This window comes from Oceaniradius stylonematis (assembly GCF_003149475.2).
GTDB lineage: Bacteria > Pseudomonadota > Alphaproteobacteria > Rhizobiales > Rhizobiaceae > Roseitalea > Roseitalea stylonematis.
In genome coordinates, this window is record NZ_QFWV02000008.1 from 590,608 (window position 1) to 631,165 (window position 40,558).

A 40,558-nucleotide genomic window follows, 5' to 3' on the forward strand; every position below is an offset into this window, starting at 1 on the left:
CGGTCATAGTTGATGCCGACCGGAATGAAGACGATGTCCTTGTCGCCATGGGTCCTGAAACCGGAGACCATGTAGGACAACAGCCCCAGCTTGGGCGGCCGCAGCGTGCCGTCCGGGGAAAGGCCGCCCTCGGGGAACACCGCCTGGGTGACGCCCTGCTTGGTGGCCTTGCGCACATAGGCGGCCAGCACCCGCCGGTAGAGCTGGTTCTTGGAGTTGCGGCGGATGAAATAGGCGCCCATCGAGCGCAACAGCGAATGCAGGAAGATGACCTGCGCCCATTCGCCCACCGCATAGGAGAGCGATGCGCGCTTTGAGGCCAGATAGGTCACCAGCACATAGTCCATGTTCGACCGGTGGTTCATCACGAACACAACGGTGGCGTTCTTCGGAATGCGCTTGAGCGCCTGATCGTCGGTGAAGCCGAGGCGGACGCGATAGGCGAACTGCGACAGCCATTTGGCCGCGCGCGTGCCGATGCCGAAATAGGTTAGCGGCGAAAAGGACGGGACGATCTCCGCGGCGTATTTTTCCGCCTCCTTCATGATCACGGCGCGCGGCGTGCCGCTCTGCTGATGTTGGAGATCGACGGCGGCGATCACGTCGGGATCGTAAAGAAGCTGATCGATAAGCCCTTGCCGGCGCGTCAGGCGAAAGGGCTGGATTTCGAGATCGAGCCGTTCGTTGAGTTCGTCGATGGCATCGTTGACGCGCCGGCGGAAATACCAGCGCACGGACGGCGCGAAGATGCGGTCGAAGATGGCGACAAGGGCGAGAATGCCGAGGATCAGGACAAGCCAGAACGGCATGGCCACCGTGTCCGTCATGTCCGGCCCTCCCCGCCCGATCCGCTGTCAGACTAGCGGCAACGGACCTGCATGTATATTGGCGGGCGGATGGCGGGCGTCAGGCAATCTCTCGGGACCGCCCCGCCTTCGTGCCCGAGAAGATGCAGCCGCCAAGGAACGTGCCTTCGAGCGCGTTGTAGCCGTGGTAGCCGCCGCCGCCGAAACCGGCGACTTCGCCCGCCGCGTAAAGACCCGGCACGGGCGTGTCGTCGGCGCCGATCATCCGGCTGTCGAGATCGGTCTGCAGCCCGCCGAGCGTCTTGCGCGTCAGGATGTGCAGCTTGACGGCGATCAGCGGCCCGTGGGCCGGATCGAGGATCCTGTGCGGCTTGGCCGTGCGGATCAGCCGGTCGCCGAGATAGTTGCGCGCGCCGTTGATCGCCACCACCTGCGCGTCCTTTGCAAAGCGGTTGCCGATCTGGCTGTCGCGCGCCTCGATCTGCGCCCGAAGGTGCGCCGCATCGAGCAGGTTGCCGCCGGCGACCTGGTTCATGCCGGCCACCAGCGCATCGAGATCGCCGGCCACGACGAAATCCTCGCCCTTCTCCTTGAACGCTTCGACGGGCGGCGGCGCGCCCTTGCCGAGCCGCGACTTCAGCACCTCGGTGAACTTTTTCGATGTCAGATCCGGGTTCTGCTCGGAGCCGGACAGGGCGAACTCTTTTTCGATGATCTTTTGGGTCAGCACGAACCAGGAATAATCGTGCCCGGTCTCAAGGATGGTGCGCAGGGTCGACAGCGTGTCGAAACCGGGCATGGCCGGCGCCGGCAACCGGTTGCCCGTCGCATCGAACCACATGGAGGACGGCCCGGGCAGGATGCGGATGCCGTGATGCGGCCAGATCGGCGCCCAGTTCTTCACACCCTCGGTATAGTGCCACATCCGGTCGCCATTGATCACATGCCCGCCGGCCTGCTCGGCGACCGGGATCATCGACCCGTCAACATGGTCGGGCACACCCGAGATCATCGAGGCCGGCGGCTCGCCGAGCCGGCCGCGCGGCCAGTTCTTGCGCACCATCTCGAAATTGCCGCCAATGCCGCCCGAGGTGACGATCACCGACGGCGCGCGCAGTTCGAAATCGCCGACCACGTCGCGGTTGGTCGACGCGCCCCGCTCGGCATCGTCGGCCCGCAGCACCGTGCCCGAGACGCCGCTCGCGGCCCCGTTGGTCATGATGATGCGGTCCACCTTGTGCCGGAAGCGCAAGTCTACGAGACCCGCCTTTTGATGTTCGCGCACCCGGGCTGTGAACGGTTCGAGTACACCCGGGCCCGTGCCCCAGGTCACGTGGAAGCGCGGCACCGAGTTGCCGTGCCCGTCGGCGAACGACCCGCCCCGCTCGGCCCAGCCGACCACCGGAAACCAGCGCATGCCCATGGCGTGCAGCCAGCTCCGCATCTCGCCCGAGGCAAAATCGAGATAGGCCTCCGCCCAGCGCCGCGGCCAATGGTCTTCGGGGCGGTCGAACCGGGCCGAGCCGAACCAGTCGTTTTCCGCCAGCGCCCGGCTGTCGCGAATGCGCATGCGGCGCTGCTCGGGCGTGTCGATCATGAACAGGCCGCCGAGCGACCAGAAGGCCTGGCCGCCGAGGTTTTGCGGCGGTTCCTGATCGACCACGATCACGCGCTTGCCGCGATCGCCCAGTTCGGCAGCCGCGACAAGGCCGGCAAGCCCCGCGCCGACAATGATCACATCTGCCTGGTCCATGCGCCTCCCCTTGTTCGACCGAGCTAATCAAGACCGGCACGCCCGCGCAACGCTAAAACGGTCAGCCCCACAGCCCGTCCAGAAGCGGCATGGACGCGATTGCGGCGACCAGCACGATCGACAGCGCCACGCGGCGATAGGTCGTCTCGGTGGAAAGACCGAACAGGCGCGCGCCGAGCAGCAGGCCGACGAAAAAAGCCGGCGAGCAGGCCAGACCCAATGCAATCGATGGCCAGGTCAGAATGCCCGCGATGAAAAAACCGACCAGCGAGAAGAGTTCGACGACAGTCAGATAGACCAGAAGGTTCGACCGCACATTGCCCGCGCCCGTGCGCAGCGCCATCCAGTAGAGGATCACCGGCGGTCCGGACAGGGACGTGGCGCCGCCCAGAAAGCCCGACAGGCCGCCAGTGGCGACCCGCACCGGCACCGTGCGCGGCCCCTTGTACTGCCAGCCGCGCCACAGCAGCATGACGACGATCAGGATCACCACCGACATGAACCAGCGCAGCGCGGTCGGCTCGCCCGCCGTCAGAAAGATGATGCCCGCCGGCAGCAACAGCGCATAGCCGGCAACGACCGGGCCGATTTCGGCAAGGCTCACCCGTTTCATCGCCGGGATCACGAGAGGCAGCGCCGGCAGGGTCTCGATGATCAGGATGACGATGACCGCCACCTGCGGGCTGTAGGCGGCCGCGGCGACGGGCGCGACGATCATCGCCGTGCCGAAGCCGGAGAACCCGCGCACCAGCCCCGCGACCGCCGCAGCGGCCACCACGGCCCAGAACGCCGCATCCAGTTCGAGCGGAAACCCAGTCATGTGACCCCCTTCCACGCCTGTGGCATGTCGTGCCCGCTCGCACAAGCGGCAGGCCGGCCCAGTGTTTTCTTTTTGTTCACATCGGACCGCTAAGCGGATAGCGTTGGCGTGAGGACGAGATGAACGAGACGATTCGCATTATCGGCATCGATCCGGGGCTGCGGCGCACCGGTTGGGGCGTCGTCGACAGCGCGGGCAACGCGCTGCGCTTCGTGGCAGCGGGAACCGTGCGCTCCGATGCGGGCGCCGATCTCGCCGTCCGGCTGTGCCAGATCCACGAGCAGCTCACGGCGGTGATGGGCACGCATACCCCGCACGAAGCCGCCGTCGAAGCCACTTTCGTCAACAAGGATGCGACAGCTACGCTCAAGCTCGGCCAAGCGCGCGGCGTCGCCATGCTCGTCCCGGCGCTGGCGGGGCTGCCGGTCGCCGAATATGCGCCAAATGCGGTCAAGAAGGCGGTCATCGGCGTCGGCCATGGCGGCAAGGGCCAGATCGCCATGATGGTGCGCACGCTTTTGCCCCGGGCGGTGTTCGACACCGAGGACGCCGCAGACGCGCTCGCCATCGCCATCTGCCACAGCCATCATCGCGGCGCGGCCGCGCTGGCAAGGCGGGTTGCTGCACAGGCCTGACGAGGCATTTGTTCTTGACTTGTTCCAGCATCCCCGCTAGGTAATACCTCGGAGGTATTACTCATGCGTGTGACGCGAAAGGGCCAGGTCACGATCCCCAAGCACATCCGCGACAAGCTCGGCATCACCGCCGGCAGCGAGGTCGAGTTTGTGGACCGCGGCGATGACGGTGTGAGGCTTCGTGCCGTCGAGGACAATGCCGAGGACCGGGCGGCCCGGTTTCGGCGCTGGCTCGATCAGGTCAAAGGCACAATCGATCTGGGCGAAAAGACCGTTGACGAGCTGATGCTGGAGATGCGGGGTCCGCGTGATGACATCGACGCTCATTGACACCAATGTTCTGCTCGACCTGCTCGGCGGTGGCGAGCACGCAGCGTGGTCGGCCAGAGCGATGGAAATGGCTTTCGTGTCGGGCACAATAGTGCTTTCGCCGATTGTCTGGTCAGAACTGGGCGGGATGAGCAAAGCCGCCCGAACACTGGACAATGCGTTGAGCCGGCTTCGCCCGGTACGCGAGCACCTTTCCTTCGATGCCGCCTTTCGGGCTGGCACGGCCCACGCAGCCTATCGCCGGCAAGGTGGAAATCGCGAACGGACCCTGCCCGATTTTTTGATCGGCGCACATGCGGAAACATCGGGGCATGTGCTTCTGACCCGCGATCCGAAGCGTTACCGCACCTACTTCCCCGATCTCGACATCATCGCACCGGACACCCATCCATGATCGGTAAACTCAAGGGCACGATAGACGAGATCGCCGAGGATCATGTGATCGTCGACGTGCATGGCGTCGGCTATGTCGCCTACTGCCCGGCGCGGACGCTGTCGGGCCTGAACGCCGGCGAAGCGGCGGTCCTTCACATCGAGACCCATGTGCGCGAGGACCAGATCCGCCTGTTCGGCTTTGCGACCGCGCTGGAGCGCGAATGGTTCCGTCTGCTGCAGGGCGTGCAGGGCGTCGGCGCCAAGGTGGCGCTCGCCGTCCTCTCCACCCTGTCCGCCGCCGACCTCGCCAACGCGATCGCGCTTCAGGACAAGGCGATGGTCGCCCGCGCGCCGGGCATCGGCCCCAAGGTCGCCCAGCGCATCGTCACCGAACTCAAAAGCAAGGCGCCCGCCTTCGCCGGCGATGCGGCCGCCGCCATCGGCCTCAAGCAGGAGCTGGGCGAGAACGCCGCCCCGGCGCCGGTCGCCGATGCGGTCTCCGCGCTCGCCAATCTCGGTTACAGCCGCGACCAGGCCGCCAACGCGGTCGCCGCCGCGCTCAAGAGCGCTGGCGAGGATGCCGACAGCGCGACGCTGATCCGCCAGGGGCTGAAGGAGTTGGCGCGGTGAAGGGTCTTTCCTTGCTTTGGAGCGTCTTCCTTACTATGTTCAAAAAGTAAGGAATATCATATGCTGGAGAAAGCCATGGGAGCGTTTACGACCCTGACGTCGAAAGGACAGATGACGGTTCCAAAGGAGGTCCGCGAGAAGTTGGGTCTTGAAACCGGGATGCGTCTTCATGTTTCGGTCAAGGACGGACAAATGGTCGTACAGCCGAAGAACCAGAAACTGTCCGACCTTGCCGGCTTTCTCGGCAGGCCGCCCAATGGAAAGAGCCTCCGGATTGAAGACATTGACGAGGCAATCATGGACGCTGTTGCCGAGGATGATGAGCGGATCAAGCGGGACTGGCACCGATCACAACCATGATCGGCGTCGATACCAACATCCTGCTGCGCTTTCTGGTCGATGACGACCCCGAGCAAAGCCGTCTTGCGCGCGAATTTTTCGCCGCATGCACGCCCGAAAGGCCGGCCTATATCTGCTCGGTGACATTGGCCGAGACGGTGTGGGTACTGAACCGGTCTCTCGGCTACCCCGGCGACATTGTCCTTGAGATGATCAGCCGTCTGTTGGCATCGCAGGAAGCGATTGTGGAGCATGGAGACAGTTTGGGCCAAATTCTCCAGGAGCTGGGCTCTGGCGACATAGCCGACTTTCTGATCGCGTTTTCAAACAGACAGGCCGGCTGCACCTCAACGATCACCTTCGACGAAAAAGCCGCCAAAACGGTCCCCGGCATGGAACTGATCGCATGACCGACCCCGCCCGCCTGATCTCCGCCGACAAGCGCGACGAGGATGCCGACGCCTCCCTGCGGCCGCGCACGCTGGACGACTTCACCGGTCAGGCGGCGGCGCGCGCCAATCTCAAGGTCTTCATCGAGGCGGCCAAAAAACGCGCCGAGGCGCTCGACCACGTGCTGTTCGTCGGCCCGCCCGGCCTTGGCAAGACGACGCTGGCCCAGATCATGGCGAACGAACTGGGCGTCAATTTTCGCGCCACCTCCGGGCCGGTGATCGCCAAGGCCGGCGATCTGGCGGCGCTCCTGACCAATCTCGAAGAGCGCGATGTCCTGTTCATCGACGAGATCCACCGGCTCAATCCGGCGGTCGAGGAGATCCTTTATCCGGCGATGGAGGATTTCCAGCTCGACCTGATCATCGGCGAAGGGCCGGCGGCGCGCTCGGTCAAGATCGATCTGGCCAAATTCACCCTCGTCGCCGCCACCACGCGCCTCGGCCTTCTGACGACACCGCTGCGCGACCGGTTCGGCATTCCGGTGCGGCTCAATTTCTACACCGCCGAGGAGTTGGAGACGATCGTCACGCGCGGTGCCCGCATCATGGGCCTGCCGATGAGCGGCGACGGCGCCCGCGAGATCGCCGCCCGCGCCCGCGGCACGCCGCGCATCGCCGGCCGGCTGCTGCGCCGCGTCCGCGATTTCGCCGATGTCGCCGGCGCGACCGAAGTGGACCGCCGCGTCGCCGACGAGGCGCTGTCGCGGCTCGAGGTCGACACGATCGGTCTCGACGAGCTCGACCGGCGCTATCTGAACCAGATCGCCCGCAATTTCGGCGGCGGCCCGGTCGGCATCGAAACCATCGCCGCCGCCCTCTCCGAACCGCGCGATGCCATCGAGGACATCATCGAGCCCTTCCTGATCCAGCAGGGCTTCATCCAGCGCACGCCGCGCGGCCGCATGCTGACGGCCAATGCCTGGGGCCATCTGGGCCTGACCGCCCCCGCCGACCTCGCGGCCAAGCAGGCCGGGCTGTTCGATGAGGGGGAGTAGGGTCGCCGCCCCGGTCTGCGGGAGAAGGCTACTCCGCGGCAATCAGGCCGCCACGACGTTGGCTATGCGGACGAAGCTGATCTTCGCGTCAAGACCTGAAGGCGGACCGACAGGCACTTTCAGCTTCTTCAAGCCAGTCTTTCCTAAGCTTTTCTGAGCTCCCCACCACCGGCCTAAAGACATGCCTTTGTACATCCTTAGCTCCACAATAAGGGAGAACACAACGAGCCCAAATTGATTGCAGCGGATCTCCGAGTTCGAGCCGCTCTCTTTCCGCATCGGTGTCGGACGTGTTGAAGACGACGGCGCTCCTTAGATGCAAGAGAGCCTCTGGGCGGCCATCTGCAGTTTCAAGGCGATAAGCGACTCCAGGAACGAGAACACGATCCATCCATCCGGCGAGGATCGCAGGGGGCTTTCCCCACCAGTTTGGATGCACAACGAGCAACCCCTCTGCTTCACTGATTTGACTCCTATGTTCTTGAATCAAAGGGTCTTTGGAACGCAGAAGTGCCTCTTCCAAGGAGTCGCCGACAGTGTAAGCTTCTGAGGCCTTCAGGCACGGATCAAACTCTTCTGCGTAGAGGTCGTGGTGAATGATTGTGTGACCGTTAGCCTGCAAACAATTGCGCGCAGCCTTCGAGATCGCATGACAAAAACTATTCGTGCGAGGATGGGCAATAAGGGAAAAAATGTTCAAGTCAGCCTCCTGTAAACGGTGCGGATACTCCCGCGTTACGTTGGCTGTTCACTGGAAGGTTTTTCTGTGCTCAGCCTCGCTGTACCGCGAACAAACAGGGGAACTGCTTTCGGTTGCACGCTCGAAGCTTAGAAGCCCGATATTGATGGTGCAACCGTTGCACGTTCGCGGCTGCAGCGTTTGGAAGGTACGGGCTCAGACCGGCCGGTTGCAGAGTAGCCGCCCCAACCCCTAATCCGTCAGGGTCCAGATCAGCTGGTCGTAGAGCGGCAGGTCGAGCCGTTCGCCCGCATAGCCCTGCATCAGCCCGAACGCGCCGCCGACGGACCAGACCGACCATGAAAAGCCGTGCGCCTCGGCCAGCCCGATCATCGCGCGCATGTAATTGAGCCGGTATTGCGCCGGCACGTCGAGATCGGTGCCCCATTCGCGGCCGATCATGCCGAACTCGCCCATGAAGATGCGGTCGCGCGCAATGCCGTGCGTGTCGGCCCATTCCGCCGCCGTCGCAAACATCGGCGCCAGCGCGTCGGCGGAATCCTCCATCGCCCGCATCTCCCGCACACTGTCGTCGAGATAGGTGAGCGTCCGGCGCTCGGCGTGTCCACTCAGCGCGGCGCGAATGCGCGCGGCGCTGTCGGCGGCCGCCGCGTCCAGAGCCGCCGCCCCGCCCGCGTCGGGCGGCCAGGGAATGCCGCGCAGATGGGCGACGATGTCGCCGCCCCATGTGGCCCCTTGGTGGGTGACATAGAACGGCTCGTAGCCGTGAAAGCTCCACAGCGTGTTGGCATCGTCGATCGGTCCGGGATCGACGGCGGCAAGCCCGTCCGCCGAGCCCCAGCAGGCGCCGGTCAGGACCAGCGTGATGTCGCCATTGGTCGCCCGCGCCGCGCCGTGCAGCCGTTCGAGCTTTGTCTGCCAGCGCGCCTGCTCGCCCGTATCATGGCAGTTCAGCGTCGGCTCGTTGATAACTTCGAGCGCCACCATGGACGCCGGCCAGCGCGACAGGTCGCCCGAAATCCGCGCCACCAGATCGACATAGCGGTCGAACGCCTCCGGGTCGGTCTGCAATTGCGTCGTGCCGACATAGTCGTCGCCCGTGCCGCGCGGAATGGTGTGCAGATCGACGATCACCTTCAGGCCCGCGCCCCGGATGGTGGCGATCGCCCGGTCCATGCCGGCAAGCACGTCGCTCAGCCGCCCGGGGTCGTCATCGTGCAGGAAGAAGGCCGGCTCCAGCGGCATGCGGATCGTGTCGTAGCCGGCCGCCTTCAGGTCGGCGAAGTCTTCCGGGCCCAGATGGCGCCGCCATTCGGGGAAGTTGGCGATGACATCGGCATCGTTCCAGCGCGAAACATCCGGCCATTCGACCCACAGATTGGTGGCGATCGCCCGGCGCACCTCGAATGTCGCCGCCATCGCCGGCAGCGCGCAGACGATTATCAGGACGGTCAGCGCGGCGCGCAGGCTTGCAATCATCGCGGCGATTTTCCATTGAGGACAGCCCGCCTTCTATCACGGAGCCCGCGCCCCCATGAGCGAAAACGCCGACAATGGTAAATCCGGCGGCACGCTCATCGTGCCGCTCGACGGCGCGGTCGAGGACGGCGTCCACCGCTTCACGGCGCGCATCTATTATGCCGACACCGACTTTTCCGGCGCGGTCTACCATGCCCGCTATCTCGAACTGCTCGAACGGGGCCGGTCGGACTATCTGCGCTGCCTTGGCGTCTACCACACCGAGCTTGCCGGCCGCGACACGCCGCTCTTCTGGGTCGTCCGCCGCATGGAGATCGATTTCCGCGCCGCAGCGCGCATCGACGACATCGTCATCGTCGAGACCCGGCTCGCCGAACTGCACAAGGCGCGCATCGTCATGGCGCAGACGATCCTGCGCGACGGCGCGCCGATCCTGACCGCCTCGGTCACCGCCGCGCTGATCAACGACCGCGGGCGCCCGCAGCGCATGCCCCGCGAATGGGTCGCGCTGTTCGGCGGCACCTTGTCCTAACCCATCCTTAAGGATAACCGATTATGAACGCGGGCGGACGGAGGCAGCCTTGCGGCCGCCATCGTTTGACCGAATTTCTGCTTGAAAGGGCGAGCCGGAAATGTCCGGTCCGGTGCCTTCAGGCAAAAGATGCTGCCCTGTCGGCCATCCGCCCGCCGGCCCTTCGAATTCAAGGAAACGACCATGGAAACGCTACCGCTGGCCGCACCCGCGCACGACATGTCGATCTACGGCCTGTTCATGCAGGCGGGCTGGATCGTCAAGGCGGTGATGATCGGCCTGCTCGCCGCCTCGATCTGGTCCTGGGCGATCATCATCGACAAGTCGATGGCCTATGCCCGCATGCGCCGCCAGCTGGCCCGCTTCGAGGAAAACTTCTGGTCCGGCCAGTCGCTCGAGGAACTCTACCGCACGCTGGCCGACCGCAAGGTGTCCGGCATGGGCGCGCTGTTCGTCGCCGCCATGCGCGAGTGGAAGAAATCTTTCGAGCGCGGCGCCCGATCGCCGATCAGCCTGCAAAGCCGCATCGACCGCGCGATGGACGTGGCGCTCGGCCGCGAGATGGAGCGGCTGGAGAACCGCCTGGGGTTTCTCGCCTCGGTCGGCTCGGTCGCCGTCTATGTGGGCCTGTTCGGCACGGTGATCGGCATCATGACCTCGTTCCAGGCCATCGCCGGGTCGGAATCGACCAACCTCGCCGTCGTCGCGCCGGGCATTGCCGAAGCGCTTCTGGCGACCGCCATCGGCCTTGTCGCGGCCATTCCCGCGCTTGTCGCCTACAACAAGCTGATCAACGATGCCGGCAAGATCGGCGCGCGCATGGAAGCGTTCGCCGACGAATTTTCCGCCATCCTGTCGCGTCAGATCGACGAGCGCGCCGCGCAGGGCCAGCGCCAGGCCGCCGAATAGGAGCCCGCCATGACCACCTATGCAGGCGGATGGGTCTCGCGGCGCCGGCGCAACCGCCGTCCGCGCGCCGCACGCCCGATCTCGGAAATCAACGTCACGCCCTTCGTCGACGTGATGCTGGTGCTGCTGATCATCTTCATGGTCGCCGCGCCCTTGCTGACGGTCGGCGTGCCGATCGACCTGCCCGAAAGCCGCGCCCAGCAGCTCAATTCGGACACCCAGCCGATCACGATTTCGATCAACGATGAAGGTCAGGTGTTCATCCAGGAGACCGAGATCGCCATCGACGATGTCGTGCCCCGGCTCGAGGCCATCGCCCAGACCGGCTATGACGAGCGCATCTATATCCGCGCCGACCGGGTGACCGACTATGGCACGGTGATGGCCGTCATGGGCCGCATCAACCAGGCCGGCTACCGCAATCTCGGCCTTGTGACCCTGCAAGAGCAGGACCAGTAGGCCGATGCGCGCAGGCCTTGCCACATCGGCGACGCTGCATGCGCTCCTGCTCGGATGGGGACTGATCTCCCTGTCCGCGCCGGCCTCCTTCGACGTCGACGACGTCGAGGCCCTGCCCGTCGAACTGGTCAGCCTGGCGGAGATCACCCAGGTCCAGGAAGGCGCCCAGGATGCGCCCGTCGAAGGCCCGTCGGCGCCCGAACCGGCAGCCCCGGACGAGCCCGAGCCCGAAGCGGTCAATGTCGGCGACAATGAACGCGACCAGTCGACGCCCGAAACCGAGGAGCAGCAGCCCGTCGAGGTGGAGGAGGCGCGCCTGCCCGAACCGGTCGAGACGCCGATCCCCGCTCCCGCCGACCGCCCCGAACCCGAGCCGGTGGCCGAACCGCAGCCGGAGGAACCCTCGACCCCGGCGACAGAATTGGCGCCCGAGCCCGAGCCGGCACAGGAGGTCGCTCCCGACCCGGTCGAGGAGGTGATCGAGGCGGCCGAGCCCGAACCGGCGCCCGAGCCGGAATTTGTCGAACTGCCGCAGGATCTGCCGACGCCGACCGCGCGCCCCGAGCGCCCGCCCGCGCAGACGGCCCAGACCCCGAACCGGCAGGATGAGGAGGCGCCGCGCGAACAGGCCGCAACGACCCCGGAGACCAACGACCAGTCCGACACCGACGAAGTGGCCAATCTCCTCAACCGCGAGCGTGGGTCGGGCGGCGGCGCCGCCTCGTCCGACCAGACCGCCTCGCTCGGCGGCGACCGCTCGACCGGCGGCACCACGCTGACCCAGAGCGAGATGGACGCGCTGCGCAACCAGATCCAGGCCTGCTGGAACCCGCCCGCCGGCGTCATCGATGCGGGCGAACTGCGCGTCTCGGTGCGGTTCCGGCTCGACCCGTCCGGCCGCGTCGAAGGCCAGCCTTCGATCACCAACAGTTCGGGCAACCGCCAGGCCGACGAGAGCGCGCGCCGCGCGGTGCTCCGCTGCGGGATGAACGGCTACAGCCTGCCGGCCGACAAATATGACGCCTGGCGCGACGTGGTGGTCAATTTCGATCCCAGCGACATGTTCTGAGCGATGACCAAGCCATTTTCCTGTCGCGGCGACGCGCACACCATTGACACATCTCTGCCGCATAGCGCCCCTAACCGGGCGCCAAACCATGGCTGAGCCAAAGGATTGACCATGATGATGACACACCGTTCCGGCCGGCTGGCGGCCCTGTTCGCGGCGATGATGGCGCTGTTTGCGGCCACCGCCCTGCCCGCCCGCGCGCTCGTCGAGATCGACATCAACCAGGGCAATATCGAGCCGCTGCCGATCGCCGTCACCGACTTCATCTCCGGCGACGGCATCGGCGCGCAGATCAGCCAGGTCGTCTCCGACAATCTGCGCCGCTCGGGCCTGTTCCTGCCGGTCGACAAGGGCGCCTTCATCGAACAGGTCTCCAACCCCGACGCAGCGCCGCGGTTCGAGGACTGGCGCGTCATCAACGCCCAGGCGCTCGTCACCGGCCGCGTCACCGAGGAAGGCGGCGGCCGGCTGCGCGCCGAATTCCGCCTCTGGGACACGTTCGCCGGCGAACAGATGACCGGCGAACAGTTCTTCACCAACCGCGACAACTGGCGCCGCGTCGCCCACATCATCTCGGACGCCATCTTCGAGCGGCTGACCGGCGAGAAGGGCTATTTCGACACGCGCATCGTTTATGTCGCCGAGAGCGGGCCCCGCGACAACCGCACCAAGCGCCTCGCCATCATGGATCAGGACGGTTTCAACAACCGCTACCTCACCCAGGGCGGCGACATCGTGCTGACGCCGCGCTTTTCGCCCTCGCGCCAGGAAATCACCTACATGGATTTCGCCGGCGGCGAGCCGAAGGTCTATCTTCTGCAACTCGAAACGGGGCAGCGCGAACTGGTCGGCGATTTTCCCGGCATGACGTTCAGCCCGCGCTTTTCGCCCGACGGGCAGAAGGTCGTCATGAGCCTGCAGCAGCCCGACGGCAACGCCAACATCTATGCGATGGACCTGCGCTCGCGGAACACGACGCGGCTGACCAATTCGCCCTCGATCGACACCTCGCCCTCCTATTCGCCCGATGGCAGCCGCATCGTCTTTGAATCGGACCGCGGCGGCCGCCAGCAGCTTTACGTGATGGGCGCCAATGGCGGCGGCGCCACCCGCATCTCGTTCGGCAACGGCTCCTACTCGACGCCCGTCTGGTCGCCGCGCGGCGATCTGATCGCCTTCACCAAACAGTCCGGCGGACAGTTTTCGATCGGCGTCATGCGGCCCGACGGCTCCGGCGAACGCATTCTGACCACCGGCTTCCACAATGAAGGGCCGACCTGGGCGCCCAATGGCCGTTATCTGATGTTCTTCCGCCAGAATGCCGGCGCCGGCGGACCGCAGCTGTTTTCGATCGATCTGACCGGCCGCAACGAGCAGCCCGTACCCGTCGAGGGCTATGCGTCCGATCCGGCATGGTCGCCCCTTCTGGAGTGATCGCGGTCTGTTGAGGAAAGCGCATCCGCCCCGTTGTTGCCGCATTTGACCGGCACCGCGGGCGGCGGCGCGTTCAGCGCCTCAAACACGGTTCGTTAACCGTCTTCCTCAAACGGCGGTTAACTCCAACAGGGTTACCAAAACACTTCGGCCATCGTTAGGATGCGGCCGATCCCGTCTCGAACCAAGAGGTATTGGCCATGGGCCGAACTCACATGCGTCCCGCGCGCGCCGCCATCATCGTCGCCCTCGCGGCGCTGACGATCACCGGCTGCGCCCAGAACCGCAACAACCTGCCGAACAACGCCGCAGATCTCGGTCTTTCGGGCGCCGCGCCCGGCTCGACCCAGGATTTCACCGTCAATGTCGGCGACCGCATCTTCTTCGACACCGATTCCTCGGTGATCCGCGCCGATGCGCAGGCCACGCTTGCCCGCCAGGCGCAGTGGCTGGGCCAGTATCCGAACTACCAGATCACCATTGAAGGCCACGCCGACGAGCGCGGCACGCGCGAATACAACCTCGCGCTCGGCGCCCGCCGCGCCGCCGCCACCAAGGCCTTTCTGGAATCGCGCGGCGTGAGCGGATCGCGCCTGCGCACCATCTCGTTCGGCAAGGAGCGCCCGGTCGCCACCTGCGACGCCGCCTCGTGCTGGAACCAGAATCGGCGCGCCGTCACGGTGCTGACCGGTCAGGGAAGCTGACCGGTCCGGCGCTTCGCCGGACTGATACATGAATGCCACAGGGTGGCTCCGGCATGTGCCGGGGCCGCTTTTTTGTTGACCCGGCGGCGCCCGTCACCAAATTTTCGTCCCACTGGCGGCGCATGACGCCGGCAGGTCGCAAAAATTGCCATTCCGATCGGGGAAAACGAGCTTGACCATACCGAAACACATTCTTTGGGGCCTTCCGGCGCTGTGCCTTCTGGGCCTTGCCGCCTGGACCGCGCCCGCCGCCGCGCAGATCACCGATCCGCGCGTTCTCCAGCTCGAGGAACAGGTGCGCCAGCTCACCGGCCAGCTCGAGGAGCTGAATTTCCAGCTTCTGCAGATGCAGGAGCAGATGCGCCGCCAGCAGGAGGACAACGAGTTCCGCCTGCAGCAGCTCGAGGACCGGCAGCAGGGCGCGCTGGAACCGCAGAGCGGCGACAGCGCCGTCGCATCGACCGATCAGGACAAGGCGCCGCGCATCGCTCAAGACACGCAGCAGGGCGCGGCGCCGCGCGATCTGGGCACGCTGACCATCGATCAGGGCGGGACGGTCTCCGGCGCCGGGATCGACTTCTCCGAAAGCGGCATCGGTGCCGCCATCGGCAGCGAACAGACCAACGCGATCGCTGAGACGGCAGGTGCCGAAACGCTGTACAAGACCGGCTACGACCATGTGCTCAATGGCGACTATGCGCTGGCCGAGCAGGTGTTCGAACGCTTCGTCGAGCTGTATCCGGACGATGCGCTGATCGCAGATGCCCGCTTCTGGCTGGGCGAGAGCGTTCTGGCCCAGGGCCGGTTTGAGGATGCCGCGGAGATCTTCATCGACACGCGCGCGCGCCATCCTCAAGCCGGCAAGGCGGCCGAGACCATGCTGAAGATCGGCACCATCATGGCCGCGCTCGGCGACCGCGACATTGCCTGCGTGACATTTTCCGACGCCTTGCGCACCCATCCGTCGATGACCGCCAGCCTGCGCCAGCGCATCGAGGCCGAGTACGCCAAGGCGCAGTGCTGACCCGACCCGAAACGGCCGGAACGATCACGTTCGCCGAAGACCGGGCGCCCGCAGCGTTCAGCCGGCTTGCCCTGCCCGCCAATGCCACGATGATCCTCGCGGTCTCGGGCGGCGGCGATTCCGCCGCGCTGCTGCATCTGGCCCGGCGCCATTTCACGGCCCATCGCCCCGATGTCCGCCTTCTCGCGGCCACGGTCGACCATGGCCTGCGCGCGGCAAGTGCCGACGAAGCGCACCATGTCGCCCGGACCTGCGACACGCTCGGCATCGACCATGTGACGCTGCGCTGGGCTGGGGCAAAACCGGGCACCGGCGTCCAGAGCGCGGCGCGGCACGCCCGCTACGCGCTTCTCACCGAGTTGGCCGTCCGGCAGCAAAGCGCCGTCGTGCTGACCGGGCACACCGAAGACGACCAGGCCGAGACGGTGGCCATGCGCGCCGCGCGGGCCGATGACGGCCGGGGACTGGCGGGAATAGACGAAGCCGCGCTCAGCGCCCGCCGCGTCTGGTTCGTGCGGCCCTTGCTTGACCTCGGACGGCAGGAATTGCGGGACTGGCTGACGGCGCGCGGCCACGATTGGATCGACGATCCCTCCAATGACGACCGGCGCTTCGAGCGCGTTCGGGTGCGGGCCGACCTCGCGCGTGATCCGGCGCGGCGCAACGTCCTGCTTACCGGTGCCGCGCAACGGATGGAACGCCGGCGCAGGGACGCCATGGATGGAGCCGCCTGCCTAGACGACCGGACGATCTGGCAAAAGACCGGGGACGGCAGTCGCTTCATGCCCGCCAGCGCGGCCAGCCTGCCCGCCGCCGGGCCGACGGCCGCCATGGCCGCCGAACTGGCCTGGACCGGCCGCCTGCCGCGCATCGCCGATGCCGCGCGGGCCGAAAGAACGCTCGCCTTCTGCCGCACCGCACCGAACGGCACGGCGCTGACGCTGGCCGGATGCCGGCTGCAAAAAACCGGCGGCGCGGTGACGATCGCACCCGAACCGCGAAACCGCCGGGCGGCGGGCGATCGCTGCTTCGAGACCCTGCTCCCATCGGCCGACTGGCCGCTCGCCGATGCGCTGGCGCGGCTGCACGGAGCGCCGCCCTTCCCGCCGCCGCCGTTCACCAAAAGCTGAAACCGTGGGGCAGAATGGTCGCATCGGGCCCGGTTTGCCTTGGCAAATCGGGCGCGGAAACCTATCTTCCCTGCAATGTCACGGCACGCGCCGCCGACCGGCGCCCAAGGGAAGCATTTGATGAACCCCAATTACCGCAATTTTGCCCTGTGGGCGATCATCGCCCTCATGCTTGTCGCCCTGTTCAACATGTTCCAGGCGCCGAGCGACACCGCCGCCGCGCGCGACGTATCCTACACGCAGTTCCTGCAGGATGTTGCCAACGGCCGCGTCGAGTCGGTGACCATCCAGGGCGAGCAGATTGTCGGCACCTATGGCGACACGGGCGCCACCTTCCAGACCTTCTCGCCGGGCGATCCCGAACTTGTGGCGCGGCTCGAGGATCGCGGCGTTGAAATCCGTGCCCGCCCCGAGTCCGACGGCTCCAACTCCTTCATGGCCGTGCTCCTGTCCTGGCTGCCCATGATCATCATTCTGGGCGTCTGGATCTTCTTCATGCGCCAGATGCAGGGCGGCGGTTCGCGCGCCATGGGTTTCGGCAAGTCCAAGGCCAAGCTGCTGACCGAGGCGCATGGCCGCGTCACCTTCAACGACGTGGCCGGCGTCGACGAGGCCAAGCAGGATCTCGAAGAGATCGTCGAATTCCTGCGCGATCCGCAGAAGTTCCAGCGCCTCGGCGGCAAGATCCCGCGCGGCGTGCTGCTCGTCGGCCCGCCCGGAACCGGCAAGACGCTGCTGGCGCGTTCGGTCGCCGGCGAAGCCAATGTGCCCTTCTTCACCATTTCCGGTTCGGACTTCGTCGAGATGTTCGTCGGCGTCGGCGCGAGCCGTGTCCGCGACATGTTCGAGCAGGCCAAGAAAAACTCGCCCTGCATCATCTTCATCGACGAGATCGACGCGGTCGGCCGGCATCGCGGCGCAGGCCTTGGCGGCGGCAACGACGAGCGCGAGCAGACGCTGAACCAGCTTCTGGTCGAAATGGACGGGTTCGAAGCCAATGAGTCGATCATCCTGATCGCCGCGACCAACCGGCCCGACGTGCTCGACCCGGCGCTTTTGCGCCCGGGCCGCTTCGACCGTCAGGTCGTGGTGCCGAACCCGGACATTGTCGGCCGCGAAAAGATCCTCAAGGTGCACGTCCGCAACGTGCCGCTGGCGCCGAACGTCGATCTGAAAGTCATCGCGCGCGGCACGCCCGGCTTTTCCGGCGCCGACCTGATGAATCTGGTCAACGAGGCCGCTCTGATGGCGGCGCGCCGCAACAAGCGGCTGGTCACCATGCTCGAATTCGAGGATGCCAAGGACAAGGTGATGATGGGCGCAGAGCGCCGGTCGAGCGCCATGACCGAGGAGGAAAAGACGCTGACCGCCTATCACGAGGCCGGCCATGCGATCCTCGCGCTCAACGTTCCGTCTGCCGATCCGGTCCACAAGGCGACGATCATCCCGCGCGGCCGCGCGCTCGGCATGGTCATGCAGCTGCCCGAGGGCGACCGCTATTCGATGAGCTACAAATACATGATCTCGCGCCTTGCGATCATGATGGGCGGCCGCGCCGCCGAGCAGATCAAGTTCGGCAAGGAGAACATCACCTCGGGCGCTTCCTCGGACATCGAGCAGGCCACCAAGCTCGCCCGCGCCATGGTCACCCAGTGGGGCTTTTCGGACGAACTCGGTCAGGTGGCCTATGGCGAGAACCAGCAGGAAGTGTTCCTGGGCCATTCCGTCGCCCAGACGCAGAACATGTCCGAGGCGACAGCCGAGACGATAGACGCCGAGGTGCGCAAGCTGATCGACGAGGCCTACAAGACCGCGATGAACATCCTCACTGACAAGAAACAGGATTGGATCACGCTCGCCGAGGGCCTGCTGGAATATGAGACGCTGTCGGGCGACGAGATCAAGGAACTGCTGGCCGGCAAGAAGCCCTCGCGGGACATGGGCGACGACACGCCGCCCTCGCGCGGTTCGGCGGTGCCCAAGACGGGCGCTGCCAAGCGTCCCTCACGCGGCAAGGGCGACGAGCCCGATCCGGGCATGGAACCGCAAACGCCCTGACAACACGCAAAACCCCGCCTTCCCGGCGGGGTTTTGATTGGTGCCGGTATCCGTGAGGGCCTTGCCCCAACAAAAAACCCCGGCCGGAGCCGGGGTTTTTGCAAGGCCAGCGGAAGGGCGGGGCTCAGATGCCCAGGCCCTCGTAGCGCTTCTGGAACTTGGAGACGCGGCCGCCGCGGTCGAGCAGTCCCTGCTGGCCGCCGGTCCAGGCCGGATGCGAGGTCGGGTCGATGTCGAGGTTGAGCGTGTCGCCCTCCGAACCCCAGGTCGAACGCGTCATATATTCGGTGCCGTCGGTCATGACGACCTTGATCATGTGGTAGTCGGGATGGATGTCGGCTTTCATCGTCTTGTCCGTCTAAAGTGGTGTGGCGAAATCGACCGTTGATCATCGCCGCCGGTTTTGGAAAGGAAAAGCCGTGAACGCCCGGCCCACGGCTTCAAAAAGCATGGCCGGCGCTATACACCAGCGCGGCACGGCAAACAAGAGCGGCAGGCCGCATTAGGCGCGGCAGGGACCGCCGGAAGATCGGGGTATCAATGAGCGGGCAGACGACAGCTCAAACGGCAGTGCAACAGGGGCCTTCGGCACACCAAGAGACGGCGGCGCGGTCGCTGCGCCCGCTGGCGCGCATCCTGCCCTACATGCTGCGCTACAAGGGCCTTCTGGCCGGCGCGGCCTTCTTCCTGCTTCTGGCCGCCGGCACGACGCTGGCGCTGCCGCTCGCCGTGCGCCGGATGATCGATTACGGCTTTTCCGGCAACGATGCGGCGCTGATCAACCAGTATTTCTCGATGATGATCATCATCGCGGTGCTGCTCGCGATCGCCAGCGCCATGCGCTACTATTTCGTCATCATTCTGGGTGAGCGCGTGGTGACCGACCTGCGCCGCGATGTCTTCGCGCACGTCATGACGCTGTCGCCAGCCTTCTACGACACCGCCCGCTCGGGCGAGATCGTCTCGCGGCTGACGGCAGACGCNGCTGATCATGATGATCGTCACCAGCCCGCAACTGTCGGGCCTTGTCGTCGGCGCCATTCCGCTGATCGTCCTGCCGATCATCGTCTTCGGCCGCCGCGTGCGAAAGCGCTCGCGCGCCGCACAGGACACGCTGGCCGATGCCTCCGCCTATGCCAGCGAGGCGATCGGCGCCGTGCGCGCCTTCCAGAGCTTTACGAACGAACTGTTTGCCGGGCGCTTTTACGGCGGCGCAGTCGACCGGGCGTTCGGCGCCGCGCGTTTGGCCGTGCGCGCCCGTGCCGGGCTTACCGCCTTTGCCATCTTCCTGATCTTCTCGTCGGTCGTCGCCGTCCTGTGGATCGGCGCGCAGGGCGTTCTCGCCGGGACCATGTCGCCGGGCACGCTCGGGCAGTTCCTCCTTTACGCGGTGTTCGCCGCAGGCGCCTTGGGCGCCCTGTCCGAGGTCTGGGGCGAAATACAGCAGGCCACCGGCGCCGCCGAGCGGCTGACCGAACTGCTCGGCGAAGACCCGCTGATCGCCTCGCCGGCAAACCCCGAGCCCCTGCCCGAGCCGCCGCTCGGCACGGTCGGCTTCGACGAAGTCACCTTCGCCTATCCGACGCGGCCGGACGACAGCGCGGCGCACGCATTGGGCTTTGCGATCGCGCCGGGCGAAACCGTCGCCATCGTCGGCCCGTCCGGCGCGGGCAAATCGACGATCTTCGCGCTGTTGATGCGCCAGTACGATCCGCAGGCCGGCATTGTGCGCGTCGATGGCGTCGATCTGCGCCGCGCCGATTTGGCCGAGGCGCGCCGCCGCATGGCCATCGTGCCGCAGGACGTGACCATCCTGTCGGGCTCGGTGGCCGACAATATCGGCTTCGGCAAGCCCGGCGCCACACGCGCGGAGATTACCGAGGCGGCCAAGGCCGCCCAGGCGCACGGCTTCATCTCCGAACTGCCCAACGGTTACGACACCGAAGTGGGCGAGCGCGGCGTGACGCTGTCGGGCGGCCAGCGCCAGCGCGTCGCCATCGCCCGGGCGATCCTGCGCGACGCGCCGATCCTGCTGCTGGACGAAGCCACCTCGGCGCTCGACGCGGAAAGCGAAACGCTGGTCCAGAAGGCGCTCGAAACGCTGATGGAAGGCCGCACGACGCTGGTGATCGCCCACCGCCTCGCCACCATCCGCAAGGCCGACCGCATCCTCGTCATGGACCGTGGGCGCATCGTCGAGGAAGGCAATCACGCCAGCCTGTCGTCGAAGAAGGACGGCGTCTATGCCCGCCTTGCCGAACTGCAGTTCGGCGCCGAACGGGCGGCATGATCGCGGCCCTGACCGAAACCCGACGCTGCACACGCGCCATTCAGGCCGACGCCATGATCATCGAAATCCGCCACTACACGCTGCATCCCGGTCGCCGCGAGGCGTTCATCGACTTCTTCGAGCGGGAGAACCGGACCGCGCTGCGCGACGCCGGCATGCTGGTCTTCGGGCCACTGCGGGATCTGGAAAACCCTGACAAGGTGCATTGGATGCGGGCATTTTCGTCGCTGGAAGAGCGCGACAGGATCAAGGACGGCTTTTATGGCGGGCCGGTCTGGAACCGGCGGATCGAGCCCGTGGCGATGCCGATGATCGAACATTACGAGGCGGAACTGACCGAGACGACGGCCCGGTTCGAGGATTTTGGCGGCAGGACATCGCTTTGACCGGGGCGTTACCTGTGCCATGCCATTGCGTGACATGCTGAAGCTCGACCACATCACCGTGATCGCCCCCACGCTCGCCGACGGGGTGGCCCATGTGCGCGATTGCCTCGGCATCGAGGTGCCGTTCGGAACGCGTCATGACTATATGGGGACCCACAATCACCGGCTTCAACTCGGCGGTTCGGTCTATCTGGAGATCGTCGCACGCGACCCGATGGGAAGCGATCCCGGCCGCGCCCGTTGGTTCGGACTCGACGATCAGGACAAGGTAAGGACAGATTGGTCGGAAGGTCGGCGCTTGCGCGGCTGGGTGGCGAACGCTGAAAACCTCGCTTCGGTCCTTTCCAGTCATCCGACGGTCTTCGGCGAAGAAGTGTCCCTGCCGACCGAGGAGCCGGCCTTCGGTTTTACGATCCCGCCCGATGGCGCGCTGCCGCTTGACGGCGCGGCCCCGTCGATCATCGACCATCGCGGCGATCCGACATCGATGGCGGTCATTCCCGATCTTGGCGCGCGTCTCCACTCATGGTCGCTTGAGCACCCGGAACCGGTCGCCCTCGCCGCATTTCTGAATGCTCTCTGCATCGACCGTCCACCGAAGATCATCAAGGGCCCCCAGATCCGCTACCGGGCGCGGATCGAAACACCAACGGGGATGAAGGAGCTGACCTGAGGCGGGTTGCTTCGCGCTCTCGAAATCGCCGGCAATGGCCAAGTCGGCGCTCGATGTACCGCGCACCGCCGAACAGGTCTTGCGGGAGGGCGGCCATGCGGAAGGATCGCGAAAGGCCCGGATGGTGATTGGCAAGGTCGAGGCAATCGTCGCGCGCCTGTCCGACACATGATGCGCGGTGCCGCCCCCTACCTCTCCGTCAGCTTCAGTTCAATCCGGCGGTTGCGGTCGCGGGCTTCGGCCGAGGCGTTCGGCTCCAGCGGCTGGAACTCGCCGAAGCCGGCGGCGACCAGCCGGTTGGGCGGCACGCCCTCCTCGATCAGCAGTTTGACCACCGAGGTGGCGCGCGCCGTCGACAGTTCCCAGTTGTCGCGCAGCCGCCCGGTACCGGACAAGGGGATGTCGTCCGTGTGCCCGTCGACCCGCAGCACCCAGGCGATCTCGTCGGGGATTTCCTCTTCAAGGTCGAGCAGCGCGCCGGCGAGCTTGGCCAGCTCCTCCCGGCCCGCCGCGTTGATCTCCGTCTGGCCCGACGAGAACAGCACTTCGGACTGGAAGACGAACCGGTCGCCGACGATGCGAATGTTCTCGCGGTCCGACAAAATGTCGCGCAGCCGGCCGAAAAAGTCCGAGCGGTAGCGGTTGAGCTCCTGCACGCGCTGCGCCAGCGCCACATTCAGCCGCCGCCCGAGATCGGCGATCTTCGCGCTCGCCTCGGCATCGCGCTCCTCGGAGACATCGAGCGCGGCTTCCAGCGCGCCGATCTGGCTGCGCAGCGCGGCGATCTGCTGGTTGAGCAGTTCGACCTGGCTGAGTGCCCGCTGGCTGACGACGCGTTCCTCTTCCAACTCGCCGCTCAGCGCACCGATGCGCGAGCGCGCCTCCTCGTCCTGGCCGGCGCCGGCATCGAGCAATTGCTGCAGCCGCGACCGGTCGTCCTCGGCCGCGGCAAGCGAGGCGCGCAGGCCCTGAAGCTGGTCCTCGGCGTCCTGCCGGTCCGACTGTTCGAGCGCCAGAAGCTGGGTGAGTTCGTTGATCTGCGCATTGAGCCGGTTGAGCACCTGGTCGCGCCCGGTGATCTCGCGGCTCAGGAGGAACTGCGCCAAGACGAACACCGACAGAAGGAACATGATCGCCAGCAGCAGCGTCGACAGCGCATCGACGAAACCCGGCCAGTAATCGACGCCGGCCGCCCGGCGCCGCGATCGTGCCAGCGCCACGGCCTATGCGCCTTTCTCGAGCTTGGCGAGCACCTTGGCCAGCCGGTCGAGCGTCTCCCGCGTCACCTTCTGGTCGCGCGCCTGCGCGTCCACCCAGTCGCGCATCATCTGCTGCTCGCCGCGCATCGACTTGACCAGGCCGTTGACGCCCTCGGCAAGGCTTGCCAGGGCCTCGGCCTGGCGCGGGCTGCTGGCCGGCGCATCGCGCATCGTCGCGATCTGCCGGGTCAGGGCGGCAAGCTGTTCGGCATCGCCCGACGGCAGCGCAACGCCGCCTTCTTCCACCCAGGTGACCGACGACAGCCAGTTTTCCAGTTCGGTGTAGAACCGGTTCTGCGCGCGGCCCGCCTGCAGGTCCAGAAAGCCCAGCACGAGCGACCCCGAAAGGCCGAACAGGGACGAGGAAAACGCCGTGCCCATGCCTTCCAGCGGCGCGCTGAGCCCGGCCTTCAGCGAATCGAGGATGTCGTTGGTGTCGCCCGTGCCCGGATCGAGCGCCTGGATCGTCGCGCCGATCGAGCCGATCGTCGCCAGAAGGCCCCAGAACGTGCCGAGCAGGCCCAGAAACACCAGAAGGCCGATCAGGTAGCGCGAAATGTCGCGCGATTCATCGAGCCGCGTGCCGATCGAATCGAGGATCGAGCGCATGGAAAGCGTGGTCAGCGCCACCGACTGGCGGCCGCTGAGCATCGCCTTCATCGGCGCCAGCAGCAGCGGCTCGCGCCGCGATGCCTTGGCCGTGTCGCCGGCCTTGAACGAGTTGACCCAGGCAACCTCGCGGAAGAGCCGGGTGACCTGCATGAAGACCAGCACGATGCCGACGGCAAGAACGCCCAGGATCAGCCCGTTCAGGCCCGGATTGGTCATGAAGGCGCCGGAGACCTGGCGGTAAAGGATCGCCGCCAGAAAGCCGACGATCACCAGAAAGATGATCATCGAAAGAAGGAACACTTGCGGATTGGACAGCCGGTACGGATCGAACCTGCGCCGCGCCGTGGTCGCCGCCTCATCTGCCGCAGGGGCATTCATTGGACGTGTCTCCCGTCGCTCTCCGGCCGCAACCGGCCTCACCCGGCGCGATCTTAATGGCAACTATGGCGAAAATGAAAGGTTCCGCGCGCGCCGGAAACCGCCCATGGTTAAGGCGCGGCGGCGCTTTTCGACGTCTTGAAGGGCCGGCGAACCGCTGCGGCAAGGTCGCGCCGCACCACCTCGTTGCCGGCGATCACATCGCCACGCCCGAACATGTCATGACCGTCTGCAAGATCGGTGACAAAACCGCCCGCCTCGCGCACCAGAACGATGCCCGCCGCCATGTCCCAGGCCGACAGATGCCGCTCCCAATAGCCGTCCAGACGGCCCGCCGCCACATAGGCCAGATCGAGCGCGGCGGACCCCTGCCGGCGCACGCCGACCACGTCGCCCATCACATGACGCAACTCGATCAGGAATTCGCCATGATCGCCCCGGCCCAGATGCGGCACGCCGCAGCCGACCACGCAGTCCGACAGGCGGCGCCGGGCCGCGACCCGCAGGCGCCGGTCGTTCAGATAGGCGCCGCCGCCCCGTTCGGCGGAATAGAGTTCGTCGGTCACCGGGTTGAAGACGAGACCGGCGACAAGCTGGCCCTGCCGTTCGAGCGCGATCGACACGGCGAAATGCGGGATGCCGTGCAGGAAGTTGGTCGTGCCGTCCAGCGGATCGATGATCCAGCGGTGCTGGCTGTCGCCGCCCTCCACGACGCCGCTCTCCTCCATCAGGAAGCCATAGTCGGGCCGCGCGCGGCGCAATTCCTCATAGATCGTCTTTTCGGCCTTGCGGTCGGCCTGGCTGACGAAATCGCCCGGCCCCTTCACGGACACCTGGAGGTTCTGCACCTCGCCGAAATCGCGCGCCAGGCCCCGGCCGGCCTTCATCGCCGCCTGGACCATCACGTTCATCAGTGCCGAGCGCGCCATGGCGGGCCTTTCAGATCGGGTTCGGGAACGCCTGCCGCCTAGTCGGCGCGGCGGACATAGGTGATGTCGTCGGTGGCGACGATGATCTTCTCGCCCGCCGTGATGAAGGGCGGCACCATAACCCGCACCCCGTTTTCCAGAACCGCGGGCTTGTAGGACGAGGTCGCCGTCTGTCCCTTGACCACCGGATCGGCCTCGGCGATCTCCAGCGTCACCTGGTCGGGCAGCGACACGCCGATCGGCCGTTCCTCGTGCAGCTCCACCGTGACCGTCATGCCGTCCTGCAGGAACGCGGCGCGGTCGCCGACGAAATCGGCCTGCAGTTCGAGCTGCTCGTATGTCTCGGAATCCATGAAGACCAGCGCGTCGTCCTGGGCATAGAGGAACTGGTAGTCCTTCTGTTCGAGCCGCACCCGCTCGACGGTTTCAGACGCACGAAAACGCTCGTTCAGCTTGGTGCCGTCGATCAGGTTCTTCAGCTCCACCTGGTTGAACGCACCGCCCTTGCCCGGCTTGACCGCATTGGTCTTCACCGCCACCCAAAGCCCGCCATTGTGCTCGATCACATTGCCCGGCTTGATCTCGTTGCCGTTCATCTTCATTCGTTTTTCACCTGAAATCGCAAGCGCCGGCGACGGCGCCCTGTTGCGGCTTCCAAGACCATACTTGGCCAGTGGTTGCAAGACCGCCGGCCCCTGGTCGGTCAGCGCGCGCGCAGCCGGTTGGCCCGGCCGATCGCTTCCTGCTGGGTCTGTGGCGAAAGCCCCAGCCAGAAATCCTCGAGCACCGGATCGCGCAGGCCGGCACGGCGCGCCAGAACGTACCAGGCCGCCGCCTGGGTGTCGTCGGGCGCAACGCCGATCCCTGTCCACAACAGCTTGGCGATCTGCGCCTGGGCGGCGACATTGCCCGAATGGGCGGCCCGCGCCGTCCACAGATAGCCCGCTTCGCGGTCGCGCGGTCCGCCCGTCCCCTCCAGCAGCATCAGCCCCAGTTCGCGCTGGGCGCTGTCAAACCCCTGGCGTGCGGCCTTCTCCAGCCATGTGCGGGCTTCGGCATCGTCGAAAAAGACCGGCGGCGTTCCCTGCACATAATACTGCGCCATGGCATATTGCGCATCGGCAATGCCGGCCTCAGCCGCGCGCCGGAAATAGTCGAACGCGGCGCGCTGGCCGGACGCGCCGGGCCGGTCGCTCAAAAGGAGCTGCGCATGGTTGAACATCGCCTTGCCATGGCCGGCATCGGCTGCCGCCTTCATCAGCGAGCGCGCTTCCTCGGACCCTTCATCCTCCGAAAGCAGCGTCAGCGCCATCTGCAGCTGCGCTTCGGGCACGCCCTGGCGGGCGGCCTGCGCATACCATTTGCGCGCCTCGTCGAAATCGACCGCGACGCCCAGCCCCCGCGCATAGATCTCGGCGAGCAGTGTCTGCGCGGCGGCATCGCCGTCCTCGGCGCGCGGCAGGGCCAGGTTGCGCGCCGTCAGGAACAGGCCGCGCTGGAAGGCGCCATAGGCGGGATCGGGATCGGGCGCGCCGAAGCGCGAAGGTGCCGGCGTCGCCGGAAGGCGCACACCCGGTGTTACGGCCTCCTGCTCGGCGGACGGCGCGGCAAAGCGCCCCGGCGGGGGATCGTCTTGGGCCGATGCGGAATTGCCCGCCGCCAGCACCAGCAGCACGGCCATGGCGTAACGGGTCTGGCGCGGACGATGTCTCACACCGCCTCCGCAAACACGTGGCGCGACAGGATCTCGTTGGCCGCGCGCACGGCCGCTTCCGCGTCGGCATCGGCGCCGAGAACGGCATGCGACAGCGCCACGAAGTCGGCGCCCGAGGCTGCGGCCCGGTCCAGATGGTTGAGATCGTGCCCGCCCATCAGCACCGCCGGCACCTCGACGAACTCCGCCCACCATGCCGCGTTTTCGAGCGCGCCGGCATGGGGTTCCGGATGGGTGTCGGCGCCAAGCCGGCCAAAGAAGACGTAATCGGGCCGCGCCTCGCCCACCTCCAGTGCCCCGTGCCGGCTCTTGCCGGCCTCCGCGCCGACGATCCAGCGGCCGCCATGCTCGTCCATCGCCCGCGCAACCGTGGCCGCGTCGCCGCGCACATGAATTCCGTCGGCGCCGGCGCGTGCGGCAATCCGCGCTTCGCCGGCGGCGATCACCGCCGCGCCGATCGCCTGTCCTGCCGGCACCACCGTTTCGAGCAAGGCCTGATAGGCGTCCTCATCGAGCCCGTATTGCGGCACGATCACGCTCGCCACATCGCCGCCCCCGCCCGCTGCGGCGAGCTGGCGCGCCAGATCTTCAGCCGCATGGTCGGCCGGCGTCACCAGCACGAGGCGGCAGCGATTGTCCACAATGTCCTGGGTCGGCATGGTCGGTCCGATGGTGGCGTGTCGGCGGATCAGCAATCACCCGATTACGGCAGCGCGATGGCCGATGCAAATGCGCATCGCCGGCCGTACACTGCCAAGGTATTATGCTGCATTGCAGCATTTATCTTGCACTGCGGTAAGATCAGCCTTACACATGCCGCATGAAAACCGACCCGTTCGAAGCGATCGCCGATCCGAACCGCCGCCACCTGCTCGAAGAGCTAAGGCGCGGCGCCAAGACGGTCGGCGAACTGGCGACGGGCCTGCCGATCTCGCGGCCGGCGGTCTCGCAGCATTTGCGGGTTCTGCTCGATGCCGGCCTTGTCCATGCCCGGGCAGAGGGCACGCGGCGCATCTATTCGGTCCAGGACAACGGCTTCATGCCGCTGAACCTCTGGCTCGACCAGTTCTGGGCCGAGTGAACCCATCCGCCTTATCCACAAGCGATGCTTGTGAATGAACCGCAGGCCGCTCCGCGCGGACAAAAAATGCTGTGTGGTGTCAGTGGCGCGTCTGCGCCGTGATCTTCTCGATCTCGTCCTTCAGACGGAGTTTTTCCCGCTTCAGGCGCGTGAGCTGCGACTCGTCTGGCGCCGGGCGGGTCAGCATGTCGTTGATTTCGTTTTCCAACGCGCCGTGCTTGCGCCGAAGGGCGTCGAGATGACCGTCAAGTGACATGTAGCTCCTCCTTCATCGTTCCGCGAACCGGCAAATCGTGCCACGAAAATGGGGGGCTGTCGAATGGCCCGGTGTAGCATTTTATTACATGTCATAGTGTGATATGGGCCGCCTTCCCGTCTCCCCGCACAGCACAAGGTGCCGATGACACCCTCCGACCAGGACCAGGCCGAACTGCGCATGCAGTTCGCCAAGCTCAAGCAGGATCACACCGACTTCGACGCCGCCATCGAGGCGATGATCAAGACCGGTTGCAATCCGCTGCAAATCCAGCGCATGAAAAAGAAGAAGCTGGCCATCAAGGACCGGCTGCAGAAGGTCGAGGACCAGATCATCCCCGACATCATCGCCTGACGACACCCACCGGGAGCACCCGTCCGCCGCCATGAGCCGCAAAGACGTCGCCATCATCATGGGCAGCCAGTCCGACTGGCCGACCATGCGCCGCGCCGCCGACATTCTCGACACGCTGGAAGTCGGCCACGAGGCGCGCATCGTCTCCGCCCACCGCACGCCCGACCGGCTGGTCGAATTCGCCAAGGGCGCGCGCGCCGAAGGCTTCAGGGTGATCATCGCCGGGGCCGGCGGCGCCGCGCACCTGCCCGGCATGACAGCCGCCTTCACCTCGCTGCCGGTGCTCGGCGTGCCGGTGCAGAGCCGCGCGCTTTCGGGTCAGGATTCGCTTCTGTCCATCGTCCAGATGCCGGCCGGCATTCCCGTCGGCACCCTGGCGATCGGCGAAGCGGGCGCGGCCAATGCCGGCCTTCTGGCCGCTTCGATTCTTGCCAACTCGGACGATGCGCTGCGTGAGCGGCTCGACGCGTGGCGCGAAGCGCAATCGGACAAGGTGGCGCTGTATCCGGCGGACGGGGACTGATGCTCCAGCGCGGCGCGACGATCGGCCTTCTGGGCGGCGGCCAGCTTGGCCGCATGCTCGCCGAAGCGGCAGCCCGGCTCGGCTTTTCCGTCATCGTCGTCGACCCCAACGGGGACTGCCCCGCCGCCCGCTTTTCCGACCTGTACATCGCCGCCGCCTATGACGATCTGGACGCGCTCGACCGGCTGGCTGCACTCTGCGACGTCGTCACCTTCGAGTTCGAGAACATCGATCTGGGCGCCCTCGAGCACCTGTCCGGCAAGGTGCCCGTCCATCCGGACGCTTGGGCGCTGCGCGTCACCCAGGACCGGCTGACCGAAAAGACCTTCCTGCGCGAGACCGGCATCGAGACGGTCGATTTCCATGCCATCGACGGTGCGCCGCAGCTTGCCATGGCGCTCGCCGACATGGGCGGGCGCGGCATCCTCAAGACGCGCCGCTTCGGCTATGACGGCAAGGGCCAGATCCGTTTCGGCGGCGACAGCGATCCGACACCCGAGGAGGCCTGGGACGCAATCGGCGGCGCGCCCGCCATTCTCGAAGCGCTTGCCGACTTCGCCTGCGAGATCTCGGTCATCGTCACGCGCGGCGCTAACGGCGCGACCCACGAGTTCGAGCCCGCCCGCAACGACCATGAAGGCGGCATCCTCGCCCGTTCGACCGTGCCGTGCGGCCTCGATTCCATCGTCATGGCCGACGCGATGGAAAAGACCCGCGCGCTGGCCAGCCGGCTGCGCTATGTCGGCACGCTGGCGCTCGAATTCTTCGTCATGGAAGACGGACGGCTGATCGGCAACGAGATCGCGCCGCGCGTGCACAATTCGGGCCACTGGACGGAAGCGGCCTGTTCGGTCAGCCAGTTCGAACAGCACATAAGGGCCATTGCCGGCTGGCCGCTGGCCGAAAGCTACCGCCATTCAGACTGCGTAATGGCCAACCTGATCGGCGACGACATCACCAAGCTGCCCCAATGGGCCGCCGACGGCGCCGTCCGCGTCCACGATTACGGCAAGCGCGAAACCCGCCCCGGCCGCAAGATGGGCCATGTGACGCGGCTGGTGCCAAGGTAGGGGGTGGGTGACCGTTACCGCCGTCATCGCTGTGCTTGTCACAGGGACAACCGGAAACGGGAGGCCAAGGCGGGCAATGGACCCAATTGGCCCTTCGCGGCGATTTGAAAGAAGGCGCGCCCCCGCGCTCCGCCCGGCGGATCGCCGCGCAGGTCTTGCCGACGCCGCGCCGGCCATCCAGCAGCAAGACCCACTCCATGGGCAGGACAAAACGGGTGAGTCGAACGGCCTCGGAGAGATGTCGACCGTGGAGGCCGCACTAAGTATGGGGCGAAGACGGCCCGGAGAAAATCGGTACGCTTGTTCAGATACTTGTTTGATTGGCGATACGACACTATTTTTAAAAAGAAAGGGGGCGCGCTGTGACCGCAAACACCAAAAAAGCCAAAGTCGGCGATAAGGCTTCAAGTGCAACGGCTCCAACCGGAGATAAAAAAGGAAATACAGCGGCAAATTACAATTTTCTTCCTGAGCATGTTGAATACAGAGAATCCATAAATCTATGGATACAGTGGGCTAGATTTCGTAGGCAGGGCCTTCTTTTCGCGTCGGCTGCCCATGCAGCCGTGATTGCTGCAAACACGTCCAGCGCGGTCTTCCAAGGCGCGCCGTCGTGGTTATTACCGCTGATTGGAGTGGGAATGGCTCTTGTCGGCCTTCTCAACGAAGTGTTTCTCTTCAATGAAATGATGAATTTCAAACGACGCGCCGTAGAGCTCGAAGCTACGGTCGGATATTCACTGATTTCGGCCCATAAACGGTCGCTTTCAGGTCCTTGGCAATTCGCGACGGCCAATCTTTTTAGACTTTACCATTTCGTTTGGCTGATTGGATTTGCCATACAATTGTTCTTGGTTATCAGGGGTGCGCAATGAGTTTGGCAATAACAGGTGGTGCGGGGGCCATTGGCTCTGAAATTGCCAGGCACATGGCGCAAGAACACAAGGTTTTCGTTCTGGACATAGACAAACATCGCGGGGGAGAGTTGGAAGCGGAACTGGGTTCAAGGTGCAAATTCATTGCATGCGATGTGCGATCTGAGCACGAACTTGCCCAGGCTCGTGATACTATAGCGAACGAGGACGAAGCGCTTTCAGGATTGGTTATTGCGGCGGGTGTTAACAAAACCGTTTCCGCCACGTCTCTCGAGACCAGCGAATGGAATCGTGTGATGGATACGAACCTCACAGGCGCGTTTCTCTCTATGCAGGCCTTCTTTCCGTTACTATCCAAATGCTCGGGCTCCATCGTTGCCATTGCATCAAAATCCGGCTCCATATCAAATAAGACCGCCCCTCATTGCCATTACAATGCAAGTAAGGCCGGCTTGATTCATCTATGCAGATCAGTCGCAGCAGAGTGGGCCGAACTCGGTGTGCGGGTAAATTGCGTCAGCCCGGGATATATTCTCACGCCCATGACAGAAGGTCGGGACAAGGAACATGAGATATGGAAGAAGGATATACCAATGGGCCGCCTGGGCTCAACGAGTGACGTGGTAGGTGCCGTTGAATTCCTGCTAAATGACTCGTCATCTTTTGTCACTGGTCACGACTTGCTCATTGATGGTGGCTACACGATCTGGTGAACGACAATCCCGCTCTCAAATCTCGCCCCACCGGAACCGCGGGATTACTTTGACGTTTCGTTTTCTGGCGGACGTCCTCCATGCGCTGGTACTCCTCGGGGGTTATCGCGGAGGCGAGTTTGATGTTGACCTGCACGTTGGCGCCGTTGGCGCCCGGAAACCGGACCCACACACCCACCCCCGCCTTGACAACACGCACCCTTTGCGCCTATCTCCCGCCCACTGAATTGGCGCGCCGGACGGGCGCGTTTTTGTTTGCCCGGCGCTTGGCGCCAAGGGCGCGACAGACCGGCCGAGTTGAGACCATGAAGATCAAGAATTCGCTGAAATCGCTGAAAGCCCGCGACCGCAACAACCGCGTCGTCCGCCGCAAGGGCCGGGTCTATGTGATCAACAAGCAGAACCCGCGCTACAAGGCGCGCCAGGGCTGACGCGCACCGCGTTAACCGCCGGTTCACCACACCTTCGAATTTGGCTGCGGCCGCGGGAATGCCCGTGGCCGTTTCGTCGTGCGCCAGTCCATCACGCATTTTTGCGTTTGACGCGGGGCTCGCCGGCGATACCTTGACGGTATGCGCGCGATCCAAACCGCCCTTGCTGCCGGCCTTGCCCTTTCCCTTGCCGCCGCCCCCGCGGCGGCGCAGACGATCATCGATCCCGAGGCGCCCCTGTCCGAGCCCGAGCAGCCGGAGGCCGAGGCCCTGCTGCCGCCGATCGACGATGTGCCGCTGGTCGATGACGGCCGCGCCGGACGGCTCGACGAACTGTTCGCCGAACTCAAGCGCACGCCCGACGCGCGCCGCGCCGACAACCTCGCCGACGCCATCTGGGCGCAATGGCACCGCTCGGGCAGCGCCAGCATCGATCTGATGATGAAATGGTCGAACGAGGCCGCCGGCAAGCGGCGCTACGCCATGGCGCTCGATTTCCTCGATCAGATCGTCATCCGCGCGCCCGATTTCGCCGAGGGCTGGAACCGCCGCGCGACGCTGCATTTCACCATGAACAATTACGCCAAGTCGATGAACGACATCCACAAGGTGCTCGCGCTGGAGCCGCGCCATTTCGGCGCCCTGACCGGCATGGCGACGATCCTGGAGCGCACCGGCAACAAGGCGGCCGCGCTCGAAGCCTGGCAGCGCGCGCTGGAGGTCTATCCCGCGATGCGGTCGGCGCAGGAGGCGGTCATCCGCCTCAGCGACGATCTCGCCGGCGAACCCGCCTGACGCGGCGCCCGCGCCGCAGCCACCAATTCCGAAACACCGGACCCTGCCCCGTGAACATGCTTGCCGCCATCATCGCCGCGCTTGTCGCGCTCGTTCTCGTCCTGATGGCGGTCACGCGGATCGGCGTCATCATGATCGAGCGGCGCCACCCGCCTGCCGGCATCTTCGTGACCGCCAACGGCACCGACATGCATCTGGTTCGCATTCCCGCCGGGGACGATGCCGACCTGCCGCCGGTCGTCTTCCTGCATGGCGCCAGCGGCAATCTGCACGATGCGATGACGATCTACGGCGACCGGCTGCGCGGCCGCGCCGATCTTCTGTTCGTCGACCGGCCCGGCCATGGCTGGTCGTCGCGCGGACCGGCCGAAAATGCCCTGCCCGACGGACAGGCGCGAACGCTCGCCGCCATGCTCGACGAACTCGGCATCGAAAAGGCGATCGTCGTCGGCCACTCCTTCGGCGGCGCCATCGCGGTCTCGTTTGCGCTGAACCATCCCGACAGGACCGCCGGCACGGTCTTCCTGTCGCCGGTCAGCCATCCCTGGCCGGGCGGCATAAGCTGGTACTATACGCTCACCGCAACGCCGATTGTCGGCTGGCTGTTTTCCGAAACGCTCGCCATGCCCGGCGGCTGGTCGCGCATGGAGGACGGCACCGCCTGCGTCTTCGCGCCGAACCGGCCGACACCCGATTATGCCGAACGCACGCGCCTGCCGCTCCTGTTCCGGCCGAACCATTTCCGTGCCAACGCCATCGATGTCGCCAACCTCTACGATCATGTCGCCGAGGTCTCGCCGCGCTATCGCGAGATCGAGACGCCATCGGTGATCATCACCGGCAACAAGGACACGATCGTGCTGCCGTCGATCCACTCGACCGGGCTGGCTCGGGACCTGCAGAACGCCGAACTGGTGCGCATCCACAATCTCGGCCACAAGCCGGACCATGTCCTGCCCGATCTGGTCGTTGCCGCGCTGGAGAGCGTTGCGGGCCGGGAGCGGGACCTGCAGGCGCTCGCCCGGACCAAGGAGGCACAGCTCGCCTCCGACGCGTTCGGCCCGATCGAACGCTGCCTCGACAACGAGGAAATCCGCAAGGAGGTGCGGGCGGCGGGCTACCGGGGGGAGTGAGGGTCAGACTGAAGGACTGCGGCGCGGGTCCACTTAGCCCCAACGTCTCATTCTACGTTCCAAAGCAAATATCGTCTTCTACAAACCGAAATTTCTGGACTCATGCCATTTGAGGATTTTCTCGCAAAGTGGACCCATGAAAGGATCGATGAGCAAAGGTTCTGCTCCGCCATCGGGTGTGAACTGATAGATCACGTCAGATTCATCAGTACCCCAACTACCTAAAAACTCACCATCTTTCGTGACGACCGTACCATCTTGAAGGCAATTAACTTCGTATCTGAGTGATTGTTCAGGCATCCGGCCATTCACTTGTCGTTATTCTCGCAGAAAGGTGGTGGCGGAAATTTGGCGCCCTGCGCAGTTTTTCGTCAAACTGCTTTTCGTCATCGTCGGCTTCGACTTGGCGCACATGCGTCAGAGCCCAAGCCTCAAATCCCGCTCAGCCCGTCCGAGCCGATATAGGCGATTCGCAGCATGTTGGTCGCGCCCGGCGTGCCCAGCGGCACGCCCGCGGTGATGATGATCCGGTCGCCGGGTTTGGCGAACTTTTCGGCGAACGCGATGCGGCAGGCGCGGTCGACCATGTCGTCCAGATCGGCCGGTTCGCTGTCGGTGACGACGCAATGCAACCCCCAGGCGAGCGACAGCCGCCGCGCGGTCTCGACGACCGGCGAAAGCGCAATGATCGGCACGTTCGGACGCTCGCGCGAGGCGCGCTGCCCGGTGGTGCCCGACGCCGTGTAGCAGACGACCGCGCTCAACTGGAGCGTTTCGGCGATCTGCCGCGCTGCGGCGGAAATCGCGTCGGCGCCGGTCGCTTCCGGTTCGGCGCGCTGCGCGTGGATGATGCCCGAATAGGTCGGATCGCGCTCGATCCGGCTGGCGATCGACGACATGGTCCGCACCGCCTCGACCGGATAGTCGCCAGCCGCCGATTCCGCCGACAGCATCACCGCGTCGGCACCCTCGAACACGGCGGTCGCAACGTCGGAGACCTCGGCGCGCGTCGGCACCGGGGCGGCGATCATCGATTCGAGCATCTGCGTTGCGACCACCACCGGCTTGCCGGCGCGCCGCGCCTTGCGGGTGATCTGCTTTTGGATGCCCGGAACGCTTTCGAGCGGCATCTCGACGCCCAGATCGCCGCGCGCCACCATCACCGCGTCCGACAGTTCGATGATCTCGTCGATCCGTTCGACCGCCTGCGGCTTTTCGATCTTCGACAAAAGCGCCACGCTGCCGCGCGCGATCTTGCGCACCTCGGCCAGATCCTCGGGCCGCTGGATGAAGGACAGCGCCACCCAGTCAATGTCTTCCTTGAGCACCTCGTCCAGATCGGCGCGGTCCTTGTCGGTCAACGCGCCGACGCCCAAAGTCGTGTCGGGCAGGCTGACGCCCTTGCGGTCGGAGATCACCGTGCCGGACACCACCTTGCAGGTGATCGAATTGCCGTCGGACGCCGTTGCCGCCAGTTGCAGCCGGCCATCGTCGATCAAAAGGCGATGGCCGGGCTGCACCGCTTCGAGGATTTCCGGATGCGGCAGGAAGACCCGCGTTTCATCGCCCGGCTCGTCGCGGTCGTCGAGCGTGAACGTCTGGCCGACCTCCAGCGTCACCTTGCCCTCGGCGAACTTGCCGACGCGCAGCTTGGGGCCCTGAAGGTCTGCAAGGATGCCGATCGGATGGCCCATGCGCGCCTCGACCGCGCGCACCCGCTTGACCAGGTCGCGCATCAGATCGTGGCTGGCATGGCTCATATTGATGCGGAAGACGTCGGCGCCCGCTTCGTGCAACTGGCCGATCATCTCCTCGGAGGAGGAAGCCGGACCCAGCGTTGCGAGAATCTTGACCCTGCGGCTGCGTTTCACTGTCCGGTCCCCTCGGTGACATTGGATGTCTCCGGGGTCTCTTCCGGCGCCGCGCCGTCATTGTCAACCAATTGCACCATCCAGCTCTGCTGATTGCCGGTGTCGTATTCGCGGAAGCCCGCGCGCTGGAAACCGCGGGCGAAACAGTCATTGACGCCGGTGATCTTGAACTCGCGTTCGGCCACGCACATAGAGATCGGCCCGTCCCAGCGGCCGCCGCGCAGCGCGTCCTCGGCGTAAAGATAGTAGTAGCGCGAGGCGAGCGCGCCCTCGATCAGCGTCTTGCATCTGGCCGGCTCGACATGCCACCAGCCCTCGGTGATCCAGCCGGCGCGCGCGCGATAGCCGATCGCCACACCGACCAGCTCCTGGGTGGAATTGCATACGCGGAAGTCGGCCCATGCCGGTGCGGTGCCCGCAACGTTCGCACCGCCGGCCACCGCCGCAAAAAGCAGCCAAGGGCCAGCCAGCCGACCCACGCTCCATCGTCTTTTCATGTGCTTAGGCCCGAACCAGCGCATCGGCTCCTTTTGGCATGGCTGCCGTCTTTGTCAATCCGAAGGCGCCGACCCGTTCAATGCCGCGGCACTGGACAAGTATCCATCGGATGGCAATTGTGGGCACATGAAAAGCGGCCGGTCCTGGCCATCCACAGGGAAACGCACCATGCCCGACATCGATCCCGACACGCGCACCCAGTTGGAGGCGGCCGCCTTCCGCACGCTGGTGGCGCATCTGCGCCGGCGCACCGACGTGCAGAACATCGATCTGATGAACCTGGCCGGTTTCTGCCGCAACTGCCTGTCAAACTGGTATCAGGACGCGGCCGCCGAACGGGGCATCGACCTTTCCAGGCCCGAAGCACGCGAGATCGTCTACGGCATGCCCTATGACGAATGGAAGCGCCTTCACCAGACAGAGGCGACGCCCGAGCAGGCCGCAGCTTTCGCGGCCAAGGCGCCTGCGCACGATTGACCGCTATTGCAGCGTGGTGCCCGCATCGAGCGGCGCCAGCGAGCCGGTCGCCTGCGGCCGCGGGTCCGGCGTCAGAGGTGCGACGCTTCCGGCACGGCCGGCGCGCGCCGGCGGCGGCAGACCTTCTTCCACCAACCGCTGGCGAACCGAGCGGGCCTGCAGCGGGTTCGCCGCCGCTTCCGGTTGGCTGACATCGCCCAGCAGCACGCTGCCGCCATCGAGATCGGGGTCGGTCACCGCGATCGGATTGACGCGCTCCAGATCGGCCTCGGTCTGCAGCGGCGGCAGTTTCATGATCGGCAGATTGTCCGCCCCCAGCGAGGTCACCAGCGGCAGCGCCGAATCGCCGAGGATCTGCTTGAGCTGCCGCTCGACATAGAAGGCGATCTTGCGCTGGCCGGCGGGCGTGAAATTGATGCCGTCGGAGCCGCGCAACCGCACCACCTGCCCCTTGATGTCCGGACCGCGCTCGATGAAATTGCCGTCCTCGTCGACGAAACCGTCCCATATGTCGACGAAATGGCCGTTCGCCGCTTCGGTCCGGGCGCGGTAGATTTCGTTGAACGCCAGCATGTCGGCCGACATGGACCGGAACCGGAACGGCGGGCTGCCGGTCCAGACCAGCGCGACGCCGGCCTGCCCGGCCGCGTTGATGAACGCGTCGATGCGGCTCTGATATTCGGTGCGCCACTGTTCCGACAGAACCTCGCGCGTTGCGCCGTCAACGCGCAGCGGCTGGCGGTCGTTCGAGCCCAGATGGACAACCAGGACCGAGGGTTTGACCTCTTCGAGGATCGCGCCGATCTCGCCCGGCCAGTCGTAGAAATCGTCGCGCACGAAACCGGAAGACCCGTTGACGCGCCGTTCGACCACCACATTGGGCGAGGCGGCGAACGCGTCGGTCAGCCCGCGCGCCAGCCCGTCGGCGACGAAATCGCCGACGACCAGCACGATGCGCGCATTTTCCGCCTTTTCGACCGCCTCGGTGCGCGGTGTGGCAGGCGCCGAAGCCACGCCCCCGGACGATGAACGTCGTGCGGGCGCCGCGCGCGTCGTCGTGCGCTGCCCCGGCGCGGCCTGCCGCGGACGCGGCTGCCGGGTCGTCTCCTGCCGGTTGTTGCGGTTGAACAGCATCTGCAAGAGACCGGGTTCGCCGGGACGGGATTGGGCGTGGGCATCCGATGTGCCGCCCGATCCGGTGAGCGGCGCCCCGGTCAAAAGCATGATCGCGGCAATGCAGCCAGCCATGAGCGCCCGCCATGCACGCGCACTTGCTTGACCACCGCAGCCCCTTTCGAGCCGACCGTCCATTGCACTGTCCCTGTTGCGCCCCGCCGCCGCGGTCCCGAACCCGAGGTCCGTCCTAGCGCCGGCGCAGCACTTCTAGCACCTCCATGGAGGCATAGCCATCCTGGGCGAGGCCGCGGCTTGCCTGGAAGGCCTTGATCGCGCTGCGCGACATCGGCCCGATCTTGCCGTCGACGTCGCCCTCGTAAAATCCCTGGCGCTTGAGCCGCTGCTGCAGCTCCTCGCTTTCGGCCACCGTCAGACGCGTGAATGGCCGGGTCCAGTCGCGGCTGGGCGGCGGGAAACCGGCGATCTGGTCGGCCAGAAGGCCCACGCCCAGCGCATATTTGTCGGCATTGTTGTAGCGCTTGATGACGAAGAAATTGCGGATCATCAGGAAGGCCGGCCCGTCGCGGCCCTGCAGGACCTTCAGTTCGGCCTGCTGGCCCGGGCGCGGAAAAGGCTCGCCATTGGCGCGCACGACGCCGATGCGCTGCCATTCGCGCAGCGTCATCTGCCCGCCGGGGAACTTGCGCCCGGGCGGCAGCACCACCTCGTAGCCCCAGGTCTCGCCCGATCGCCAGCCATTGTTCTTCAACAGGCTGGCGGCGGTGTAGAGCGCATCGGGGATCGAGTTCCAGATGTCGCGGCGGCCGTCGCCATCGCCATCGACGGCATAGGCCTTGTAGCTTGTGGGAATGAACTGGGTGTGGCCCATCGCGCCGGCCCAGGAGCCGGTCAGCCCCTCAACCGCCACATCGCCACGCTGGGCGATCTTGAGCGCGGCGATCAACTGGCTGCGCGCGAACTTGGCGCGGCGGCGGTCGGCATAGGCGAGCGTGGCCAGCGCGCGCGGAACATAGTGCAGCCGGCCCGGCTGCGTCAGCGCCTCGCCATAGCTCGATTCCATCGACCAGATGGCCAGCAGGATATGCTTGGATACACCCGTGGAGCGCTCGATCCGGTCCAGCAGGCGGCCGTGCTTGCGCAACATCGCCCGCCCGTCGCCGATGGTGCGTTCGTTGACGCGCGCATCGATATATTGCCACGCCTCGTCGCGGAATTCGGGCTGGAAGCGCGCCTTGCGCAGAACCTCGGCATCCGGCGTGCGCACATTGGCGAAGGCGCGGTCATAGACGCGCCCATCAACGCCGTTGGCCACCGCCGTCGCGCGGAAATCGCGAATCCATTGCTGGAAGCCGGCATCGGCGCGCGCCGGCGCCGTGCCGGCCATCATGACCACCGCCATCAAAGCTGCCAGTCCGGCCGCCAGCCCGCTTTTGCACCCCTTCGTCATGACAAGCCTTTCTCCCGATTTGCCTGGATGACGCCGCCCTGTCTGTCGGAGGTTTTTCCGCAAGTGTGGCAACAACCATGGCGACAATGAGTCAGCGTTGCAGCCGGACCCCCACAAATGCGTTGGTGCTGCTGGATTCCTCGGCCGGATCGTCGCTGAAGGTGCGTTCATGGCTAACGCGGCCGGTCAGACCGGCAAACCGGTTGAACCACCAGGTAGCACCGAGCGTGCCGCCGACCGTTATCTCGTCTTCTGCCGCGCCGACGACATCGTCATATTCGACATTGAGCCCGCCATTGAGCTCGAGATCGGCGCGCGCGCGGTGCGTAATGCCAAGATTGGCCGCATAGACAAGCGCGCCCGAGACGCCCGCCGAACCGCTGGTGGTCGTCGAGGTGCTGAGGCCGGCGCTGACATCGGTTTCGCGGCGCGGCGACCAGTTCAGCGCACCGGCCACCGAAAGCCCGCCAATGTCGCCCAGCGTTGCATCGGCGATGTCCTCATGCACATAGCCGAGGGCGATTTCGCCGGACAGCTTCTCGCCCCGGTCGAAGGCCGTGCCAAGGCGCAGCGCGTAGCGGACCGCATTGCGGTCGATGCCCGCCGGATCCGGCCGCACATCCATGACGCGCCGGCTGTATTCGATCTCGGCGAACGGCGTCAGCACCGGCGAGATCGAATAGCCGCCGCGCAGTCGCGCGCCGTAGCGCGTATAGTCGAGATCGTCCTGCGAGACGGTCCTGCCGTCGGTCAGCGTGGCATCGCCATGCACCTGCCGCTCGCCATTGATCTCGGCGAGCGCGCTGAACGGGCCGGCCTGCCGCTGCAGGCCGGCCGCGCCGGAAAAGGTCTGCGTCACCGGATCGTTGACCGTGCCCAGCCCCGGAAACAGCAGCGGATCGGTGGCGATGGCGACAGCCGCCGAGCCCGGATCGTCCTTGCGGTAGGCATAGTGACCTGAGCCCCTGAACCTCCTCCAGATTTTGGTAGAGTCCGTCGATCAAAGGAGATGGACGAATGAAG

The 40,558-nt window shown here is 65.7% G+C and carries 47 protein-coding genes and 1 pseudogene; 30 read left to right on the forward strand and 18 right to left on the reverse strand.

Annotated features, from left to right (window positions below; all coding sequences use genetic code 11):
- The 3 genes from DEM25_RS17990 to DEM25_RS16070 form a co-directional block, all read right to left on the reverse strand.
- Window positions 1–827: 1-acyl-sn-glycerol-3-phosphate acyltransferase (locus DEM25_RS17990; RefSeq protein ID WP_196780411.1), on the reverse strand; the 827-nt coding region annotated here is incomplete at its 3' end.
- A gap of 79 nt (window positions 828–906) precedes the next feature.
- Window positions 907–2,559, reverse strand: coding sequence for an FAD-binding dehydrogenase (locus DEM25_RS16065; protein ID WP_109768805.1), 1,653 nt, complete (start codon window positions 2,557–2,559; stop codon window positions 907–909).
- 61 nt (window positions 2,560–2,620) lie between these two features.
- The gene (locus DEM25_RS16070) at window positions 2,621–3,379 is read right to left on the reverse strand and encodes a sulfite exporter TauE/SafE family protein (RefSeq protein WP_109768806.1); all 759 of its coding nucleotides are present in this window, start codon (window positions 3,377–3,379) and stop codon (window positions 2,621–2,623) included.
- Between the two features lie 119 nt (window positions 3,380–3,498).
- Here DEM25_RS16070 and ruvC point away from each other — a divergent pair, with 119 nt between their 5' ends.
- The 7 genes from ruvC (at window position 3,499) to ruvB (ending at window position 7,135) form a co-directional block, all read left to right on the forward strand.
- Window positions 3,499–4,014, forward strand: a complete 516-nt coding sequence (ruvC, locus tag DEM25_RS16075; protein WP_109768807.1) for a crossover junction endodeoxyribonuclease RuvC — start codon at window positions 3,499–3,501, stop codon at window positions 4,012–4,014.
- A 63-nt stretch (window positions 4,015–4,077) separates the two neighbouring features.
- A complete protein-coding gene (locus DEM25_RS16080) occupies window positions 4,078–4,344 on the forward strand; it encodes an AbrB/MazE/SpoVT family DNA-binding domain-containing protein (RefSeq protein WP_109768808.1) in 267 nt (88 codons plus the stop codon).
- Window positions 4,325–4,738, forward strand: coding sequence for a type II toxin-antitoxin system VapC family toxin (locus DEM25_RS16085; RefSeq protein ID WP_196780412.1), 414 nt, complete (start codon window positions 4,325–4,327; stop codon window positions 4,736–4,738). Before DEM25_RS16080 ends, DEM25_RS16085 begins: the two co-directional genes overlap by 20 nt.
- Window positions 4,735–5,349: a Holliday junction branch migration protein RuvA gene (gene ruvA, locus DEM25_RS16090; protein ID WP_109768810.1), complete on the forward strand. Its 615-nt coding sequence runs from the start codon at window positions 4,735–4,737 to the stop codon at window positions 5,347–5,349. The genes DEM25_RS16085 and ruvA overlap by 4 nt, the downstream gene beginning before the upstream one ends.
- Before the next feature lie 60 nt (window positions 5,350–5,409).
- Window positions 5,410–5,709 carry an AbrB/MazE/SpoVT family DNA-binding domain-containing protein gene (locus DEM25_RS16095; RefSeq protein WP_245412942.1) on the forward strand — a complete coding sequence of 100 codons (300 nt, stop codon included), beginning with the start codon at window positions 5,410–5,412 and terminating at the stop codon, window positions 5,707–5,709.
- A complete protein-coding gene (locus tag DEM25_RS16100) occupies window positions 5,706–6,098 on the forward strand; it encodes a type II toxin-antitoxin system VapC family toxin (protein WP_109768812.1) in 393 nt (130 codons plus the stop codon). The genes DEM25_RS16095 and DEM25_RS16100 overlap by 4 nt, the downstream gene beginning before the upstream one ends.
- Window positions 6,095–7,135, forward strand: coding sequence for a Holliday junction branch migration DNA helicase RuvB (gene ruvB / locus DEM25_RS16105; RefSeq protein ID WP_109768813.1), 1,041 nt, complete (start codon window positions 6,095–6,097; stop codon window positions 7,133–7,135). The genes DEM25_RS16100 and ruvB overlap by 4 nt, the downstream gene beginning before the upstream one ends.
- Before the next feature lie 88 nt (window positions 7,136–7,223).
- Here the strand turns inward: ruvB and DEM25_RS16110 are convergent, their stop codons facing one another.
- Window positions 7,224–7,835 (reverse strand): NAD(P)H-dependent oxidoreductase, encoded by a 612-nt coding sequence (locus DEM25_RS16110; protein WP_109768814.1) that lies wholly within the window; start codon window positions 7,833–7,835, stop codon window positions 7,224–7,226.
- A gap of 231 nt (window positions 7,836–8,066) precedes the next feature.
- The gene (locus DEM25_RS16115; RefSeq protein ID WP_109768815.1) at window positions 8,067–9,314 is read right to left on the reverse strand and encodes a glycoside hydrolase family 5 protein; all 1,248 of its coding nucleotides are present in this window, start codon (window positions 9,312–9,314) and stop codon (window positions 8,067–8,069) included.
- Window positions 9,315–9,369: 55 nt separating this feature from the next.
- Here DEM25_RS16115 and DEM25_RS16120 point away from each other — a divergent pair, with 55 nt between their 5' ends.
- The 9 genes from DEM25_RS16120 (at window position 9,370) to ftsH (ending at window position 18,633) form a co-directional block, all read left to right on the forward strand.
- A complete protein-coding gene (locus DEM25_RS16120; RefSeq protein ID WP_109768816.1) occupies window positions 9,370–9,846 on the forward strand; it encodes a YbgC/FadM family acyl-CoA thioesterase in 477 nt (158 codons plus the stop codon).
- Window positions 9,847–10,029: 183 nt separating this feature from the next.
- Window positions 10,030–10,755, forward strand: a complete 726-nt coding sequence (gene tolQ, locus DEM25_RS16125; protein ID WP_109768844.1) for a protein TolQ — start codon at window positions 10,030–10,032, stop codon at window positions 10,753–10,755.
- A gap of 9 nt (window positions 10,756–10,764) precedes the next feature.
- On the forward strand, window positions 10,765–11,214 hold the full coding sequence (gene tolR, locus DEM25_RS16130; protein ID WP_109768817.1) for a protein TolR: 450 nt from the start codon (window positions 10,765–10,767) through the stop codon (window positions 11,212–11,214).
- A gap of 4 nt (window positions 11,215–11,218) precedes the next feature.
- The gene (gene tolA, locus DEM25_RS16135) at window positions 11,219–12,283 is read left to right on the forward strand and encodes a cell envelope integrity protein TolA (RefSeq protein ID WP_109768818.1); all 1,065 of its coding nucleotides are present in this window, start codon (window positions 11,219–11,221) and stop codon (window positions 12,281–12,283) included.
- A gap of 111 nt (window positions 12,284–12,394) precedes the next feature.
- A complete protein-coding gene (gene tolB, locus DEM25_RS16140) occupies window positions 12,395–13,717 on the forward strand; it encodes a Tol-Pal system beta propeller repeat protein TolB (protein ID WP_375565957.1) in 1,323 nt (440 codons plus the stop codon).
- 215 nt (window positions 13,718–13,932) lie between these two features.
- Window positions 13,933–14,421, forward strand: coding sequence for a peptidoglycan-associated lipoprotein Pal (gene pal / locus DEM25_RS16145; RefSeq protein WP_375567791.1), 489 nt, complete (start codon window positions 13,933–13,935; stop codon window positions 14,419–14,421).
- 172 nt (window positions 14,422–14,593) lie between these two features.
- On the forward strand, window positions 14,594–15,445 hold the full coding sequence (gene ybgF / locus DEM25_RS16150) for a tol-pal system protein YbgF (protein ID WP_109768820.1): 852 nt from the start codon (window positions 14,594–14,596) through the stop codon (window positions 15,443–15,445).
- Window positions 15,439–16,575, forward strand: a complete 1,137-nt coding sequence (gene tilS / locus DEM25_RS16155; protein WP_109768821.1) for a tRNA lysidine(34) synthetase TilS — start codon at window positions 15,439–15,441, stop codon at window positions 16,573–16,575. Before ybgF ends, tilS begins: the two co-directional genes overlap by 7 nt.
- 120 nt (window positions 16,576–16,695) lie before the next feature.
- Window positions 16,696–18,633 carry an ATP-dependent zinc metalloprotease FtsH gene (gene ftsH / locus DEM25_RS16160; RefSeq protein ID WP_109768846.1) on the forward strand — a complete coding sequence of 646 codons (1,938 nt, stop codon included), beginning with the start codon at window positions 16,696–16,698 and terminating at the stop codon, window positions 18,631–18,633.
- Between the two features lie 124 nt (window positions 18,634–18,757).
- On the opposite strand, the gene rpmE is transcribed toward ftsH, so the two are convergent.
- Entirely contained in the window at window positions 18,758–18,979 is a 222-nt protein-coding gene (gene rpmE / locus DEM25_RS16165; protein WP_109768822.1) for a 50S ribosomal protein L31, read from the reverse strand.
- Between the two features lie 194 nt (window positions 18,980–19,173).
- Here rpmE and DEM25_RS16170 point away from each other — a divergent pair.
- From DEM25_RS16170 to DEM25_RS17840, 4 genes and pseudogenes are all read left to right on the forward strand, one after another.
- Window positions 19,174–20,923: pseudogene (locus DEM25_RS16170) on the forward strand (ABC transporter transmembrane domain-containing protein).
- The gene (locus DEM25_RS16175; protein WP_196780413.1) at window positions 20,920–21,309 is read left to right on the forward strand and encodes a putative quinol monooxygenase; all 390 of its coding nucleotides are present in this window, start codon (window positions 20,920–20,922) and stop codon (window positions 21,307–21,309) included. Before DEM25_RS16170 ends, DEM25_RS16175 begins: the two are co-directional and overlap by 4 nt.
- A 19-nt stretch (window positions 21,310–21,328) precedes the next feature.
- A complete protein-coding gene (locus tag DEM25_RS16180) occupies window positions 21,329–21,982 on the forward strand; it encodes a VOC family protein (protein WP_342633487.1) in 654 nt (217 codons plus the stop codon).
- A gap of 34 nt (window positions 21,983–22,016) precedes the next feature.
- Entirely contained in the window at window positions 22,017–22,154 is a 138-nt protein-coding gene (locus DEM25_RS17840) for a hypothetical protein (protein ID WP_158585292.1), read from the forward strand.
- Between the two features lie 16 nt (window positions 22,155–22,170).
- Here DEM25_RS17840 and DEM25_RS16185 read toward each other — a convergent pair whose 3' ends face one another.
- From DEM25_RS16185 to DEM25_RS16210, 6 genes are all read right to left on the reverse strand, one after another.
- Window positions 22,171–23,202, reverse strand: a complete 1,032-nt coding sequence (locus DEM25_RS16185; protein ID WP_109768824.1) for a peptidoglycan -binding protein — start codon at window positions 23,200–23,202, stop codon at window positions 22,171–22,173.
- 3 nt (window positions 23,203–23,205) lie between these two features.
- A complete protein-coding gene (locus DEM25_RS16190; protein ID WP_109768825.1) occupies window positions 23,206–24,231 on the reverse strand; it encodes a MotA/TolQ/ExbB proton channel family protein in 1,026 nt (341 codons plus the stop codon).
- 110 nt (window positions 24,232–24,341) lie between these two features.
- Window positions 24,342–25,160 carry an inositol monophosphatase family protein gene (locus tag DEM25_RS16195; RefSeq protein WP_109768826.1) on the reverse strand — a complete coding sequence of 273 codons (819 nt, stop codon included), beginning with the start codon at window positions 25,158–25,160 and terminating at the stop codon, window positions 24,342–24,344.
- A 38-nt stretch (window positions 25,161–25,198) separates the two neighbouring features.
- Entirely contained in the window at window positions 25,199–25,762 is a 564-nt protein-coding gene (gene efp, locus DEM25_RS16200) for an elongation factor P (protein ID WP_109768827.1), read from the reverse strand.
- A gap of 101 nt (window positions 25,763–25,863) precedes the next feature.
- The gene (locus DEM25_RS16205) at window positions 25,864–26,874 is read right to left on the reverse strand and encodes a tetratricopeptide repeat protein (protein WP_196780414.1); all 1,011 of its coding nucleotides are present in this window, start codon (window positions 26,872–26,874) and stop codon (window positions 25,864–25,866) included.
- Complete coding sequence (locus DEM25_RS16210; protein WP_109768850.1) at window positions 26,871–27,533, reverse strand: thiamine phosphate synthase; 663 nt, start codon at window positions 27,531–27,533, stop codon at window positions 26,871–26,873. The genes DEM25_RS16205 and DEM25_RS16210 overlap by 4 nt, the downstream gene beginning before the upstream one ends.
- Before the next feature lie 161 nt (window positions 27,534–27,694).
- On the opposite strand from DEM25_RS16210, the gene DEM25_RS16215 reads away from it, so the two are divergent.
- Window positions 27,695–27,955, forward strand: coding sequence for an ArsR/SmtB family transcription factor (locus DEM25_RS16215; protein ID WP_109768828.1), 261 nt, complete (start codon window positions 27,695–27,697; stop codon window positions 27,953–27,955).
- A 79-nt stretch (window positions 27,956–28,034) separates the two neighbouring features.
- Here DEM25_RS16215 and DEM25_RS16220 read toward each other — a convergent pair whose 3' ends face one another.
- Window positions 28,035–28,211, reverse strand: coding sequence for a YdcH family protein (locus DEM25_RS16220; protein WP_109768829.1), 177 nt, complete (start codon window positions 28,209–28,211; stop codon window positions 28,035–28,037).
- A 144-nt stretch (window positions 28,212–28,355) separates the two neighbouring features.
- Between DEM25_RS16220 and DEM25_RS16225 the strand changes: the two genes are divergently transcribed.
- From DEM25_RS16225 to DEM25_RS16260, 8 genes are all read left to right on the forward strand, one after another.
- Complete coding sequence (locus DEM25_RS16225; protein WP_109768851.1) at window positions 28,356–28,565, forward strand: YdcH family protein; 210 nt, start codon at window positions 28,356–28,358, stop codon at window positions 28,563–28,565.
- Window positions 28,566–28,596: 31 nt separating this feature from the next.
- A complete protein-coding gene (gene purE, locus DEM25_RS16230) occupies window positions 28,597–29,088 on the forward strand; it encodes a 5-(carboxyamino)imidazole ribonucleotide mutase (protein WP_109768830.1) in 492 nt (163 codons plus the stop codon).
- Window positions 29,088–30,158 carry a 5-(carboxyamino)imidazole ribonucleotide synthase gene (locus tag DEM25_RS16235; RefSeq protein WP_109768831.1) on the forward strand — a complete coding sequence of 357 codons (1,071 nt, stop codon included), beginning with the start codon at window positions 29,088–29,090 and terminating at the stop codon, window positions 30,156–30,158. Before purE ends, DEM25_RS16235 begins: the two co-directional genes overlap by 1 nt.
- Before the next feature lie 362 nt (window positions 30,159–30,520).
- Window positions 30,521–31,033, forward strand: a complete 513-nt coding sequence (locus tag DEM25_RS17655) for a hypothetical protein (protein WP_109768832.1) — start codon at window positions 30,521–30,523, stop codon at window positions 31,031–31,033.
- Complete coding sequence (locus DEM25_RS16245) at window positions 31,030–31,746, forward strand: SDR family oxidoreductase (protein ID WP_109768833.1); 717 nt, start codon at window positions 31,030–31,032, stop codon at window positions 31,744–31,746. Before DEM25_RS17655 ends, DEM25_RS16245 begins: the two co-directional genes overlap by 4 nt.
- Window positions 31,747–32,051: 305 nt before the next feature.
- Window positions 32,052–32,177 (forward strand): type B 50S ribosomal protein L36, encoded by a 126-nt coding sequence (gene ykgO, locus DEM25_RS16250; protein ID WP_109768852.1) that lies wholly within the window; start codon window positions 32,052–32,054, stop codon window positions 32,175–32,177.
- Window positions 32,178–32,318: 141 nt separating this feature from the next.
- Complete coding sequence (locus DEM25_RS16255; RefSeq protein WP_109768834.1) at window positions 32,319–32,972, forward strand: tetratricopeptide repeat protein; 654 nt, start codon at window positions 32,319–32,321, stop codon at window positions 32,970–32,972.
- A gap of 50 nt (window positions 32,973–33,022) precedes the next feature.
- Window positions 33,023–34,105, forward strand: a complete 1,083-nt coding sequence (locus DEM25_RS16260) for an alpha/beta fold hydrolase (RefSeq protein ID WP_109768835.1) — start codon at window positions 33,023–33,025, stop codon at window positions 34,103–34,105.
- Between the two features lie 431 nt (window positions 34,106–34,536).
- Here DEM25_RS16260 and pyk read toward each other — a convergent pair whose 3' ends face one another.
- Together pyk and DEM25_RS16270 are read right to left on the reverse strand one after the other, a co-directional pair.
- On the reverse strand, window positions 34,537–35,976 hold the full coding sequence (gene pyk / locus DEM25_RS16265) for a pyruvate kinase (RefSeq protein ID WP_109768837.1): 1,440 nt from the start codon (window positions 35,974–35,976) through the stop codon (window positions 34,537–34,539).
- Entirely contained in the window at window positions 35,973–36,473 is a 501-nt protein-coding gene (locus tag DEM25_RS16270; protein ID WP_109768838.1) for a DUF1036 domain-containing protein, read from the reverse strand. The genes pyk and DEM25_RS16270 overlap by 4 nt, the downstream gene beginning before the upstream one ends.
- Window positions 36,474–36,642: 169 nt before the next feature.
- Here DEM25_RS16270 and DEM25_RS16275 point away from each other — a divergent pair, with 169 nt between their 5' ends.
- Complete coding sequence (locus DEM25_RS16275) at window positions 36,643–36,951, forward strand: DUF1244 domain-containing protein (RefSeq protein WP_109768853.1); 309 nt, start codon at window positions 36,643–36,645, stop codon at window positions 36,949–36,951.
- A 3-nt stretch (window positions 36,952–36,954) separates the two neighbouring features.
- On the opposite strand, the gene DEM25_RS16280 is transcribed toward DEM25_RS16275, so the two are convergent.
- The 3 genes from DEM25_RS16280 to DEM25_RS16290 all read right to left on the reverse strand — a co-directional run bounded on the left by DEM25_RS16280 (window position 36,955) and on the right by DEM25_RS16290 (window position 40,517).
- Complete coding sequence (locus DEM25_RS16280; protein ID WP_158585293.1) at window positions 36,955–38,199, reverse strand: SGNH/GDSL hydrolase family protein; 1,245 nt, start codon at window positions 38,197–38,199, stop codon at window positions 36,955–36,957.
- Between the two features lie 115 nt (window positions 38,200–38,314).
- Window positions 38,315–39,535: a lytic murein transglycosylase gene (locus tag DEM25_RS16285; RefSeq protein ID WP_109768840.1), complete on the reverse strand. Its 1,221-nt coding sequence runs from the start codon at window positions 39,533–39,535 to the stop codon at window positions 38,315–38,317.
- A 91-nt stretch (window positions 39,536–39,626) separates the two neighbouring features.
- The gene (locus DEM25_RS16290; RefSeq protein WP_109768841.1) at window positions 39,627–40,517 is read right to left on the reverse strand and encodes an outer membrane beta-barrel protein; all 891 of its coding nucleotides are present in this window, start codon (window positions 40,515–40,517) and stop codon (window positions 39,627–39,629) included.
- Window positions 40,518–40,558 lie beyond the last annotated feature (41 nt).

Coding starts and splice junctions, on each gene's coding strand:
- DEM25_RS16065 (WP_109768805.1), bottom strand. CDS start 2,559: ATGGACCAGGCAGATGTGATCATTGTCGGCGCGGGGCTTGCCGGCCTT.
- DEM25_RS16070 (WP_109768806.1), bottom strand. CDS start 3,379: ATGACTGGGTTTCCGCTCGAACTGGATGCGGCGTTCTGGGCCGTGGTG.
- ruvC (WP_109768807.1), top strand. CDS start 3,499: ATGAACGAGACGATTCGCATTATCGGCATCGATCCGGGGCTGCGGCGC.
- DEM25_RS16080 (WP_109768808.1), top strand. CDS start 4,078: ATGCGTGTGACGCGAAAGGGCCAGGTCACGATCCCCAAGCACATCCGC.
- DEM25_RS16085 (WP_196780412.1), top strand. CDS start 4,325: ATGACATCGACGCTCATTGACACCAATGTTCTGCTCGACCTGCTCGGC.
- ruvA (WP_109768810.1), top strand. CDS start 4,735: ATGATCGGTAAACTCAAGGGCACGATAGACGAGATCGCCGAGGATCAT.
- DEM25_RS16095 (WP_245412942.1), top strand. CDS start 5,410: ATGCTGGAGAAAGCCATGGGAGCGTTTACGACCCTGACGTCGAAAGGA.
- DEM25_RS16100 (WP_109768812.1), top strand. CDS start 5,706: ATGATCGGCGTCGATACCAACATCCTGCTGCGCTTTCTGGTCGATGAC.
- ruvB (WP_109768813.1), top strand. CDS start 6,095: ATGACCGACCCCGCCCGCCTGATCTCCGCCGACAAGCGCGACGAGGAT.
- DEM25_RS16115 (WP_109768815.1), bottom strand. CDS start 9,314: ATGATTGCAAGCCTGCGCGCCGCGCTGACCGTCCTGATAATCGTCTGC.
- DEM25_RS16120 (WP_109768816.1), top strand. CDS start 9,370: ATGAGCGAAAACGCCGACAATGGTAAATCCGGCGGCACGCTCATCGTG.
- tolQ (WP_109768844.1), top strand. CDS start 10,030: ATGGAAACGCTACCGCTGGCCGCACCCGCGCACGACATGTCGATCTAC.
- tolR (WP_109768817.1), top strand. CDS start 10,765: ATGACCACCTATGCAGGCGGATGGGTCTCGCGGCGCCGGCGCAACCGC.
- tolA (WP_109768818.1), top strand. CDS start 11,219: ATGCGCGCAGGCCTTGCCACATCGGCGACGCTGCATGCGCTCCTGCTC.
- tolB (WP_375565957.1), top strand. CDS start 12,395: ATGATGATGACACACCGTTCCGGCCGGCTGGCGGCCCTGTTCGCGGCG.
- pal (WP_375567791.1), top strand. CDS start 13,933: ATGCGTCCCGCGCGCGCCGCCATCATCGTCGCCCTCGCGGCGCTGACG.
- ftsH (WP_109768846.1), top strand. CDS start 16,696: ATGAACCCCAATTACCGCAATTTTGCCCTGTGGGCGATCATCGCCCTC.
- rpmE (WP_109768822.1), bottom strand. CDS start 18,979: ATGAAAGCCGACATCCATCCCGACTACCACATGATCAAGGTCGTCATG.
- DEM25_RS16175 (WP_196780413.1), top strand. CDS start 20,920: ATGATCGCGGCCCTGACCGAAACCCGACGCTGCACACGCGCCATTCAG.
- DEM25_RS16180 (WP_342633487.1), top strand. CDS start 21,329: ATGCCATTGCGTGACATGCTGAAGCTCGACCACATCACCGTGATCGCC.
- DEM25_RS17840 (WP_158585292.1), top strand. CDS start 22,017: ATGGCCAAGTCGGCGCTCGATGTACCGCGCACCGCCGAACAGGTCTTG.
- DEM25_RS16190 (WP_109768825.1), bottom strand. CDS start 24,231: ATGAATGCCCCTGCGGCAGATGAGGCGGCGACCACGGCGCGGCGCAGG.
- DEM25_RS16195 (WP_109768826.1), bottom strand. CDS start 25,160: ATGGCGCGCTCGGCACTGATGAACGTGATGGTCCAGGCGGCGATGAAG.
- efp (WP_109768827.1), bottom strand. CDS start 25,762: ATGAAGATGAACGGCAACGAGATCAAGCCGGGCAATGTGATCGAGCAC.
- DEM25_RS16210 (WP_109768850.1), bottom strand. CDS start 27,533: ATGCCGACCCAGGACATTGTGGACAATCGCTGCCGCCTCGTGCTGGTG.
- DEM25_RS16215 (WP_109768828.1), top strand. CDS start 27,695: ATGAAAACCGACCCGTTCGAAGCGATCGCCGATCCGAACCGCCGCCAC.
- DEM25_RS16220 (WP_109768829.1), bottom strand. CDS start 28,211: ATGTCACTTGACGGTCATCTCGACGCCCTTCGGCGCAAGCACGGCGCG.
- DEM25_RS16225 (WP_109768851.1), top strand. CDS start 28,356: ATGACACCCTCCGACCAGGACCAGGCCGAACTGCGCATGCAGTTCGCC.
- purE (WP_109768830.1), top strand. CDS start 28,597: ATGAGCCGCAAAGACGTCGCCATCATCATGGGCAGCCAGTCCGACTGG.
- DEM25_RS16235 (WP_109768831.1), top strand. CDS start 29,088: ATGCTCCAGCGCGGCGCGACGATCGGCCTTCTGGGCGGCGGCCAGCTT.
- DEM25_RS16245 (WP_109768833.1), top strand. CDS start 31,030: ATGAGTTTGGCAATAACAGGTGGTGCGGGGGCCATTGGCTCTGAAATT.
- ykgO (WP_109768852.1), top strand. CDS start 32,052: ATGAAGATCAAGAATTCGCTGAAATCGCTGAAAGCCCGCGACCGCAAC.
- DEM25_RS16255 (WP_109768834.1), top strand. CDS start 32,319: ATGCGCGCGATCCAAACCGCCCTTGCTGCCGGCCTTGCCCTTTCCCTT.
- DEM25_RS16270 (WP_109768838.1), bottom strand. CDS start 36,473: ATGAAAAGACGATGGAGCGTGGGTCGGCTGGCTGGCCCTTGGCTGCTT.
- DEM25_RS16275 (WP_109768853.1), top strand. CDS start 36,643: ATGCCCGACATCGATCCCGACACGCGCACCCAGTTGGAGGCGGCCGCC.
- DEM25_RS16280 (WP_158585293.1), bottom strand. CDS start 38,199: ATGGCTGGCTGCATTGCCGCGATCATGCTTTTGACCGGGGCGCCGCTC.
- DEM25_RS16285 (WP_109768840.1), bottom strand. CDS start 39,535: ATGACGAAGGGGTGCAAAAGCGGGCTGGCGGCCGGACTGGCAGCTTTG.